This is a genomic window from Aquabacterium sp. (genome assembly GCF_044226965.1).
In the GTDB taxonomy this organism is placed as follows: Bacteria; Pseudomonadota; Gammaproteobacteria; order Burkholderiales; family Burkholderiaceae_C; genus Pseudaquabacterium.
This window is the reverse complement of the sequence record NZ_JBGAGA010000008.1, coordinates 1-55,652: the sequence shown is the minus strand read 5'-3', so window position 1 is coordinate 55,652 and position 55,652 is coordinate 1. Positions and strand designations below refer to the sequence as shown.

Annotated in this window: 54 protein-coding genes and 2 tRNA genes (1 of these 56 running past the window's edge); 11 read left to right on the top strand and 45 right to left on the bottom strand. The window is 69.4% G+C overall.

The genetic code is table 11. The features are described 5' to 3' along the window. The 16 genes from paaE to ACILR4_RS05500 all read right to left on the bottom strand — a co-directional run. Nucleotides 1-12, bottom strand: the 5' portion of a protein-coding gene (paaE, locus tag ACILR4_RS05575; protein WP_395699846.1) for a 1,2-phenylacetyl-CoA epoxidase subunit PaaE. 1,068 nt of this gene lie to the left of the window's left edge; only the first 12 of its 1,080 coding nucleotides appear in the window; it begins with the start codon at nt 10-12; the stop codon falls past the left edge of the window. Nucleotides 13-22: 10 nt separating this feature from the next. Then, nucleotides 23-520, bottom strand: coding sequence for a 1,2-phenylacetyl-CoA epoxidase subunit PaaD (paaD, locus tag ACILR4_RS05570; RefSeq protein WP_395699918.1), 498 nt, complete (start codon nt 518-520; stop codon nt 23-25). Beyond that, on the bottom strand, nt 520-1,305 hold the full coding sequence (gene paaC / locus ACILR4_RS05565) for a 1,2-phenylacetyl-CoA epoxidase subunit PaaC (protein ID WP_395699845.1): 786 nt from the start codon (nt 1,303-1,305) through the stop codon (nt 520-522). Before paaC ends, paaD begins: the two co-directional genes overlap by 1 nt. Nucleotides 1,306-1,315: 10 nt before the next feature. Beyond that, entirely contained in the window at nt 1,316-1,609 is a 294-nt protein-coding gene (paaB, locus tag ACILR4_RS05560; RefSeq protein WP_395699844.1) for a 1,2-phenylacetyl-CoA epoxidase subunit PaaB, read from the bottom strand. A gap of 13 nt (nt 1,610-1,622) precedes the next feature. Next, nucleotides 1,623-2,630 (bottom strand): 1,2-phenylacetyl-CoA epoxidase subunit PaaA, encoded by a 1,008-nt coding sequence (gene paaA / locus ACILR4_RS05555; protein WP_395699843.1) that lies wholly within the window; start codon nt 2,628-2,630, stop codon nt 1,623-1,625. 22 nt (nt 2,631-2,652) lie between these two features. Next, a complete protein-coding gene (gene paaK / locus ACILR4_RS05550) occupies nt 2,653-3,960 on the bottom strand; it encodes a phenylacetate--CoA ligase PaaK (RefSeq protein WP_395699842.1) in 1,308 nt (435 codons plus the stop codon). 4 nt (nt 3,961-3,964) lie between these two features. After that, complete coding sequence (gene paaI / locus ACILR4_RS05545) at nt 3,965-4,429, bottom strand: hydroxyphenylacetyl-CoA thioesterase PaaI (RefSeq protein ID WP_395699841.1); 465 nt, start codon at nt 4,427-4,429, stop codon at nt 3,965-3,967. A gap of 373 nt (nt 4,430-4,802) precedes the next feature. After that, nucleotides 4,803-5,282 carry a MarR family winged helix-turn-helix transcriptional regulator gene (locus ACILR4_RS05540; protein ID WP_395699840.1) on the bottom strand — a complete coding sequence of 160 codons (480 nt, stop codon included), beginning with the start codon at nt 5,280-5,282 and terminating at the stop codon, nt 4,803-4,805. Then, nucleotides 5,275-6,009: an ABC transporter ATP-binding protein gene (locus tag ACILR4_RS05535; RefSeq protein ID WP_395699839.1), complete on the bottom strand. Its 735-nt coding sequence runs from the start codon at nt 6,007-6,009 to the stop codon at nt 5,275-5,277. Before ACILR4_RS05535 ends, ACILR4_RS05540 begins: the two co-directional genes overlap by 8 nt. A 1-nt stretch (nt 6,010) precedes the next feature. Further along, entirely contained in the window at nt 6,011-7,807 is a 1,797-nt protein-coding gene (locus ACILR4_RS05530; RefSeq protein ID WP_395699838.1) for an ABC transporter permease subunit, read from the bottom strand. Between the two features lie 37 nt (nt 7,808-7,844). Continuing rightward, a complete protein-coding gene (locus ACILR4_RS05525) occupies nt 7,845-8,882 on the bottom strand; it encodes a branched-chain amino acid ABC transporter permease (protein WP_395699837.1) in 1,038 nt (345 codons plus the stop codon). 106 nt (nt 8,883-8,988) lie between these two features. Next, nucleotides 8,989-10,125 (bottom strand): ABC transporter substrate-binding protein, encoded by a 1,137-nt coding sequence (locus tag ACILR4_RS05520; RefSeq protein WP_395699836.1) that lies wholly within the window; start codon nt 10,123-10,125, stop codon nt 8,989-8,991. Between the two features lie 32 nt (nt 10,126-10,157). Further along, the gene (locus ACILR4_RS05515; protein ID WP_395699835.1) at nt 10,158-10,577 is read right to left on the bottom strand and encodes an acyl-CoA thioesterase; all 420 of its coding nucleotides are present in this window, start codon (nt 10,575-10,577) and stop codon (nt 10,158-10,160) included. A gap of 21 nt (nt 10,578-10,598) precedes the next feature. After that, complete coding sequence (locus ACILR4_RS05510) at nt 10,599-11,363, bottom strand: SDR family NAD(P)-dependent oxidoreductase (RefSeq protein ID WP_395699834.1); 765 nt, start codon at nt 11,361-11,363, stop codon at nt 10,599-10,601. A gap of 12 nt (nt 11,364-11,375) precedes the next feature. Then, nucleotides 11,376-13,247, bottom strand: coding sequence for a feruloyl-CoA synthase (locus ACILR4_RS05505; RefSeq protein WP_395699833.1), 1,872 nt, complete (start codon nt 13,245-13,247; stop codon nt 11,376-11,378). Continuing rightward, nucleotides 13,244-14,053 carry a crotonase/enoyl-CoA hydratase family protein gene (locus tag ACILR4_RS05500; protein ID WP_395699832.1) on the bottom strand — a complete coding sequence of 270 codons (810 nt, stop codon included), beginning with the start codon at nt 14,051-14,053 and terminating at the stop codon, nt 13,244-13,246. The genes ACILR4_RS05505 and ACILR4_RS05500 overlap by 4 nt, the downstream gene beginning before the upstream one ends. Nucleotides 14,054-14,211: 158 nt before the next feature. Between ACILR4_RS05500 and ACILR4_RS05495 the strand changes: the two genes are divergently transcribed. After that, nucleotides 14,212-15,096, top strand: a complete 885-nt coding sequence (locus ACILR4_RS05495; protein ID WP_395699831.1) for an amidohydrolase family protein — start codon at nt 14,212-14,214, stop codon at nt 15,094-15,096. Nucleotides 15,097-15,102: 6 nt separating this feature from the next. On the opposite strand, the gene ACILR4_RS05490 is transcribed toward ACILR4_RS05495, so the two are convergent. Further along, the gene (locus tag ACILR4_RS05490; protein WP_395699830.1) at nt 15,103-16,023 is read right to left on the bottom strand and encodes a LysR family transcriptional regulator; all 921 of its coding nucleotides are present in this window, start codon (nt 16,021-16,023) and stop codon (nt 15,103-15,105) included. A 104-nt stretch (nt 16,024-16,127) separates the two neighbouring features. Here ACILR4_RS05490 and ACILR4_RS05485 point away from each other — a divergent pair, with 104 nt between their 5' ends. Next, complete coding sequence (locus ACILR4_RS05485) at nt 16,128-17,009, top strand: sterol desaturase family protein (RefSeq protein ID WP_395699829.1); 882 nt, start codon at nt 16,128-16,130, stop codon at nt 17,007-17,009. Nucleotides 17,010-17,073: 64 nt separating this feature from the next. On the opposite strand, the gene ACILR4_RS05480 is transcribed toward ACILR4_RS05485, so the two are convergent. The 22 genes from ACILR4_RS05480 to ACILR4_RS05375 form a co-directional block, all read right to left on the bottom strand. Further along, a tRNA-Glu gene (locus ACILR4_RS05480) sits at nt 17,074-17,149 on the bottom strand. A 41-nt stretch (nt 17,150-17,190) separates the two neighbouring features. Further along, nucleotides 17,191-17,266: transfer RNA gene (locus tag ACILR4_RS05475), tRNA-Ala, on the bottom strand. Between the two features lie 67 nt (nt 17,267-17,333). Beyond that, entirely contained in the window at nt 17,334-18,722 is a 1,389-nt protein-coding gene (gene gltX / locus ACILR4_RS05470; protein ID WP_395699828.1) for a glutamate--tRNA ligase, read from the bottom strand. A 35-nt stretch (nt 18,723-18,757) separates the two neighbouring features. Then, nucleotides 18,758-20,293, bottom strand: coding sequence for an amidophosphoribosyltransferase (purF, locus tag ACILR4_RS05465; protein WP_395699827.1), 1,536 nt, complete (start codon nt 20,291-20,293; stop codon nt 18,758-18,760). A gap of 37 nt (nt 20,294-20,330) precedes the next feature. Next, complete coding sequence (locus ACILR4_RS05460; protein WP_395699826.1) at nt 20,331-20,837, bottom strand: CvpA family protein; 507 nt, start codon at nt 20,835-20,837, stop codon at nt 20,331-20,333. Nucleotides 20,838-20,845: 8 nt separating this feature from the next. Continuing rightward, nucleotides 20,846-21,661, bottom strand: a complete 816-nt coding sequence (locus ACILR4_RS05455) for an SPOR domain-containing protein (protein ID WP_395699825.1) — start codon at nt 21,659-21,661, stop codon at nt 20,846-20,848. A gap of 44 nt (nt 21,662-21,705) precedes the next feature. After that, nucleotides 21,706-23,013: a bifunctional tetrahydrofolate synthase/dihydrofolate synthase gene (gene folC / locus ACILR4_RS05450; RefSeq protein WP_395699824.1), complete on the bottom strand. Its 1,308-nt coding sequence runs from the start codon at nt 23,011-23,013 to the stop codon at nt 21,706-21,708. A 58-nt stretch (nt 23,014-23,071) separates the two neighbouring features. Then, the gene (gene accD / locus ACILR4_RS05445; RefSeq protein WP_395699823.1) at nt 23,072-23,944 is read right to left on the bottom strand and encodes an acetyl-CoA carboxylase, carboxyltransferase subunit beta; all 873 of its coding nucleotides are present in this window, start codon (nt 23,942-23,944) and stop codon (nt 23,072-23,074) included. Continuing rightward, nucleotides 23,944-24,771 carry a tryptophan synthase subunit alpha gene (trpA, locus tag ACILR4_RS05440; protein ID WP_395699822.1) on the bottom strand — a complete coding sequence of 276 codons (828 nt, stop codon included), beginning with the start codon at nt 24,769-24,771 and terminating at the stop codon, nt 23,944-23,946. Before trpA ends, accD begins: the two co-directional genes overlap by 1 nt. Further along, entirely contained in the window at nt 24,768-26,033 is a 1,266-nt protein-coding gene (gene trpB / locus ACILR4_RS05435; RefSeq protein WP_395699821.1) for a tryptophan synthase subunit beta, read from the bottom strand. Before trpB ends, trpA begins: the two co-directional genes overlap by 4 nt. 45 nt (nt 26,034-26,078) lie before the next feature. Then, nucleotides 26,079-26,726: a phosphoribosylanthranilate isomerase gene (locus ACILR4_RS05430; protein ID WP_395699820.1), complete on the bottom strand. Its 648-nt coding sequence runs from the start codon at nt 26,724-26,726 to the stop codon at nt 26,079-26,081. A 7-nt stretch (nt 26,727-26,733) separates the two neighbouring features. Further along, nucleotides 26,734-27,525 (bottom strand): tRNA pseudouridine(38-40) synthase TruA, encoded by a 792-nt coding sequence (gene truA, locus ACILR4_RS05425; RefSeq protein ID WP_395699819.1) that lies wholly within the window; start codon nt 27,523-27,525, stop codon nt 26,734-26,736. Further along, entirely contained in the window at nt 27,522-30,098 is a 2,577-nt protein-coding gene (locus ACILR4_RS05420; protein ID WP_395699818.1) for a FimV/HubP family polar landmark protein, read from the bottom strand. The genes truA and ACILR4_RS05420 overlap by 4 nt, the downstream gene beginning before the upstream one ends. A 215-nt stretch (nt 30,099-30,313) precedes the next feature. Next, a complete protein-coding gene (gene asd / locus ACILR4_RS05415; RefSeq protein WP_395699817.1) occupies nt 30,314-31,441 on the bottom strand; it encodes an aspartate-semialdehyde dehydrogenase in 1,128 nt (375 codons plus the stop codon). A gap of 91 nt (nt 31,442-31,532) precedes the next feature. After that, entirely contained in the window at nt 31,533-32,627 is a 1,095-nt protein-coding gene (gene leuB, locus ACILR4_RS05410) for a 3-isopropylmalate dehydrogenase (RefSeq protein WP_395699816.1), read from the bottom strand. Nucleotides 32,628-32,647: 20 nt separating this feature from the next. Further along, nucleotides 32,648-32,941: a hypothetical protein gene (locus ACILR4_RS05405; RefSeq protein ID WP_395699815.1), complete on the bottom strand. Its 294-nt coding sequence runs from the start codon at nt 32,939-32,941 to the stop codon at nt 32,648-32,650. Nucleotides 32,942-32,960: 19 nt separating this feature from the next. Next, nucleotides 32,961-33,608: a 3-isopropylmalate dehydratase small subunit gene (leuD, locus tag ACILR4_RS05400; RefSeq protein ID WP_395699814.1), complete on the bottom strand. Its 648-nt coding sequence runs from the start codon at nt 33,606-33,608 to the stop codon at nt 32,961-32,963. A gap of 20 nt (nt 33,609-33,628) precedes the next feature. Next, nucleotides 33,629-35,053 (bottom strand): 3-isopropylmalate dehydratase large subunit, encoded by a 1,425-nt coding sequence (leuC, locus tag ACILR4_RS05395; RefSeq protein ID WP_395699813.1) that lies wholly within the window; start codon nt 35,051-35,053, stop codon nt 33,629-33,631. Then, nucleotides 35,050-36,021: a LysR family transcriptional regulator gene (locus ACILR4_RS05390; RefSeq protein ID WP_395699812.1), complete on the bottom strand. Its 972-nt coding sequence runs from the start codon at nt 36,019-36,021 to the stop codon at nt 35,050-35,052. The genes leuC and ACILR4_RS05390 overlap by 4 nt, the downstream gene beginning before the upstream one ends. A gap of 96 nt (nt 36,022-36,117) precedes the next feature. Further along, entirely contained in the window at nt 36,118-37,038 is a 921-nt protein-coding gene (locus ACILR4_RS05385) for a hypothetical protein (RefSeq protein ID WP_395699811.1), read from the bottom strand. Between the two features lie 222 nt (nt 37,039-37,260). Further along, nucleotides 37,261-38,016: a LytR/AlgR family response regulator transcription factor gene (locus ACILR4_RS05380; protein ID WP_395699810.1), complete on the bottom strand. Its 756-nt coding sequence runs from the start codon at nt 38,014-38,016 to the stop codon at nt 37,261-37,263. Between the two features lie 24 nt (nt 38,017-38,040). After that, the gene (locus tag ACILR4_RS05375; protein ID WP_395699809.1) at nt 38,041-39,201 is read right to left on the bottom strand and encodes a sensor histidine kinase; all 1,161 of its coding nucleotides are present in this window, start codon (nt 39,199-39,201) and stop codon (nt 38,041-38,043) included. A 59-nt stretch (nt 39,202-39,260) separates the two neighbouring features. On the opposite strand from ACILR4_RS05375, the gene argH reads away from it, so the two are divergent. Continuing rightward, on the top strand, nt 39,261-40,661 hold the full coding sequence (gene argH / locus ACILR4_RS05370) for an argininosuccinate lyase (RefSeq protein ID WP_395699808.1): 1,401 nt from the start codon (nt 39,261-39,263) through the stop codon (nt 40,659-40,661). A gap of 385 nt (nt 40,662-41,046) precedes the next feature. On the opposite strand, the gene ACILR4_RS05365 is transcribed toward argH, so the two are convergent. Together ACILR4_RS05365 and ACILR4_RS05360 are read right to left on the bottom strand one after the other, a co-directional pair. After that, nucleotides 41,047-41,502: a YybH family protein gene (locus tag ACILR4_RS05365; protein WP_395699807.1), complete on the bottom strand. Its 456-nt coding sequence runs from the start codon at nt 41,500-41,502 to the stop codon at nt 41,047-41,049. Nucleotide 41,503: 1 nt separating this feature from the next. Further along, nucleotides 41,504-41,833, bottom strand: a complete 330-nt coding sequence (locus tag ACILR4_RS05360; RefSeq protein WP_395699806.1) for a hypothetical protein — start codon at nt 41,831-41,833, stop codon at nt 41,504-41,506. Between the two features lie 85 nt (nt 41,834-41,918). Here ACILR4_RS05360 and dinB point away from each other — a divergent pair, with 85 nt between their 5' ends. The 6 genes from dinB (at nt 41,919) to ACILR4_RS05330 (ending at nt 47,443) form a co-directional block, all read left to right on the top strand. Continuing rightward, the gene (gene dinB, locus ACILR4_RS05355; RefSeq protein ID WP_395699805.1) at nt 41,919-43,082 is read left to right on the top strand and encodes a DNA polymerase IV; all 1,164 of its coding nucleotides are present in this window, start codon (nt 41,919-41,921) and stop codon (nt 43,080-43,082) included. 37 nt (nt 43,083-43,119) lie between these two features. After that, nucleotides 43,120-43,806: a plastocyanin gene (locus tag ACILR4_RS05350; RefSeq protein ID WP_395699804.1), complete on the top strand. Its 687-nt coding sequence runs from the start codon at nt 43,120-43,122 to the stop codon at nt 43,804-43,806. A gap of 89 nt (nt 43,807-43,895) precedes the next feature. Continuing rightward, nucleotides 43,896-44,384, top strand: coding sequence for a hemerythrin domain-containing protein (locus tag ACILR4_RS05345; RefSeq protein ID WP_395699803.1), 489 nt, complete (start codon nt 43,896-43,898; stop codon nt 44,382-44,384). 31 nt (nt 44,385-44,415) lie between these two features. Further along, nucleotides 44,416-45,330 (top strand): LysR substrate-binding domain-containing protein, encoded by a 915-nt coding sequence (locus ACILR4_RS05340; RefSeq protein WP_395699802.1) that lies wholly within the window; start codon nt 44,416-44,418, stop codon nt 45,328-45,330. Between the two features lie 65 nt (nt 45,331-45,395). After that, complete coding sequence (locus tag ACILR4_RS05335) at nt 45,396-46,553, top strand: L-lactate dehydrogenase (protein WP_395699801.1); 1,158 nt, start codon at nt 45,396-45,398, stop codon at nt 46,551-46,553. 98 nt (nt 46,554-46,651) lie between these two features. Beyond that, nucleotides 46,652-47,443 carry a fumarylacetoacetate hydrolase family protein gene (locus ACILR4_RS05330; protein ID WP_395699800.1) on the top strand — a complete coding sequence of 264 codons (792 nt, stop codon included), beginning with the start codon at nt 46,652-46,654 and terminating at the stop codon, nt 47,441-47,443. Between the two features lie 19 nt (nt 47,444-47,462). Here ACILR4_RS05330 and ACILR4_RS05325 read toward each other — a convergent pair whose 3' ends face one another. From ACILR4_RS05325 to ACILR4_RS05315, 3 genes are all read right to left on the bottom strand, one after another. Then, nucleotides 47,463-48,098 (bottom strand): response regulator, encoded by a 636-nt coding sequence (locus ACILR4_RS05325; RefSeq protein ID WP_395699799.1) that lies wholly within the window; start codon nt 48,096-48,098, stop codon nt 47,463-47,465. A gap of 95 nt (nt 48,099-48,193) precedes the next feature. Further along, nucleotides 48,194-49,861: a response regulator gene (locus ACILR4_RS05320; protein ID WP_395699798.1), complete on the bottom strand. Its 1,668-nt coding sequence runs from the start codon at nt 49,859-49,861 to the stop codon at nt 48,194-48,196. Beyond that, nucleotides 49,858-50,316 (bottom strand): PAS domain-containing protein, encoded by a 459-nt coding sequence (locus ACILR4_RS05315; RefSeq protein WP_395699797.1) that lies wholly within the window; start codon nt 50,314-50,316, stop codon nt 49,858-49,860. Before ACILR4_RS05315 ends, ACILR4_RS05320 begins: the two co-directional genes overlap by 4 nt. 261 nt (nt 50,317-50,577) lie before the next feature. Between ACILR4_RS05315 and ACILR4_RS05310 the strand changes: the two genes are divergently transcribed. After that, entirely contained in the window at nt 50,578-53,499 is a 2,922-nt protein-coding gene (locus ACILR4_RS05310; RefSeq protein ID WP_395699796.1) for a response regulator, read from the top strand. A 322-nt stretch (nt 53,500-53,821) separates the two neighbouring features. On the opposite strand, the gene ACILR4_RS05305 is transcribed toward ACILR4_RS05310, so the two are convergent. Then, nucleotides 53,822-54,754, bottom strand: coding sequence for a LysR substrate-binding domain-containing protein (locus ACILR4_RS05305; protein ID WP_395699795.1), 933 nt, complete (start codon nt 54,752-54,754; stop codon nt 53,822-53,824). Between the two features lie 79 nt (nt 54,755-54,833). Between ACILR4_RS05305 and ACILR4_RS05300 the strand changes: the two genes are divergently transcribed. Beyond that, nucleotides 54,834-55,487: an NAD(P)-dependent oxidoreductase gene (locus ACILR4_RS05300; RefSeq protein WP_395699794.1), complete on the top strand. Its 654-nt coding sequence runs from the start codon at nt 54,834-54,836 to the stop codon at nt 55,485-55,487. Nucleotides 55,488-55,652: the final 165 nt, after the last annotated feature.

Sequence of the window (55,652 nt, the reverse complement as noted above, 5' to 3'; positions counted from 1 at the left end):
GTCGGTGCTCATCGTCCAGGGCTCACAGCGGCTTGAAGTATTCGAAGGGCTCGGCGCAGGCGCGGCAGCGGTACAGCGCCTTGCAGGCGGTGGCACCGAAGGCCGAGAGCCGCTCGGTCTGCTGCGAGCCGCAGCGCGGGCACGGCACCTGCGGCGTGGCGAAGCGGATCGTCTGCTCCACGCGCGGGCCCGGCGGCGCGATGCCGTACTCGCGCAGCTTGCGGCGGCCTTCGTCGCTGATCCAGTCGGTGGTCCAGGCGGGCGCCCGCTGCAGCCGGACACGCACCGGCCCGAGGCCTGCGGCCTCCAGCGCCTCGCGCGCCATCGACTCGATCAGCTCGGTGGCCGGACAGCCGGAGTAGGTGGGCGTGAGCACGACCTCCAGGCCGTCGTCGTCGCTGTGCAGCGCGCGCACCAGGCCCAGGTCCAGCAGCGAGATCACCGGCACCTCGGGGTCCATCACGGTGGCCAGCACCTCGCGCGCCAGCGTGGCCCGGTCGCGCAGCTCGGCGCCGCACATCACCAGGCACCCCCGGGGTAGGCGCGCTGCAGGTGCTGCATCTCGGCCAGCAGGTAACCCATGTGCTCGCTGTGGCGGCCATTGCGGCCGGTGGAGCGGAAAGCCGTGACGGCCGGCGGCACCAGGCCCGCCTCGTCCAGCACCGGCTGCAGCTCGGCGCGCCATTCGGCCTGCAATTCGGCCAGCGAAGGCCCGAGGCCCGTCTGCGCCGCGGCGGCATCCACCGCATCGGCTTCGAACAGCTCGGCCACGTAGGGCCAGGCCCGCTGCAGCGCGGCCTGCATGCGGGCGGCCGATTCGGCGGTGCCGTCGCCCAGCCTAACCACCCATTCGGCGGCATGGCCCTGGTGGTAGCGCGCCTCCTTCAGCGCCTTGCCCGCGATGGCCGCCAGCTCGGCATCGCGCGAGGCCTGCAGCCGCTGCCACAGCAGCTTGAACCAGCCCGCCAGCAGCAGGTTGCGCAGCACGGTGTCGGCAAAGTCGCCACCGCCGCGGCGCAGCGGCAGCTCGGCCAGCGTGAGGTTGCGGTAGCCGGACTCGTCGCGCAGGAAGGCGAGCTGGTCCTCGTCGAGGCCGCGGCCATCGAGCGCCGCAACATGCGACAGCAGTGCGCGCGCCTGACCCAGCAGGTCCAGCGCCATGTTCGACAGCGCGATGTCTTCCTCGATGATGGGCGCGTGGCCGCACCATTCGCACAGGCGCTGCGCGTGGATCAGCGCGGTGTCGGCGATGCGCAGGATGTAGTCGGTGTCCGCCCGCGGCGGCAGCGTGATCGATGCGGTCATGCCGGCCCCGCTACATGTGGTTCACTGCGTCGGGCAGCGTGTAGAAGGTCGGGTGGCGGTAGACCTTGTCGTCGGCCGGCTCGAACAGCTGGTCCTTCTGGTCCGGGTCGCTGGCGACGATCTGGTCCGAGCGCACCACCCAGATGCTCACGCCTTCCTGGCGCCGGGTGTAGACCTCGCGTGCCATGCGCACCGCCATCTTGGCGTCGGACGCATGCAGGCTGCCGCAGTGCTTGTGGTCCAGGCCGGCCTTCGGGCGCACGAACACTTCCCACAGCGGCCACTCGTTTTGAACGTTATCCATGTCATTGCCTCCTTCAGGCCGCCTGTTGCTGCGCGCGCGCCGCGCGCTTGCGCTCGTGCGCCAGCGCGGCCTCGCGCACCCAGGCGCCGTCGTCGCGGGCCTTGATGCGCGCGGCCAGCCGCTCGCGGTTGCAAGGGCCGTCGCCGCCCACCACGCGCCAGAACTCGTCCCAGTCGATCGGGCCGAAGTCATGGTGGCCGCGTGCCTCGTTCCATTTCAGCAGCGGGTCGGGCATCGTCACGCCCAGCACCTGGGCCTGCTGCACCGTGGCGTCGACGAACTTCTGGCGCAGGTCGTCGTTGCTGATGCGCTTGATGCCCCAGCGCATCGACTGCGCCGAGTGCGTGCTCTCGCTGTCCGGCGGGCCGAACATCATCAGGCTGGGCCACCACCAGCGGTTCACCGCGTCCTGCACCATCGCGCGCTGTGCGTCGGTGCCCTTCTGCATCATCGTCAGCAGCGCGTCGTAGCCCTGGCGCTGGTGGAACGATTCCTCGCGGCAGATGCGGATCATCGCCCGGGCATAAGGCCCATAGCTGCAGCGGCACAGCGGGATCTGGTTCATGATCGCCGCGCCGTCGACCAGCCAGCCGATCACGCCGACATCGGCCCAGGTCAGCGTCGGGTAGTTGAAGATCGAGCTGTACTTGGCGCGGCCCGCGTGCAGCGCCTCGATCATCTGGTCGCGGCTCTCGCCCAGCGTCTCGGCCGCGGCGTACAGGTACAGGCCGTGGCCACCCTCGTCCTGGATCTTGGCCAGCAGGATGGCCTTGCGCTTGAGCGTGGGCGCACGCGTGACCCAGTTGCCCTCGGGCAGCATGCCGACGATCTCGGAATGCGCATGCTGGCTGATCTGGCGCAGCAGGGTCTTGCGGTAGTGCGCTGGCATCCAGTCGCGCGGCTCGATGAAGCCGCCTTCGTCGATGCGCGCATCGAAGCGCTCTTCCAGCACCGCCTCGTCGGCCGTGCGCACCCTGGCGCGCGCTTCCGGGGGTGCCGTGTCCATGGCCTGGGTGTACATGGCCGCTCCTTTCGTGTGTTGTCTAGCGCGGCCGCCGGTCGATGACGCGGCGCGCCTTGCCGACCAGCGTGCGCTCGATCGAGTCTGGTGCACCCACCGTGACGCGCGCACTGACGCCGATCAAGGTCTTGATGCGGTGCTGCAGCTCGTGGCCGATGGCCTCGGCGGGCGCGCCGGCATGCTCGGGCAGCAGCTCGCAGCGCACCTCCAGCGCGTCGAGCAGCGATTCGCGCGTCACCACCAGCTGGTACTGGCCGGCCAGCTGCCCCTGCTTGAGCACCAGTTCCTCGATCTGCGTGGGAAACACGTTGACGCCGCGGATGATCAGCATGTCGTCCGAGCGCCCGACGATCTTGCCCATGCGCCGCATGCTGCGCGCGGTGGGCGGCAGCAGGCGCGTGAGGTCGCGCGTGCGGTAGCGGATGACCGGCAGCGCCTGCTTGGTCAGCGTGGTGAACACCAGCTCGCCTTCACTGCCCTCGGGCAGCACCTCGCCGGTGTCGGGGTCGATGATCTCGGGATAGAAGTGGTCCTCCCAGATCACCGGGCCGTCCTTGGACTCGATGCACTCGTTGGCCACGCCCGGGCCCATCACTTCCGAGAGGCCGTAGATGTCCACCGCATCGATCGCCGCGCTGGCCTCGATGTCGGCCCGCATCGCCTCGGTCCAGGGCTCGGCGCCGAAGATGCCCACGCTGATGGACATCGCGCGCGGGTCCGCGCCCTGGCGCCGGAACTCCTCGATGATCACCTGCATGTAGCTCGGCGTCACCATGATGATGTCGGGCCGGAAGTCCTGGATCAGCTGCACCTGCTTCTCGGTCTGGCCGCCGGACATCGGGATCACCGTGCAGCCCAGGCGTTCGGCGCCGTAGTGCGCGCCCAGGCCGCCGGTGAACAGGCCATAGCCGTAGGCCACGTGCACGATGTCGCCGGCGCGGCCGCCGGCAGCGCGGATCGAGCGCGCCATCAGCTGCGCCCAGGTGTCGATGTCGGCCTGCGTGTAGCCCACCACGGTGGGCTTGCCGGTGGTGCCCGATGACGCATGGATGCGCACCACCTGCTCGCGCGGCACCGCGAACATGCCGAAGGGATAGTTCGCGCGCAGGTCGGCCTTGGACGTGAACGGGAACTTCGCCAGGTCGGCCAGCGTGCGGCAGTCGGACGGGTGCACGCCGCGCTCGTCGAACGCCTTGCGGTAGTGCGGCACGCGCTCGTAGGCCTGCGCCAGCGTCTGCTGCAGGCGCTGCAGTTGCAGAGCCTGCAGCTCGTCGCGGCTGGCGCGCTCGATGGGCTCCAGGTCGCCGGCGCGGGGTTGCTTCACGGGCATGGCTTCAGGTTCCTCGCGTGACCGGGCTGCCGCCGATGACCGGCCGCCCCTTCATCGTGTACGAGCGGCCACGGAAGGCCGCAATGCGCTGGCCGCGCTGGTTGCGCACCTCGATGTCGTAGACACCGGTGCGACCGGACTTGTTGAGCTCGTTCGCTTGCGCGGTCAACACGTCGCCCTCGTGCGAAGGCGCGAACAGTTCCATCGCAAAGCCCGAGGCCACGGTCAGCTCGTCATAGGCATTGCAGGCATAGGCGAAGGCCGTGTCGGCCAGCGTGGCCACCAGGCCGCCATGACAGATCGCGAAGCCGTTGAGCATGTCCGCCCGCACCGTCATCGACGCGCGGGCGCTGCCGGGGCCGATGGCGTCCACCGTGATGCCCAGCGTGCGCAGCACGGTGTCGTGGGCCAGCATCTGCGCCCGCACCTGCTCGGCGATCTGCTGGGCTGCGGCGGCGCTGTCGCTCATGGCTCGATGGACTCCAGAAGGGTACCGACCGGTCGGTCGATTAATTTTGAGCGAATGCTAAGGCCGTCCTTGCCGTCAAGGCAAGCCGGTGCGGGGCGGGGTTTCCCCCAAGCGAGGTGCCTGGTCCGAGCCCCTGCCGCCGGCGCGACGGAAGTCACGCCCGGTTGCCGGCTGCGACCGGAGTGAAACTTTCCACTCCCGGCGATGCAACGGATCTGCAACGGCCGCCACTCAGCATGCATCCATCGGCTGCCCACCAGCCGGCAACGCATCGAAGGAGCCCGACATGACCCGTTCCCGCCTGCTCATCCAAGCCAGCCGCCAGCGACAGCAGCGCCGCGCGCCGCGCCTGGGATCGCGCCTGATGCGCGGCTCAGCGTCCGCCGGCCACCTTGCGCAGCAGCTCGAACAGCATCGCGCGCTCGGCCGCGCTGAGGCGGCCGTCTAGTTCGCGCTCCATCGGGCCGGCGGCCTGCGCCGCCTCGCGCGAGAGCACCAGCCCGGCATCGGTGAGCACGATGTTCTGCGAGCGTCGGTCGGCCAGATTGCGCTCGCGGCGCAGCAGCTCGCGTGCCTGCAGGCGGTCCAGCAGCAGCGTCAGGTTCGGCGCGCTCAGGGCCAGCACCTGGCCGAGCCTTTTGGGCGATAGCGGGCCATTGGCCAGCAGCAGCATCAGGATCGAGAACTCCACCTTGCGCAGGTTGAAGCGCTCGCCCACGTGGCGCTCGAACATGTCCACCGTGGTGACCGCGGCCTGGGCGATGTGGTAGCCCAGCACGTCGGAGAGCGTGCCGAGCGTGATCTCGCGCTCCGGTGCCATCCGTTCCTTCGCCACGCGCCTGGGTTCAGTCACGCTTGCGTGCGGCGCCCAGGTAGGTGTCGATCACCCGCGGGTCCACCGCCAGCTGCCGGGCCGGCCCTTCGAGCGCGATGCTGCCGGTCTCCAGCACGTAGCCATGGTCGGCCACCTCGAGCGCGGCGCGGGCGTTCTGCTCGATCAGCAGGATGCTGACGCCCTGCGCGCGCAGCTGCTCGATGATGCGGAAGATCTCGCGCACGATCAGCGGCGCCAGGCCCAGGCTGGGTTCGTCCAGCATCAGCAGCTTGGGGCCGGACATCAGCGCTCGGCCCACCGCCAGCATCTGCCGTTCGCCACCGGAGAGCGTTCCGGCCAGTTGCATGCGCCGCTCCTTCAGCCGCGGGAACAGCGTGTAGACGCGCTCGAGTTCGCCACGCCAGTTCGGCACCCGCAGCTTCATCGCGCGGAATCCGCCGAGCACCAGGTTGTCTTCCACCGGCATGGTGCCGAACAGCTCGCGCTTCTCGGGCACCAGCGCCAGGCCCAGCATCACGCGCTCTTCCAGCGTGACGTCGGCAAGGTCCACGCCGTCGAAGCGCACCTGCCCGCGTGAGGGCAGCACCGCCATCAGCGCGTTCAGCGTGGTGGACTTGCCCGCGCCGTTGGGTCCGATGATGGTGGCCACCTGGCCCTTGGCCACCGCGAAGTTCAGGCCGGTCAGCACCTCGGCGCGGCCGTAGCCGGCATGCAGGCCGGTGACCTGGAGCAATGCGTCGCTCATCTCAGTGTTCCGTTCCGAGGTAGGCCGCGCGCACGACCGGGCTGGCCTGCACCTCGGCCGGCGTGCCTTCGATCAGCCGGGTGCCGAACTCCATCACGACGATGCGGTCGGTCAGGCCCATCACGAAGTCCATGTCGTGCTCGACCAGCAGGATGCTCATGCCCTCGGCCTTCAGCTGGCGCAGCACGTCGGCCAGCGCCTGCTTTTCCTTGTGGCGCAGGCCGGCGGCGGGTTCGTCCAGCAGCAGCAGCGCGGGGTCGGTGCACAGCGCGCGGGCAATCTCCATCAGCCGCTGCGGGCCCAGCGCCAGGTTGCCGGCCAGCTCGTGCATCTTGTCGGCCATGCCGATGCGCGCCAGCTGCGCCTCGGCCTCGGCGAACAGGCGCTTCTCCTCGGCCCGGTCCAGCCGCAGCATCGCGCGCACCGCGCCGGACTGGGTGCGTAGGTAGCCGCCCAGCGCCACGTTTTCCAGCACCGTCATCTCGGGAATCATCTTCACGTGCTGGAAGGTGCGCGAGATGCCGCGCCGCGCAATCTCGCGCGAGGGCTTGCCGTCGATGCGCTCGCCGCGGAAGCGCACCTCGCCCGAGGTGAGCTCGAGCACGCCGGTGATCAGGTTGAAGGTGGTGGACTTGCCCGCGCCGTTCGGGCCGATCAGGCCGACGATGTCGCCGCTCTTGATCTGGAAGCTCACGTCGTTGACGGCCACCAGCCCGCCGAAGGTCTTGCGCACCGCGGCCACGTCGAGCATCAGCTCACCGCCAGCTGGTTTGGCACGCGGCGCCAGGCGCGGCGCATCGCCCCAGTCGCGCACGCGCTGGCGCTGCGGCAGCCAGCGGGTGACGAAGGTCCACAGCCCGTCCGGTGCGTACTTCAGCACCGCCACCAGCACCAGGCCGAACACGATGATCTCGAAGTTGCCGCTGGTGCCGATCAGCTGGGGCAACAGCACCTGCAGCTGGTCTTCGATGATCTTGACCACTGCCGCGCCGAGGAAGGCGCCCCACACGTGGCCGACGCCGCCCAGCACCGCGATGAACAGGTACTCGATGCCGCGCTGCAGGCCGAAGGGCGAGGGGTTCACCGTGCGCTGGAAATGGGCGAACAGCCAGCCCGAGATGGCCGCCAGCACTGCCGCCAGCACGAACACCAGCACCTTGTAGCGGAAGGTGGAGATGCCCATGGCCTCGGCCATCGTCGTGCCGGTCTTCAGCGCACGGATCGCGCGGCCGGGCCGCGAATCGAGCAGGTGCGTGACGGCCAGCGCGCCGACCAGCGCGAACAGCCAGATCAGCAGGTAGATGCCACGCCCGCTGCCGAGGTTGAAGCCCGCCAGCGTGATGGCCGGCACGCCGAGGATGCCGTCGTACTTGCCGAGGAACTCCATGTTCGACATGGTGTAGAAGATGGTCAGCCCCCACGCGATGGTGGCCAGCGGCAGGTAGTGGCCCGACATGCGCAGCGTGATCGCGCCCAGCGCCAGCGCGACGACGACGCTCAACACGATGCCCAGCACCAGCGTGATCCAGGGCGACTGCAGCAGGCCGCCGGCCAGGGCCGGTGCCAGGTCGGGCAGCTTCACCGACAGGAAGGCCGCGGTGTAGGCACCCACGCCGACGAAGGCCGCCTGGCCGAACGAGGTGAGCCCGGCCACGCCGGTCAGCAGCACCAGGCCCAGCGCCACCAGCGCATAGAGGCCGATGTAGTTGAGCTGGGTGATCCAGAAGTCCGGCAGCGGCAGCAGCGGCACCGCCACCAGCATCAGCACCGCGAACAGGGGAAAGGCGAGTCGCTGCATGGCAGGCTTGGGCTTGTTGTGGTCGTCGCGGGGTGGGTCAGTGCTCTTCGCCGTGCGGATCGCGCAGCGAGCGCCACAGCAGCACCGGGATGATCGAGCTGAACACGATCACCTCCTTGAAGGCGCTGGCCCAGAAGGAGCCGAAGCTTTCCAGCAGGCCGACGCACAGCGCCCCGATCAGGGCCTGCGGATAGCTCGAGAGCCCTGCGAACACCGCGGCGACGAAGCCTTTCAGGCCGATCAGGAAGCCGGAGTCGTAGAACACCGTGGTGGTCGGGCCGATCAGCAGGCCGGACAGCGCACCAATGAAGGCGGCCATCGTGAAGGTGAGGCGCCCGGCCGAATCGGACGATATGCCCATCAGTCGCGCGCCCAGCCGATTGACCGCTGTGGCCCGCAGCGCCTTGCCGTACAGCGAGCGCTCGAAGAACAGCCACAGCGCGACGATCAGCGCGATCGACGCGAGGAAGATGATCAGCGTCTGTCCGCTGAAGGTGAGCGCCCCGACGTTGAAGCGCGCATCCCAGAAGCTCGGGTTGCGGAAGCCCTCGGCGCCGAAGAAGAACAGACCCAGGCCGGTGAGCGCGAAGTGCACGCCGACCGAGACGATCAGCAGCACCAGCACGGTGGCATCGGCCAAGGATTCATAGGCCAGGCGGTAGATCAGCGATCCGAAGGGCGTGACCAGCGCCAGCGTCAGCAGGGCCTGCACCAGCAGCGGAAAGTTCTTCGGCGCGGCCCAGATGCAGACCAGCGAGATCGCCACCGGATAGGCCAGCGTGCGGAGCACGCGAGCGGCCACGCGCGGCGCCGACTGGTGCTGCTGCAGGCCCTGCACCACGTCGGCCACCGCTGCGCCAGCGGCCAGCACGAGCAGGAACCACACCGTGCCGGGCACCTTGCCGAGCTGGAACACGGCCAGCGTCAGCGCCCCGAAGGCGACGAACTCGCCCTGCGGGATGAAGATCACCCGGGTGACGGCAAACACCAGCACCGTGGCCAGCGCCAGCAGCGCGTAGACCGCACCGTTGGTGACGCCATCGAGTGCCAGGATGCTGGCGATTGACAGGTCCATCTTGGCCGCTTCTTTAGTGGGTTACCTTGGCTCAGAGCCTGGCCGCTGGTATCGCGGCCAGTCCTTCGTCAGGCGCGCAGCCCCTTCCGGGCCTGCGCGTCCGGACTCAGTCTTCGTAGGCCCAGTCGCCGTTGACGACCTTCAGCACCACACCGGTCTTGTTGGTGTAGCCCCAGTGGTCGTCCTTGGTCCAGTTCATGATGCCGTGCGAGAACACCGTGCGGCCCATGTTCTCGATGGCGTCGCGCAGCGCGGCGCGGAACTCCTTGGTGCCCGGCTTGCCGGCCTTCAGCGCCACCGGAACCGTCTTCTCCAGCACGATCAGCGCGTCATAGGCATGGCCGGCAAACTGGTTGCGCGAGCCCGGGCCATAGGCCTTCTCGTACTTGGTGACGAAGTCGATGGCCACCGGCTTGGACGGGTGGCTGTCGGGCAGCAGCTCGCCCACCACGGCCGGACCGGAGACGACGTAGGTGCCTTCGACGTCCTTGCCGCCAATGCGCATCAGGTCGCGCGTGGCCGCGGCATGGGTCTGGAAGACCTTGCCTTTGTAGCCGCGTTCGACGATGGCCTTCTGCGGCATCGCAGCGCCCGAGCCCGAGGCCACGATCAGCATCGCGTCCGGGTTGGCCGCCACCAGCTTCAGCGCCTGGGCGGTGACGCTGGTATCGCTGCGCGCGAAGCGCTCGGTGGCGACGATCTTGATGCCGCTCTTCTCGGCCAGCGGCGTGAACTCCTTCAACCACTGCTCGCCGTAGGCGTCGGTGTAGCCGAGGAAGCCCACCGTCTTGATGTTGAGCTTGCGCATGGTGTTCAACATCGCGAAGGCCATCACGGTGTTGGACTGCGGCAGGCGGAAGGTCCAGTGGTCCTTGCCCGGGGGAAGGCCGGCCGGCGAGGCGGCCAGCTGCACCGTGCCCGATTCGGCGGCCACGTCGGCCATCGGGATGGCCACCGGCGTGGCGGCCGAGCCGATGATGATGTCGGCCTTGTCTTCGGTGACGAAACGCCGCGCGTTCTGCACGCCCTTGGTCGGGTCGGTGGCATCGTCCAGCACGATCAGGTTCACCTTCTGGCCGGCAATGGTCTGCGGCCAGAGCTTGAACTGGTTCTGCATCGGGATGCCCAGGCCCGAGGCCGGGCCGGTGAGCGGCAGGCTCACGCCCACGGTGATGTCTGCCCAGGCGGGCAAGGTGGCCAGCAGCGCGGTGCCGGCCGCGATCAGTGTCTTGATCAGTTTCATCGCAAGTCTCCTAGCGCCTTCAGGTGGTGGCATCACAGGCACAGCGCCTTGATGTCCTCGGGAATCGGAATGGCCTTGATTCGATCGGGGTTCGCAGTGTCGCGCACGCAGAAGGCGCGCACCTCGGTACCTTCACAGAGGATGTCGTCGCCGCGCCGCACCACGTGGCGGTGGCGGAAGGTCTTCAGCGCCCACTCCTCCACACTGGTGTGCACCTCGATCGTCTCGCCATAGGTGGCCGGCTTCATGAAGCGGGTGTGGATCTCGAGCAGCGGCGTGCCGATGATGCCGCGCGTCTTGGCCAGCTCGCGCCACGGCGGCACGCCGCAGGCCATGAAGAAGGCCAGCGACGCGGTGTCCATCCACTTCGAGAAGTTCGGGAAGAAGACGATGCCCGCGGGATCGCAATCGCCGAAGCAGACCTCGACGCGGTGGATGTGGACCTTGCCCATGCTGCTGCCGCCCTGCGCGCCTCAGCGTGGCGCCATGCGCAGCGCGCCGTCGAGCCGGATCACTTCGCCATTCAAGTGCGTGTTCGTCACCACGTGCGCGGCCAGCGCCGCGAATTCCTCGGGCTTGCCCAGCCGCTTGGGGAACGGGATCGAGGCGGCCAGCGACTGCTGCACCTCTGGCGGCAGCTGGTGCATCAGCGGCGTCAGGAACAGCCCCGGCGCGATGGTGACCACGCGCACGCCCCACTGCGCCAGGTCGCGCGCCAGCGGCAGCGTCATGCCGACGATGCCGCCCTTGCTGGCCGAGTAGGCCTCCTGGCCGACCTGGCCGTCGAAGGCCGCGACCGAGGCGGTGCACAGCATCACGCCGCGCTCGTTGTCCTCCAGCGGCGGCAAGGTGGCGATGCGCGCGGCCGCGAGGCGGATGACGTTGTAGGTGCCGATCAGGTTGATGCGCACCACGCGCTCGAAGTCTTCCAGCGGCGCGGGCGATCCGTCCTTGCCGATCACGCGCTTGGCGGTGCCGATGCCGGCGATGTTCATCACGATGCGCGGCACGCCGTGCGCGGCCGTCGCAGCATCCAGCGCCGCGACGACCTGCTCGGTCTGCGTGATGTCGCAGCGGCAGGCGATGCCGCCGATCTCGGCCGCGACGCGCTGCGCACCTTCGGCATTCACGTCGAGCACCGCGACCTTCGCGCCCTGGCGCGCCAGCTCGCGCGCCACCGCTTCACCCAGGCCCGAGCCACCGCCGGTGACCAGCGCGCTTTGTCCACGAATGTCCATCAGTTCACCTCTTCAGGCCTTGTTCGGCAGGATCAGGAAGGGATCGGCCGCGCCACCGTCGTACAGCGCCTCGACCAGCGCGGCACGATGGGTCAGCACCGCGCGCTGGTTGATCGAGCCCTTGTCGGTGATCTCGCCCTTGTCGATCGACGGCGGCTCGGCCAGCACATGCAGGCGGGCGACGCGGTTTGCGCTGCCGGTGGCCTCGCGCCACAGCCGGTCGGCCAGCGCCTGGAAGAAGGCGCGCACCGCCGGGTGGTGCAACACCTCGGGCAGCGGCGCGCTGTCGGGCAGGCCGGCCAGCTTGCGGCATTCGTCCGGCCGCGGAACGATCAGCGCGCCGAGTTCGTCGCGGTTGATGCCGGTGAGCACCGCGTCCTGCACGCAGGGGTCGCCGGCCTGGACGATCTTCGCGCGCATCGGGCCGACGCTGACGAAGGTACCGGTCGAGAGCTTGAAGTCCTCGGCGGTGCGACCGTCGAACAGCAGGCCGCGCTGCGGGTTCGCGTCATCGATCCAGCGCACCGCGTCGCCGGTGCGGTAGAAGCCTTCCTCGTCGAAGGCCTCGCGCGTCTGCTCGGGCGCACGCCAGTAGCCCGGCATCACGTTCGGGCCGCGGAAGCGGATCTCGGTCTTGTCGCCGGTGGACGCGTCCTTCACGAGCTTGACCTCGACACCCGGCACCGGCAGGCCGATGTGGCCCGAGCGCACGTCGGTGCCCACCGCGAAGGTGCACGAGGGCGCGGTCTCGGTCATGCCCAGGCCGGTGAGGATGCGCACGCGTTCGCCGATGGCGGCCTCGCCGTGCGCATCGAGCTTGTCCCATACCGGCTGCGACAGGCCCGCGCCGGCGAACATGAAGGCCTTCACGCGCTTGAACAGGGTGTCGCGCAGCTGCCTGTCGCTGTCCATCGCGATGGCGATTTCCTCGAAGCCCTTGGGCACGTTGAAATACACGGTGGGCGAGATCTCGCGCAGGTTGCGCAAGGTCTGCGCAATGCCCTTGGGCGTGGGCTTGCCTTCGTCGATGTACAGCGAGCCGCCGTTGTAGAGCACCAGGCCGACGTTGTGGTTGCCGCCGAAGGTGTGGTTCCACGGCAGCCAGTCGACCAGCACCGGCGGCTCGTCGCCGACGAAGGCCATGGTCTGGCGCAGCATCTGCTGGTTGGCGCACAGCATGCGGTGCGTGTTGACCACGCCCTTGGGCGCCTTGGTCGAACCCGAGGTGAACAGGAACTTGGCGATGGTGTCGGGCCCCACCGCGGCATGCGCGCGCGCCACGGCTTCGCCCGGCGCGGTGGCCAACAGGGCTGACGTGTGAATGACGCGGCGCCCTTCGATCGCGCCTTCGCTCAGCAGCACCGGCACGTCGGGCGCGAACGCCGCCTGGATCGCCGCGCCGAAGGCCGGACCGCTGGCGAACACCGCGCCGGGCGTCAGCGTGCCGACGATGTGGCGCAGCTTGCCGTAGTCCTGCGACACCAGCGAATAGGCCGGCGAGATGGGTGCGTAGGGCACGCCGGCCCACATCGCGCCCAGCGCCAGCGTCAGGTGGTCGAGGTCGTTGTCAGACAGGATGGCCAGCGGCCGCTCGACCGACAGGCCCAGGCCCAGCAGCGCCTGGCCGACGGCCTGAGCGCGCTGCAGCATCTGCGCGTAGCTGATCGTGCGCCACGGGCCGCCGCCACGCTCGCGCTGGGCGACCAGCGTGCGTTCGGGCGCTTCGCGCGCCCACTGCTCCAGGGCATCGGTCAGGCGCTCGGGGTACCAGCGCAAGGCCTCGGTGGAGCGCAGCACGGTGCTGCCGTCGGCGCGCCGCTCGATCTGCGCCTCGAGGCAGCCCCCCACGTGGGCATCGCGGTAGCGCGGCATCGCGGCACTCATGACTTGAGCACCTTGCCGGCGCGCTTCTCGAGGAAGGCACGCAGCCGTTCCTGCGCCTGCGGCGTGCTCTCGGCCACCGCGGCCATCAGCGATTCGGTGAACAGGCCGTCGCTCTGCGACTGGTCGGCGATGCGCGGCAGCGCGTGCATCACCGCGAAGTTGGACATCGGCGCATTGCCGGCAATACGCTCGGCCAGCTCGAAGGCCTTGGCCAGGCCCTGGCCTTCGGGCACCACGTACTGCGACAGGCCAGCCTGCAGGCCCTGCTCGGCGTCGTAGACGCGGCCGGTGAGCATCATGTCGGCCATGCGCGCCACGCCCATCAGCCGCGGGATGCGGGCCGAACCGCCACCACCGACGAACAGGCCGCGCTGCCCTTCCGGCAGCCCGTAGTAGGCCGAGGCCTCGGCCACGCGCACGTGGCAGGCCGAGGCCAGTTCCAGGCCGCCACCCACCACCGCACCATGCAGCACCGCCAGCACCGGCACGCGGCCGAACTGCACCTGATCGAAGGCCGCATGCCACATGCGCGAATGCAGAACGCCGCCCGCCACGTCGGTGGCCACCAGTTCGGACAGGTCCAGGCCGGCACAGAAATGATCGCCCTCGCCGCTGACCACCGCGGCGGCCGCGTCTGCCGGCAGGTTGACGAACGCGGTGTGCAGCTGCTGAATCAGCGTGTCGCTGAGCGCATTGCGCTTGGCAGGCCGGTTCAGCCGGATGTGGATGACCTTGCCGCGCTGCGAGATCTGCAGCAGGTCCAGCGTGGCCAGCAGGCCGCTCGCAGCTTGGAAGTCGGTACTCATCGGGATGTCCTTCTCTGGGGGCGAAAGATATTTCAGAAGTTGAACTTAAAGATTAGGACAAACCCGGATACAACACAAACCTGACGAAGAAAATTGACTGGACGCCCGCCAGATCGGCGCATAGACTTAATTCATTGGTTGAATGATGTGAGCCCTCAATGCAAGCCGACGAGCTGATCGCGATCGATGTCCACACGCATGCCGAGGTGTCGTGCTGGAACCCCTTCGACAACTACGGCGAGGAATACGACCGCGCGGCCGACAAGTACTTCGGCTCGAACCGCCGGCCGACCATCGACGAGACGGTGGCCTACTACCGCGAGCGCAAGCTCGGGCTGGTCATGTTCACGGTGGACTCCGAGGCCCAGCTCGGCCGTCGCCGCATCCCGAACGAGGAGATCTGCGAGGCTGCGGCGAAGAACAGCGACATGATGATCGCGTTCGCGTCGATCGATCCGCACAAGGGCAAGATGGGCGCGCGCGAGGCGCGGCGCCTGATCGAGGAACATGGCGTCAAGGGCTTCAAGTTCCACCCCACCGTGCAGGGCTTCCTGCCCTACGACCGCATGGCCTGGCCGCTGTACGAAGTGATTGCCGAGCACCAGCTGCCGGCCATCTTCCACAGCGGGCATTCGGGCATCGGCTCCGGCATGCGCTGCGGCGGCGGTCTGCGCCTGCAGAACTCGAACCCGATGCTGCTGGAAGACGTGGCGATCGACTTCCCCGACATGCAGATCGTCGTCGCCCACCCCAGCTGGCCCTGGCAGGACGAGGCGCTGTCGCTGGCGCTGCACAAGCCCAATGTGTGGATCGATCTCTCGGGCTGGAGCCCGAAGTACTTTCCGCCCCAGCTGGTGCAGTACGCGAACACGCTGCTGAAGGACCGCATGCTCTTCGGCAGCGACTATCCGCTGATCACGCCCGAGCGCTGGATGAAGGACTTCGACGAGGCCGGCTTCAAGGACAAGGTCAAGCCGCTGATCCTGAAGGAGAACGCGATGCGGCTGCTGAAGCTGGGCGGCGCAGCGCCTGCCGCGACCTGAAGACGATCAATCGCCCGGCGGCGCATTGACCTGCTGCGCGAGCTCGCGCACGCAGGCGATGGCCCGCTGCGCCATCGGCGAAGGCGTGCGGTTCAGCAGCGTGACGATGCCCATCTCCGCGAACATCGGCGGCAGGTCGGCGACGTTCAGCTGCACCAGCAGGCCGCTGCGCAGCTCTTCCTGCACCGCGGCATCGGAGACGGCCAGCACCGAGTCGGTGTTCAGCGCCAGGGTGCGCAGCAGGCTCAGGTCGTCGCATTCCACCGCCAGCGCCGCCGGTGTGCCGGCCGGCAGGCCCGCCAGCTGTGCCATCGATGCCTTCACCACCGTGGGCAGCCGCGTGGCGGCAAGCCCGTGTTGCCAGGCCTGCGCAAAGCGGCAGTCGGTGCCGGCCAGCGGATGGCCGGCCCGCGCGAACAGGTTGCCGTTCTGACGCCCAATGGACGCGGTCGCGATGTCGGGGTCGGCCGGCAGGTCGCGCGTGTCGGCCACGAAGAACTCGATGTCCTCGGCCAGCAGCCGCTGATACAGCAGCTGCCAGTTGTTGACCTCCAGCCGCAGGCCGACACCCGGGTACTGGCGCCGGAGCGCCGGCAGCACCAGCGGCATGATGGTGGCCGCCGGCAAGGGGCCGGCGCCGAACGCGGTGTCACCCAGCTCGCTGCTGCGGTAGAGCTCGGCATCGCGCTGCAGGCAGCGCGCGTCGAACAGCAGGCGGCGCGCGCGGGCGATCAGGAAGGCACCGGCCGGCGTGGGCTGCACGGTGCCGGATTCGCGGTCGAACAAGCGCATCGCCAACTCGCGTTCGATCGCCTGGATGCTGCGACTGAAGGCCGGCTGGCTCAGGTGCACGCGCTCGGCCGCGCGCGCGAAGTGGCATTCGTCCGCCAGGGCCACCACATGCGCCAGCCGCTTCAGGTCCACCATGGGCGCAATGCTGGCCATGCATCAGGCCGTTGTCAACAATGCATTGGACACATGAGCACGGCTCGTCCGTAAATACGGCCTCCGCGACCGCCCCCCTACGGCCCATGAACCCGCTGCTGCAGAACACCCTGATCCTCACGCTGATCCTCGGCTTTGCCGCGAAGGAATGGCTGAGCCGGCGCTACCAGGCCACGGTGCACGCCAATGCCAACGACACCAAGCTCGAACTGGCGATGTTCATCAGCCTGCTGGCGCTGGCGCAGCCGATCGCGCTGCTCGGCGCGGACAAGGTGTGCACCTGGCTGATGCCCGGCCAGCGCGACGCCTGGGCCGGCCTGCCGTGGTGGGCGATGGTCGGCATCCTGCTGCTGGCCGACGACATGACGCAGTACTGGTGGCACCGCCTGTCGCACACGCCGCTGCTGTGGCCACTGCACCGCGCGCACCACTCGGCGCAGTACATGAGCATCCGCATCACCTACCGCAACAACTTCTTCTACTACCTGATGATGCCGGGCCTGTGGCTTGCCGGCGTGCTGCTGTTCCTGGGCCTGGGCAAGGTGTATGCGTTCTACATCGTCGTGAAGATGGCCGTGATCCTCGGCGCGCATTGCGCCTGGCGATGGGACGAGCCGCTGTATCGCATCCCGGCGCTGCGCCCGCTGATGTGGCTGGTCGAGCGCACGATCTCGACGCCGGCCACGCACTGGGCCCACCACGCGCTGAGCAATGCCGACGGCATTGGCCACTACAAGGGCAATTTCGGCAACCTGCTGTTCGTGTGGGACATGCTGTTCGGCTCGGCACACATCACCCGCCGGTACCCGCCCGCCGTCGGCCTGCAGGACGACAAGCTGTTCGGCGAGGAGCATTGGGCGGACCAGATGTTCTATCCGCTGTCGCAGTCGGCACGGGCGCACAGCGCGCTGCGGCCGGGCGGGCGGCCTTATGAAGAGGCCGCCGACGCAGCCACGGCCGGCAGCTAGCGCCAGCCATCGAGCTGGCCCCAAAGACAAAACCCCCGCGCCTTGCGACGCGGGGGTTTGCTATTGGCGTCCCCTAGGGGATTCGAACCCCTGTAGTCACCGTGAAAGGGTGGTGTCCTAGGCCTCTAGACGAAGGGGACTGAAATCCTTCACCATCTTGAACAGCGCCACCTTGGAATTTTGGTGGAGGTAAGCGGGATCGAACCGCTGACCTCTTGCATGCCATGCAAGCGCTCTCCCAGCTGAGCTATACCCCCGATGTGACTCGAAAGCCGCGCTGTTCAAGCGAGTCCATGACTATAGCACAGCTCTTGCACTGCGCAATCAGGTCGAGAGCCGCGCGAGCACGGTGTCGCGATCGAACAATGCCAGCACGGCATCGACCGAGGGCGTCTGGGCGCGGCCGCACACGAGCACGCGCACCGGAATCGCCAGCTGCGGCATCTTCAGCTTGTGTTCGCCGATGGTGTCCTTGATGGCCTGGCTGATCGCCGCCTTGTCCCACACCGCGGCCGACAGGCGCTCACGCAGCGCGGCCAGCGCGGGCTTCACCGCCGCGGTGACATGCGCCGCAAGGTCCTGCTCGGTGGGTGCCACCGGCGCGAAGTACATCGCCAGCCAATCGGCCAGCTCGACCGTGGTGCTGCAACGGTCCTTGAACAGCGCGCAGGCTGCGGCCAGCCGTTCGTCGGCTGCGGCGCTGATGCCGCGCCGCGCCATTTGCGCGGCCACCAGGCCGGCCAGGCGAGCGTCATCGGCCTGCTTCAGGTACTGGGCGTTGACCCAGGCCAGCTTGGCCGGGTCCCACTGCGCCGGGCTCTTGGCCAGGTGGCTGCCATCGAACCAGCCGACCATCTGCTCGCGGGTGAACAGCTCGTCGTCGCCGTGGCTCCAGCCCAGGCGCGCCAGGTAGTTCAGCATCGCCTCGGGCAGGTAGCCGCCCTCCTCGTAGGCCGTGACGCTGACGGCGCCGCGGCGCTTGGACAGCTTCAGCCCGTCGTCGCCCAGGATGATCGGACAATGGCCGAAGCGCGGCAGCGGCGCGTTCAGCGCGTGGAAGATGTTGATCTGCCAGGGCGTGTTGTTGATGTGCTCGTCGCCGCGGAAGACATGGGTGATCTGCATGTCCCAGTCGTCGACCACCACGGCGAAGTTGTAGGTCGGCACGCCGTCGGGCCGCAGGATGATGAGGTCGTCGATCTCCTCGTTGGCAATGCTGATCGGGCCCTTGACCAGGTCATCCCAGCTGACCACACCCTGTTCCGGATTGGCAAATCGCACCACCGGCGATACGCCGGCCGGCACCGGCGGCAACACCTTGCCGGGCGCAGGACGCCAGGTACCGTCGTAGCGGCGCTTTTCGCCGCGCGCTTCCTGGCCGGCCTTCATGGCCTCCAGTTCCTCGGGCGTGCAGTAGCAGCGATAGGCCGTGCCCGCGGCGATCATCTGCTCGATGACCTCGTGGTAGCGCGCCAGGCGCTGCATCTGGTAGATCGGGCCTTCGTCGTAGTCCAGGCCCAGCCAGCGCATCGATTCGAGGATCTGGTCGACCGAATCCTGCGTCGAGCGGGCGACGTCGGTGTCTTCGATGCGCAGCACGAACTGGCCACCGAAGTGCCGGGCATAGGCCCAGGAGAACAGCGCGGTGCGGGCAGTGCCCAGGTGCAGGAATCCGGTGGGCGACGGGGCGATACGGGTGCGGACAGTGGTCATCTGAAGGGGTGGGCTTCGGGTGGTGCAGCGGTGGTTCAGGGCTCGTCGCGGCTTTGCAGGGTCAGGCGGCTGCGCTGGCTGCCCTCCTCGTCGTCCTGGCGCGCCTCGGTGCGCTGCTGCTCGATAGCCTCGAAGTCGGCGGCGCTGACGTCGCCGGTGATGTAGACGCCGTCGAAGCACGAGGCCTCGAAGCCCTGGATCTTCGGGTTCAGCTGCTTGACGACGCGCTTCATCGCATCCACATCCTGGTAGATCAGCGCGTCGGCGCCGATGTACTCGCGGATCTGCTCGACGCTGCGACCGTGTGCAATCAGCTCCTCGCGCGTCGGCATGTCGATGCCATAGACATTGGGATAACGCACCGGTGGAGCGGCCGAAGCCATGTAGACCTTGCGCGCGCCGGCCTCGCGGGCCATCTGCACGATTTCCTTGCTGGTGGTGCCGCGCACGATCGAGTCGTCGACCAGCAGCACGTTGCGGCCCTTGAACTCCTGCACGATGGCGTTGAGCTTCTGCCGCACGCTCTTCTTGCGCACGCTCTGGCCCGGCATGATGAAGGTGCGGCCGACGTAGCGGTTCTTCACGAATCCCTCGCGGTAGGGCTTGCCGATCTTCTGCGCAACCTGCATCGCGGAGGGACGGCTGGATTCGGGGATCGGGATCACCACGTCGATCTCGCTCGGCGGCATGGTGTTGATCACGCGCTGCGCCAGCGTCTCGCCCAGGTTCAGCCGCGCCTGGTAGACCGAGATGCCGTCGATCACCGAATCGGGCCGCGCCAGGTACACGTACTCGAACATGCAGGGGTTCAGCGTCGGCGCCTGGGCGCACTGCTCGGCATGGATGGTGCCCTCGAGGTCGATGAAGATCGCCTCGCCGGGCGCCACGTCGCGCAGTACCTTGTGGCCGGTGCCTTCGAGCGCGACCGTCTCGCTGGCCACCATCACCTCGCGGCCGCCGCCTTCGCTGGCGGGCAGGTCGGCCTCGCCCACCACCAGCGGGCGGATGCCGTAGGGGTCGCGGAAGGCCAGGAGGCCATAACCCGCGATCAGAGCGACCACCGCATACGAGCCGCGGATGCGCCGGTGGACGGCCTTCACCGCACGGAACACCAGCTGCGGCGTCAATGGCACGTCGCGGCCGGCCAGTTCCATCTCGTGCGCGAGGATGTTGATCAGCACCTCGGTGTCGCTGCCGGTGTTGATGTGGCGCCGGTCGACGTCGAACAGCTCCTTCTTCAGCGCGTGCGCATTGGTGAGGTTGCCGTTGTGCACCAGCACGATGCCATACGGCGCGTTGACGTAGAACGGCTGCGCTTCTTCCTCGTTGAAGGCGTTGCCGGCGGTCGGGTAGCGCACCTGGCCCAGGCCCACGCTGCCGGGCAACGCGCGCATGTTGCGGGTGCGGAACACGTCCTTCACCATGCCGCGGGCCTTGTGCATGAAGCACTGGGTGCCGGCCATCGTGACGATGCCGGCGGCATCCTGCCCGCGGTGCTGCAGCAGCAGCAAGGCGTCGTAGATCAGCTGGTTGACGGGCGCTTTGGAGATGACGCCGACGATGCCGCACATGATGGTGTGAATCCGTGAGTAGACGAGGAATTCGGGATCAGGCCGCCGGCAGGTGACGCGCCATGTCGGCGGGCAGCACCGGCTTCAGCCCTTGCAGTGCGACGTTGAGCATTGCCGCACCATGCGAGGCCCGCCACAGCGGCGATTGCCGTGCCGGCGTGAAGGTCACCAGCGTGGCCAGGGCCAGCAGCAGCACCAGGCCGCGCAGCAGTCCGAAGCCGCCACCGAGCAGGCGATCGAGCACCGTCAGCGGCGTGGCCTGGATCAGCAGGCGCACCAACCGGGCCAGCAGCGACCAGACGATCAGCACGCCGATGAAGGTCAGCGCGAAGGTCGCGCCGTGATTCAGTGCGGAACCGGCTTCGCCAATCGGCACATGGACGCTCACTTCAGGCGTGAAGGCCTGCGCCATCACATAGGCCACCACCCAGCCGAACAGCGACATCAGCTCGAACACCAGGCCGCGCCACAGTCCGACGATCACCGAGATCGACAGCACCGCGATGAGGCCGATATCGACCCAGCCGAGTTCGATGGCCGGCATGCCTTCGCTCACAGCGTGAGGATCGCCACCGGCAGGCCGGCGGCCTTGATGCGGGCGGCAGCCTTGTCAGCCTCGTCGCGCGTCGCGAAGGGACCGACGCGCACGCGGGTGCGCTTGCCGCCATCGGCCTCGATCACCTGCGTGTAGGTCTTCATGCCCAGCTTCTCGACCTTCTGGCGCGCCTCGCGCAGCTTGTCGGCGTCGGTGTAGGCACCGACCTGCACGACGATGCGCGCGCCGTTGGCACTGGCCTCGGCAGCCGGCTTGGCTGCGGCCGCAGCGGGCTTGCCGTCAAGCAGCGCCTGTGCGCGCTGGCCATCGGCCGATGGCTTGGGCGGGGAGGCCTGCGGCGTGGACACCGGCTTCGGCGCGGACGCGGGCTTCGGCGCGGGACTCGACGCCACGGGCCGTGCCGGCGCAGCGGCCACTTCGCGGCCCTGGTCGGCCTCGCGCTCGGTGACCATGGGAACCGTGCCCGGCCTGGATGCGGCGGGCACAGGGCGAGTGGCCGGCACCGGTTCGGGCACGGCGGCTTCGGTCACGGCGGGCGGCACGGCTATCGTCGCAGCCGAGGCCGGCGCAGCCGGTGGCAGGCTCAGAGGCGGGACCGACTCGCGGCGTGGGATCTCGATCGGGATGTCCACCGGCACGGGTCGCGGCTGGGTCTCGAACAGCAGAGGGAAGCCAATCACGCCAACGCCGAGCAGCACGGTCGCGCCGATCAGCCGGCGCCTGGCCCGCGTGCGCGCGGTGGCCACGGCATCGGGCGCGTCAGCCGCAGCCGGAGATTCGTCTTTGCGCTTGAAGAACGACAGCAATGCCATGCGAACCAGATGGGGCCGCTGCGGAACAAGCGAAGGGGCCCCGGTCAGCCCAGGTGCCGGGCCGCCAATCGGGGCAGGCCGTCCTTCAGCACGCCGCCTACGGTGAAGAACGAGCCGAAGACAACGATTCTATCAGCGGGGTCTGCTGCGGCGGCCGCTGCGCGCAGGGCTTGCTCGGGGGACTCGAACTCGGCGACGGACACCGCGCGCGCGCTGCTCGCAGCCGTCCGAACGGCCGGCGCCAACTCGGAGGCACTGGCCGCGCGTGGCAGCGGCAGGTCGGTCAGGTACCAGTGGTCGACCAGCGGCGCCACATGCTTCAGCAGCGCGGCGATGTCCTTGTCGCGCATCGCACCGAACACCGCATGCGTGCGCGGGTAGAAGCCCATCTGGTCGAGGTTGAGCGCCAGCGCGGCGACCGCCTGCGGGTTGTGTGCGACATCCAGCACCAGGGTCGGCTGGCCCGGCACGATCTGGAAACGGCCAGGCAGCTCGACGAGTGCCAGGCCGTTGCGCACGGCCTGCGCCGTGATCGGCAGGCGCTCGCGGATGGCCTCGAAAGCCGCCAGCGCCGCCGAGGCATTGAGCAGCTGGTTCGCACCGCGCAGCGCCGGGTAGGCCAGGCCGTTGAATCGGCGCCCACGGCCGCTCCAGGCCCACTGCTGCTTGTCACCTTGGAAGTTGAAGTCGCGCCCGATCTGCCACAGGTCGGCGCCCACTTCGGTGGCGCGCGCCGCCAGGCTCGCAGGCGGTTCGGGGTCGCTGACGATCACCGGCCGGCCGGCGCGCATGATGCCGGCTTTCTCGCGGCCGATGGATTCGCGGTCGGGGCCGAGAAACTCGGTGTGGTCGAGCGCGATGCCGGTGATCACCGCGCAGTCGGCGTCGATGGTGTTGACCGCATCGAGCCGGCCACCCATGCCGACCTCCAGGATCACCAAGTCCAGCGGCGCCAGCGACAGGGCCCGCATGATCGCCAGCGTCGTGAACTCGAAATAGGTGAGCGTCAGCTTCAGCGCGAGGCGCGCGGCCTCGACGGCTTCGAAATGCGGCAGCAGTGCCTCGGCCTGCACCATCTCGCCGTTGATGCGGCAGCGCTCCTCGAAGTGCACCAGGTGCGGCTTGATGTACAGGCCCACCTTGTAGCCCGCCTGCAGCGCGATGCACTCGAGCATCGCGCAGGTCGAGCCCTTGCCATTGGTGCCGGCCACGCTGATCACCGGCACCTCGAAGCGCAGCCCGAGCCGGTTCCGCACCGCGTTGACCCGGTCGAGCGTCATGTCGATGGTCTTCGGGTGCAGGCGCTCGCAATGAGCGAGCCAGTCGGCGAGAGTCTGGGGATGGGAGGTCATCAATGCAAAACCGGGCCGCTGGGGCCCGGTCGATGGAGGCGCTGGAGGTTTGGAAGGATCAGCTCACCGCGTCTGCGCCTTGGCGCTGCAGCATGGCCAACATCTGGGCAACGCGCGAGCGTAACTGCCGCCGGTCGACGATCTGGTCGACCGCGCCCTTTTTCAGCAGGAACTCGGCCCGCTGGAATCCTTCGGGCAGCTTCTCGCGCACGGTGTTCTCGATGACCCGCGGGCCCGCAAAGCCGACCAGCGCCTTGGGCTCGGCCAGCACCACGTCGCCGACGAAGGCGAAGCTGGCCGAGACGCCGCCCATCGTCGGGTCGGTCAGCACGCTGATGTAGGGCAGCTTGGCCTTGGCCAGGCGCGTCAGGGCTGCATTGGTCTTGGCCATCTGCAGCAGGCTGAACAGGCCCTCCTGCATGCGCGCACCGCCGGTGGCGGTGAAGCAGACGAACGGCACCTTCTGCTCGACCGCGGTCTCGACGCCGCGCACGAAGCGCTCGCCGACCACGGAGCCCATCGAGCCGCCCATGAAATCGAACTCGAAGCAGGCGGCGACCAGCGGCACGCTCATCACTGCGCCGCCCAGCACCACCAGCGCATCGGTCTCGCCGGTGGCTTCCAGTGCGTCCTTCAGGCGCTCGGGGTACTTGCGGCTGTCCTTGAACTTCAGCGGGTCGACCGGCACCACCTCCTGGCCGATCTCGTAGCGCCCTTCGGCGTCCAGGAAGGCATCGAGCCGCGCGCGGGCACCGATGCGGTGGTGGTGGTCGCACTTCGGGCAGACGTTGAGGTTCTGCGCCAGGTCGGTGTTGTACAGCACCGTCTCGCAGGCCGGACACTTGACCCAGAGACCTTCGGGCACCGAGCGACGCTCGGTCGGATCGGTCTGCTGGATCTTCGGCGGCAGCAGTTTTTCTAGCCAGCTCATCAGGATGCTCCTGTTGCTATCGCATCGAGCGCTGTGCGGATTTCGGCCATGAAGGCCTGGCCGGCAGCCGCCACCGTGTCTCTCGGCTGCGCGTGCAGAAGCTGCACCAGCCGCGAACCGATCACCACCGCGTCGGCCACCCGGGCCACGGCCTGGGCCGTTTGCGCATCGCGAATACCGAAGCCTACACCCACCGGCACCTTGACATGCCGGCGGATGCGTGGCACCGCCTCGGCCACCGCCGACGTGTCGAGATGACCTGCCCCCGTGACACCCTTCAGCGACACGTAGTAGACATAGCCGCTGGCGATGCGGCCCACTTCCTCGATGCGATGCTCGGTCGAGGTCGGCGCGAGCAGGAAGATCAGGTCCATGTCGGCCTGCTTCAGCGCAGCGGCCAGCGACTCGCATTCCTCGGGCGGATAGTCCACCACCAGCAGGCCGTCGACACCCGCCTCGCGCGCCGCGGCAACGAAGCTGCCTGCACCATGGCGCTGGTCATAGCGCTCGATCGGGTTGGCATAGCCCATCAGCACGACCGGGGTGCGCTTGTCGCTGCGGCGGAAGGCCTGCACATAGCCCAGCACCTGCGCCAGGCCTATGCCCTGCGCCAGCGCGCGCTCGGAGGCCTGCTGGATCACCGGGCCATCGGCCATCGGGTCGGAGAACGGCACGCCGAGCTCGATGACATCGGCCCCGCCGGCCGCCAGTGCCAGCATCACCTCCACGGTGGCATCGGGATACGGGTCGCCGGCGCAGATGTAGGGAATCAGCGCCTTGTGGCCGGCGGCCTGCAGGGCTTGCAGCGTGGGGGCAATGCGGCTCATCGCTGCACCTCCACCGTCTGCACGCCGCCCTTGACGGTCTGGCCTCGACACGAAGGTCGGCAGAAGAATTCGGCGCCCGACAGGTCGGCCACCGTGCCGATGTCCTTGTCGCCACGCCCGGACAGGTTCACCAGCAGGTGCTGCTCCGGCGACATCGTGGCCGCCAGCTTCATGGCGTAGGCCACGGCGTGGCTGGATTCCAGCGCCGGGATGATGCCTTCGGTGCGGCACAGGCGGTGGAAGGCGGCCAGCGCTTCATCGTCGGTGATGCCGACGTACTCGGCCCGGCCGATGTCCTTCAAGTACGCATGCTCGGGGCCGACGCCGGGGTAGTCCAGGCCCGCCGACACCGAATGCGTCTCGGTGATCTGGCCGTTCTCGTCCTGCAGCAGGTAGGTGCGGTTGCCGTGCAGCACGCCGGGCGAGCCGGCCGAGAGGCTGGCCGCATGCTTGCCGCTGTCCAGCCCCTGCCCTGCGGCCTCCACGCCAATCAGCCGCACCTTGTCGTGGGGGATGTAGGGGTAGAAGATGCCCATGGCGTTGCTGCCCCCGCCCACGCAGGCGATCACCGCGTCGGGCTGCCGGCCGATCTGCGCCGGCATCTGCACCATGCACTCGTCGCCGATCACGCGCTGGAAGTCGCGCACCATCATCGGATACGGGTGCGGGCCGGCGACGGTGCCGATGATGTAGAAAGTGTTCTCGACGTTGGTGACCCAGTCGCGCAGGGCTTCGTTCAGCGCATCCTTCAGCGTGCGACTGCCGGATTCGACCGGCACCACCCGTGCGCCGAGCAGGTTCATGCGGTAGACGTTGGGCGACTGGCGCTTGACGTCTTCGCTGCCCATGTACACCACGCACTCCATGCCGTAGCGCGCGCAGATCGTCGCGGTGGCCACGCCATGCTGGCCGGCCCCGGTCTCGGCGATCACGCGCGGCTTGCCCATGCGCTTGGCCAGCAGCGCCTGGCCAATGGTGTTGTTGACCTTGTGCGCGCCGGTGTGGTTCAGGTCCTCGCGCTTCAGATGGATCTGTGCACCGCCGATTTCGCGCGACAGGCGCGCCGCGTGGTAGATCGGGCTCGGCCGCCCGACGAAGTGCTTCAGCTCGTTGCGAAACTCGGTCTGGAACGAAGGGTCGACGCGGTACTTCTCATAGGCGGCCTTCAACTCGTCGAGCGCATGCACCAGCGTCTCGGCGACGAAGGTGCCGCCATAGGGTCCGAAATGCCCGTGGGCATCGGGTTGGTGGTAATCGAACATCGTGGTCTTCCTGCAAGGCCTGGCGCTGGCAGCGCACAGGCGGATTCAATCGGCGGCGTCGGCGATGCGCGCATCGGCTTCGCGCACTGCCTCGCAGAACCGGCGCATCAGCACGGCATCCTTGATGCCCTTGGCCGACTCGACGCCGGAACTCACGTCAACGGCCCAGGGCCGGACGTGCAGGATCCCATCGATCACGTTTGCAGGATTCAACCCACCAGACAAAACGACCGGAAGGGGCACGTGATGAGGCACGAGTGACCAATCGAACGCCTTTCCACCACCGCCATAGCCTTCGACATGGGCGTCGAGCAACAGGCCGGCAGCACTCGTGTATGAGGAGGCGAAGTCTAGCAAAGCAAGGCCAGCCGCCATGCGGGCGGCCCGCAGGTAGGGGTGGCCATACCGCGCGCATTCGGCGGGCGCCTCGTCACCGTGGAACTGCAGCAGTGCGTTGGGGACCGCCTCCAGCAGGGCCTGCACCTGCTCCGGCGCCGCGTTGACGAACAAGGCCACCGGCGTCACGAAGGGCGGCAGGCGGCGCGCCAGTTCGGCTGCGCGGGCGATGCTGATCGCTCGCGGGCTGCGTTCGTACAGCACAAAGCCGATGGCGTCGGCCCCGCATTCGACGGCGGTGTCGAGATCGGCCTCGCGGGTGAGGCCGCAGATCTTGATGCGGGTGCGGGTGGTCATGACGGCCTCAGACGAACCAGTCCATCGCCGGCGTGTGCGCCGGAATGCGATGGTGGGCATCGTACTGCGGACCGACGAAGTACAGGCCATCGGCCATGAAGGTGGGGGCTGCGGCATCGCGACTGCGGGCGCGCAGCACCTCGCCCATCCAGCCGGCTGGCTGGCGACCGCTGCCGATGGCCACCAGGCAGCCCATGATGTTGCGGATCATGTGGTGCAGGAAGGCGTTGCCGTGGAAATCGAAGCACCAGTACGCGCCGCGGCGGGTGATCCCGATCGCATAGAGGGTCTTCACCGGGCTGGCGGCCTGGCATTCGGCGGCCCGGAACGAGCTGAAATCGTGCTCGCCGATCAGCGCTCGGGCTGCCTCCTGCATCGCTGACGCTTCGAGGGGCCGGAACACCCAGCCGACCTGGCCTGCTTCGAGCGCCGGACGCAAGGCCGATTCCAGCAGCAGGTAGCGGTAGCGCCGACTGCGGGCGCTGTTGCGGGCATGGAACCCGGGCACCACCGGCTGAGCCCACTGCACGGCAATGTCGGGCGGCAGGTAGCGGTTGGTGCCGCGCACCCAGCTGAAGGGCTCGCGCTCGACCGGGCTGTCCAGGTGCACCACCTGGTTCAGGCCGTGCACACCGGTGTCGGTGCGACCGGCGCACATCGTGCTGATCGGCCGTGCGGCAAAGGCGCTCAGCGCTTGCTCGAGCTGGTCTTGCACGGTACGACCGCCGGGCTGGCTTTGCCATCCCAGGTAGCCGCTGCCGCGGTAGGCAATGCCGAGGGCGATGCGCTGGCTGCTCACCCGAGCTGTTCGAGCATCCCCTGGGCCTTGGTCTTCAGTGCGCCGCTGCTCTTGTTGATGACTTCCTCGAGCAGGTCGCGGGCGCCTTCCATGTCGCCGATCTGGCGGAACTCCTCGGCCAGCTCGAGCTTGCGGGCGATCGGGTCGGCGTCGTCGTTCGGCAGCTCGCTCGGGTCATGCGTCGACGGCGGGCCCGCGTCGGACAAGGCCGCGGGCTGCGAAAGCGTGAAGTCACCGAAGTCCAGCGAAGGTTCGCTGCGCGCAGACTTCAGCGGCAAGGTCGCATCGCCGCCGGAGGCGACAGGCAGGGTGGCGTCGGCGTCGAGCGACAACTCGTCGAGGTTGAAGTCCATCGACGCGGCCGACGGTGCAGGGACGCTGCCAGCCTTCTTCGAAATCGTGGGCGGCTCGGGCGAGAAATCGAAATCGAGATCGCCCGCAACGGGTACCGCGCTGGTGGCCAGCGGGCGGGTCATTTCCATCGGGGTCGGCGCCGGCTCGAGGTCGAGATCCAGGTCGAGGTCGACCCCCGTCGGCTCGGCCGGCAGGGTCGGCGCGCCGCCATCGGTCGGGAACATCGACTGCGCCGGCATCACCGATTGCGGCAAGGTCGTCGCGCCAATGGGGTCGGCGATCACCTGGCCATCGCGCACCACCTCTTCGGGCTTGCCACCCGGCTTGTACAGAGGGTTCTCGGGGTCGATCTGGCGGCCCATTTCCTGGGCCTTTTCCCAGTCCGCGCCGGCGCCCTGGGTGATGGCGTACAGCTGCGTGGCCAGCAGTTCGAAGCCCTTGGTGTCGCGCCGCTTCGCGTAGACCTCGAGCAGCTTGGTGCGAATGGCCAGCCGGTCCGGCGTGGTGCGCATCGCCTCCTTCAGGATTTCTTCGGCCTGCAGGTCGCGGCCGTAGGCCAGGTAGACGTCGGCCTCCGCCACCGGATCGACATCACCGATGGCGTCGAGCTGGCTCAGCGAGAAGCCCATCGAGGACGTGCCGGCCGACTGATCGCTCGTGTCGACACGCTGGCCACCGCTGGCACCGAAGAACGAGTCGGGTTGCACCCGGCTTTCAAGGAAAGAGGTTTCTGCGCGGTCCTTCTTGGGCCCGCGGCTGCGGAACTTGTAGTAGCCCAGACCCGCCAGCACGATGGCCAGGATGCCGGCACCCGGCAGCGCCAACGGGCTTTCGAGGATCGAATCGAGGAAGCCGGGCTCGGCAGCGACAGGCGCCGCAGCGGCCGGACGTGAGGCTGCCAGACGTGGCGCCGAAGCGACGGCCGGCGGCGTGGCCGCGGGCGCCGCACTGGCCTGCGGCGCCGGGGCGGGCGCCGGCCTGGAGGCGTCGGCCGCCGGCGCGGGCGCCGGGGCCGGCGTGGCCACTGCCGGCGGTGCGGCCGCGGGCACCGCCACCACCGGCGCGGGCGCGGGTGCCGTGGCCGGCGCTTGCGCGGCGGCAGCCCCCGCCTGCAGCTTCTTCAGTTCTTCGACATTTCGGGTCAGTTCGGCCACGCGAGTGGCGTTGTCCTTGCGCTCGGCGGACTTCGCGATCTGCGCCTCGGGCGCCGAGGCGGTCGCGCCGGAGAGCTTGAGCTTGTCGGCCGAGCCAGCACCCGTCTGCTTCTTGTCCTCGACCGCCGCCTGGACCTTGCCCTTGTCCTGGCGCGCAGGTGCGGCGGCGCCGACTTGCGGTGCGCCCTCGGCCAGCTTGTGGCGGTAGGCCCCGAAGTCGGCGCTCTGAGCCGCGATCACTTCGCGCGCCTCGGCCGGGGCAATGGCCTTCACCGCCTCAGCGGACGGAACCGACAGCACGACGCCGGATTTCAGCCGGTTCATGTTGTTGCCGAGGAAGGCATCCGGGTTGGCGCGGAACAGGCCGACCAGCATCTGGTCGAGCGCGACACCCGGTCGCTGCGTGCGGCCGGCGATGCGCGACAGCGTGTCCCCATTGCGCACGCGGTACTGGTCGGCGCCGGCTGCATCGGCGGCCGGTTTCGGCGCAGGCGTCGGCTTCGGCCCGGCGGCCGCGGGTGCGGCGGGCACGGGCGCCGGACGCGGCGCCACGGCCACCGCCGGCGGCGCAGCAGGGGCGGCGGGCACCGGTGCCGGGGTGATGACCGAAGGCACCGGCGCTGCCGCCTGGGCGGGCGGGGCGACGCGGGTGGGCGGATCCAACAGCAGCGTGAACTCACGAACCAGCTTGCCCGAGGACCACGACAGCTCGAGGATCACGTCGACGAACGGCTCCTGGATCGCGCGGCTGCTGGTCAGTCGCAGGTAGGGCCGGCCATCGTCGCGGCGCATCAGCACCGCCTGGGCAGCCGACAGCGCGCTGTTGTAGTCGACGCCCGCCGCGCGGTACGACTCGGGCGAGGCGACACGCACCTGCAGGCTCGACGCCTCGTCGGGGGTGAGGCTGGTGATGTCGATCTCGGCCTTCAGGCTCTCGCCGAGTGCCGACTGCACGTTCAGCCGGCCCAGGCCCAGCGCCGAGGCATCGAGGGTGGTAGCGCCCAGCGCAGCGGCCGCAGCCAGCGCCAGGGTGGTTCGGGCAGAGAGGAACGTGCGGTTATTCAAGGCGTCTCCACAACGGCGTCGGCAGGCCTCATCGGGCCCGCCGCCTAGGGGCAAAACTCAGAATCTGGCATCCCACCCAGCTTGCAGCCTAAATGCCCGAATTCACAATAACATCAAGCATATAGGCTGACAAGCTCATGCAAAGCCTGACATTCGGCCCAGCACAGGCCCTGTTGTAGCGACTGGTTGCCAATTGTTGCCGCACGGCAACGAGATCACTGCTCCAGCAGGATGCGCAACATGCGGCGCAGCGGTTCCGCAGCCCCCCACAGCAGCTGGTCGCCGATGGTAAACGCCCCCAGGTAGTCCGGACCCATCGCCAGCTTGCGCAGACGACCCACGGGAATTGTCATCGTGCCGGTGACGGCCACCGGGGTCAGGTCGCGCAGCGTCGCTTCCCGGTTGTTCGGCACCACCTTCACCCAGGCGTTGTCGGCGGCGATCATGGCTTCGATGTCGGCCAGCGGCACATCCTTCTTCAGCTTGAAGGCCAGCGCCTGGCTGTGGCAGCGCATCGCGCCGACGCGCACGCAGAAGCCGTCGACGGGCACGGGCGCGGTGCCAAAGCCGTCACCCTGGCCGAGGATCTTGTTGGTCTCGGCCATGCCCTTCCATTCTTCCCGGGACTGGCCGTTGCCAAGGTCCTTGTCGATCCAGGGGATCAGCGAGCCGCCCAGCGGCACACCGAAGTGCTGGGTCTCCTCGGCCGACAGGCTGCGCTGCTTGGCGATGACCTGGCGGTCGATCTCGAGGATCGCGCTCTTCGGGTCGTCCAGCAGCGCCTTGACCTCGGCGTTCAGCGTGCCGTACTGCGTCAGCAGTTCGCGCATGTGCTGCGCGCCGCCGCCGGAGGCCGCCTGGTAGGTCTGCGTGCTCATCCACTCGACCAGCCCGGCCTTGAACAGCGCACCTACGCCCATCAGCATGCAGCTGACGGTGCAATTGCCGCCGATCCAGTTGCGCCCGCCCTTGGCAAGCGCGCTCTTGATCACCGGCAGGTTGACAGGGTCGAGGATGATGACCGCGTCGTCCTTCATGCGCAGCGTGGACGCCGCATCGATCCAGTGGCCGTTCCAGCCGGCCGCGCGCAGCTTCGGGAAGACCTCGGTGGTGTAGTCGCCACCCTGGGCGGTGATGACGATGTCACAGCGCTTGAGCGATTCGATGTCGAATGCGTCGTACAGCTTCGACTCGTTCTTCGCCATTGACGGCGCAGAGCCGCCGGCATTGCTGGTGGAAAAGAACATCGGCTCGATGAGCGCGAAGTCGTTCTCGGCCTGCATGCGCTCCATCAGCACGGAACCGACCATTCCGCGCCAGCCAACCAAACCTACGAGTGCCATTTCAATACGCCTTTCCAGTTGCTCTGGACCCCTGGGTTCCCCGGCTCGTTCGCCGGGGTCCAGTTGTGGGGGCGAGACGATCCGGAGCTTGCTAGCCCTTGGTAATCGTCTTGGTGGTGCTCAGAGCGGCGACAACGGCATCGCCCATCTCGATGGTGCCCACCTTCTTCGTGCCCTCGGACCAGATGTCGCCGGTGCGGTACCCGGCCGACAGCACCGCACGCACCGCGGATTCGATCCGGTCGGCGGCTTCGGGCTGGTTGAGGGAGAAGCGGAGCATCATGGCAGCAGACAGGATTGTAGCCAAAGGATTGGCGATGCCCTTGCCGGCGATGTCCGGCGCGCTGCCATGGCTGGGTTCGTACAGGCCCTTGTTGGCCTTGTCGAGTGACGCAGAAGGCAGCATGCCGATCGAGCCGGTGAGCATGGCCGCCTCGTCGGACAGGATGTCGCCGAACATGTTGCCGGTGACCACCACGTCGAACTTCTTCGGCGCCTTGACCAGCTGCATCGCCGCGTTGTCGACGTACATGTGCTCGAGCTCGACGTCGGGGTACTGGGCGTGCACCTCGGTGACGACGTCCTTCCAGAACTGGAAGGTCTCGAGCACGTTGGCCTTGTCGACCGAGGTCACCTTCTTGCCGCGCTTGCGAGCCGCCTGGAACGCGACGTGGGCGATGCGCTCGATCTCGGGCTTCGAGTAGCGCATCGTGTCGAAGGCTTCCTCGGCGCCCGGGAAGTGACCGTCCACCGCCGTGCGGCGGCCGCGCGGCTGCCCGAAGTAGATGTCGCCGGTGAGCTCGCGGATGATCAGGATGTCCAGGCCCGCCACCAGCTCGGGCTTCAGCGACGAGGCATGCGTCAGCTGCTCGTAGCAGATCGCCGGGCGGAAGTTCGCGAACAGGCCCAGGTGCTTGCGCAGGCCCAGGATGGCCTGCTCGGGCCGGAACTGGCGTTCGAGCTTGTCGTACTTCCAGTCGCCGACAGCGCCGAACAGCACCGCATCGGCGGCCTTGGCCAGGTTCAGCGTGCCCTCGGGCAGCGGATGGCCATGGGCTTCGTAGGCGGCGCCGCCGACCAGCGCCTCTTCCATCTCCAGTTTCAGGTCCAGGACCTTCAGCACCTTCACGGCCTCGGCCATGATCTCGGTGCCGATGCCGTCGCCCGGCAGGACTGCAATCTTCATGATGCGCAACTCTTCAAGTTTCAGTGGGAATCGGGTGTGTCGATCAGACCGTGCACCAGCCGGTACTCGCAGGCCTTGAACACGATGTAGGCGGCCATGCCGACGACGCCATTGACCAGCAGTTCGACCAGCTGCTGCGCGCCGCCGTCCATCACCGCCTGCCAGCCGTTCTCGAGCAGCAGGTTGCCATTGGCGCGCAGCAGGTAGAACAGGTTCAGCGTGCCGATGCCGAAGGCGAAGAAACTGGCCACCATCACGAGGAAGGTGAGCCAGCGCCGGCTCAGCACGACGCGGTGGAACCAGGCCTTCAGCACGGCAGTCTCGACCGGCCGCTCACAACAGGCGTTGGGACAGCCACGGCATTCTTGCCAGGCGCTCGGCCTCGAAGGCGCGGATCTTGTCGGCATGGCGCAGGGTCAGGCCGATGTCGTCGAAGCCATTGACCAGGCAATGCTTGCGGAAGGGCTCGATCTGGAACGGCAGCTCGCTGCCATCGGGCTTCACGACCACCTGGCGCGGCAGATCGATCGTCAGCCGGTAGCCCGGGAAGGCCGCTACCTCGTCGAACAGCTGCGCCACCTGCGACTCGGTGAGCACGATCGGCAGCAGGCCGTTCTTGAAGCAGTTGTTGAAGAAGATGTCGGCATAGCTCGGCGCAATGATCGCGCGGAAGCCGTACTGGTCCAGCGCCCAGGGCGCATGCTCGCGGCTCGATCCGCAGCCGAAGTTCCTGCGCGCCAGCAGCACCGAGGCGCCCTGGTAGCGGGGCTGGTTCAGCACGAAGTCCGGGTTCGGCTTGCGCACCGCCGGGTCCTGCCCGGGCTCGCCCTTGTCGAGGTAGCGCCATTCGTCGAACAGGTTCGGGCCGAAGCCCGAGCGCTTGATCGACTTCAGGAACTGCTTCGGGATGATCGCGTCGGTGTCGACGTTGTCGCGGTCCAGCGGCGCGACGAGGCCCTGGTGCACGGTGAAGGCTTGCATGTCGTGTTCTCCCTCGGGGCTCAGGCGATGCGGCGGACGTCGACGAAATGGCCGTTCAGCGCGGCTGCCGCGGCCATCGCCGGGCTGACCAGGTGCGTGCGGCCGCCGGCGCCCTGGCGCCCTTCGAAGTTGCGGTTGCTGGTGGAGGCGCAGCGCTCGCCGGGCTCGAGCTTGTCGGCATTCATCGCCAGGCACATGCTGCAGCCGGGTTCGCGCCATTCGAAGCCGGCGGCCTTGAACACCTCGTGCAGGCCCTCGGCCTCGGCCTGGGCTTTCACCAGGCCAGAGCCGGGCACCACCATCGCCAGCTTGACGTTGCTGGCCACGCGGCCGCCGATGCGGCGCACCACCGCAGCGGCCTCGCGCATGTCCTCGATGCGGCTGTTGGTGCAGGAGCCGATGAAGACCTTGTCGATGCGCACGTCGGCCAGGGCCTTGTTCGGCTCCAGGCCCATGTACTGCAGCGCGCGCTCGATCGCGCCGCGCTTGACGGCGTCCTTCTCCTTGTCGGGATCGGGTACGCGGTCTTCGATCGACAGCACCATCTCCGGCGAGGTGCCCCAGGTCACCTGCGGCTTCAGGCCGCTGACGTCGAGGTCGACCACCGCGTCGAAGTGCGCGCCGGGGTCGCTGTGCAGCGTGCGCCAGTAGGCGGCGGCCTGGTCGAACTCCACGCCCTTGGGCGCGAACGGGCGGCCCTTGACGTACTGGATCGTCGTCTCGTCCACCGCCACCAGGCCGGCGCGGGCGCCAGCCTCGATGGCCATGTTGCACACCGTCATGCGCCCTTCCATCGACAGCGCGCGGATCGCCGCGCCGCCGAACTCGATGGTGTAGCCGGTGCCGCCGGCAGTGCCGATCCTGCCGATGATCGCCAGCACGATGTCCTTGGCGCCGCAGCCCTTGGGCAGCGTGCCGTCCACCTTCACCAGCATGTTCTTGGCCTTGCGCGCCAGCAGCGTCTGCGTGGCCAGCACGTGCTCGACCTCGCTGGTGCCGATGCCGTGCGCCAGCGCCCCGAAGGCGCCGTGCGTGCTGGTATGGCTGTCGCCGCAGACCACCGTCATGCCGGGCAAGGTGGCACCCTGCTCCGGCCCGATGACGTGCACGATGCCCTGGCGCTTGTCGAGGAACGGAAAGTACGCGGCCGCCCCGCTGGCCTGGATGTTGGCGTCCAGCGTGGTGATCTGCTGCTTGCTGATGGGATCGGCAATGCCGTCGTAGCCACGCTCCCAGCCGGTGGTGGGCGTGTTGTGGTCGGCGGTGGCGACGATGGAGCTGATGCGCCACACCTTGCGCCCGGCCAGGCGCAGGCCCTCGAAGGCCTGCGGGCTGGTGACTTCGTGCACCAGGTGCCGGTCGATGTAGAGCACGGCGGTGCCGTCCTCTTCGGTGTGGACGACGTGGTCGTCCCAGAGCTTGTCGTAGAGGGTGCGGGCGGTCATGAGGACTTCCTCTTGCGGGTCGGGGATTGTCGCGCCGCGGGCGGCGCATCGGAAGCGGGCGCGTGGGCGGCGGCCGCGTGGTGATCGGGCGGGCACAGCGCATCGACAAAACGCTGCAAGACGGCGGGCAGCACTTCCTGCCGGCGCACGGCCAGCAGGTAGGGGCGGCGCGCCCAGGGCTCGTCCAGCCGCAGCGACTGGACCGCGAAGATGCGGGCAAAGCGCGCGGCCACCACCGCCGGCAGCACCGCGACGCCGAGGCCGGCTTCGACCAGCTGCGCGATGGCGTCGAAGCCATGCACCTGCACCCGCGTGTTCAGCGTGCGGCCAAGCGCCTGGGCGCGTTCGCGCATTTCCTCGTGCACGGCCGCGCCCAGGTGCAGGCCGACGATGTCGAAGTCCAGCAGCGCATCGAAGGGCACCGCCTTGCGCCGCGCCAGCGCGTGGCCGGTGGGCACCAGCACGGACAGTTCACCTTGTCGGTAGGGCCGGCAGTCGAGCGCGGCCTCGTGCTGCGGCGGCACGAAGATGCCCACGTCGGCCCGGCCGGTGGCCACCGCGGCCTGCACCTCGGCGCTGGTCAGGTCGTCCAGACTGATGCGGATGCCGGGGTGTGCGTGGGCGAAGGCCGCCAGGTCGGCCGGCAGGTGCTCGGCGATCGCGCTCGGGTTGGCCACGATGCGCAGGTGGCCCTTGATGCCGCGCGAGAACTCGACCACCTCGCTTTCCAGCGCATGCAGCGAGGCATGCAGCGTGCGGATGTGGCGCACCAGCGCACGGCCGGCCTCGGTGGGCTCGACGCCGCGCGCGCGGCGTTCGAACAGGCTCACGCCCAGGCGCGCCTCCAGGTCGGACAGGCGCTTGCTGGCCGCCGCCAGCGCCAGGTGCTCGCGGTCGGCCCCGCGCGTGATGCTGCGGGTTTCGGCGATCGCGAGCACGAGGTTGAGGCTGAGCAGGTCGAAGCGCATGGCGGCACCAGGATTGCGAATGATGCGCGAAGGCTCGGCCTGCTGTCCACGGGAATGAACAAGCGAGGCTTCGTGCACCACGAAGCCGTGAGAGGATCAGCGGCGTGGGGTGGGCGCCTGCGTGGCCATGGCCCACTCGCCCTGGCGCGCGAAGTCGTCGATGTAGCGGCCCATCACCTCGAGCTGGGCGCAGCTGAGCGGCGGCAGCTTCAGCGACTGGTCCAGCCGCTCGGCCAGTCGCGCCTTGGCCTGGCCGATCTGCCGGCGCCGTTCGGCCACGCGTTCTGCCGGCCAGGCGCCGCTGCGCTCGACCAGCGTCAGGCCCAGGCTGCGCGAGAGCACCGTGCCGGACTGCCCGGCCAGCAGCTCCGCGACGGCGCGGCACTGCTCGCGCCGGTTGGCGTCGGTGGCCAGGTTCGAGGGGCACAGCTGGAGCAAGGGCTTGTAGACCAGCGTGGCCTTCGCCAGTTCGGCGTTGAACGCCAGGATCCGCAGTTGCAGCCGCGCCGGCTGCGGCAGGTCCTGCGGGGCCGCCTGGTCGACCACCGCGGCGAGCGCGCCGACCCGTTCATCGAAGCGCCGCGCGCGCGTCAGCCCGTACAGCGCATCGGCCTGCGCCGCCGGCTCGGCCGACATCAGCTGCAGCCAGGCCGCGCCGTTGTCCGGTTCCACTTCGGTCCACAGGCGGGTCGGCAGCATCAGGCAGGCCGACTCGGCCTGCGCGGCACCCGCCGCCTGGCAGGCCTGCACGGCCCATTGCACGGTGCGTGCATCGCGGTCGCGCAAGGCCAGGCGCACCAGGTCCGCGCTGCGCCCCTGCAGCAGTGCCACGGCCGCTTCGGCCCCTGGCACCCCGGAGCGCGCCAGCCCCGGCAGCAGCGCCTCGACCTCCTGCTGCCAGCGCGTTTCCAGCTCCTTCGGCGGCAGGTACTCGGCCGGCCGGCCGGCTGCCGAGGGCTCCACCGGCTGGCCCTGCACGATGCCGTGGCCGCAGACATCGAACTCGCCAGGTCGCAACGCGCGGGAAGCCGCGGTCGCCGCCGCGGGGGACGGGGCCTGCGCAGCGACCCCCGTGTCGGACGGCCGCACGGCGCGCGCGGTCGACGCCAGGGCGGCGGCCTGCGCCGAGGATGCGGCGGCACTGACAGCGACCGACGCCACCGGCGCGACGGGCGGCGCGACGGCCGGAGCAACTCCAGCAGCAGCCACCCCCCTGCGCGGCGCGCCGACATCCAGGCTTCAGCGCGGCTGCTGCGCCGCCACCGCCTCGCGCACGGCCGCCAGCTGCCGGCGCGAAACGGCCAGCCAGTCGCCATTGCTCACCTGCACGGCCCAGCCCTCTTCGCCTTCTTCCTCGCCGTGGCGTGCGAGCGCGCGCACCGCACTCAGCGCCACCACCGCATTGCGGTGCACGCGCAGGAAGCCCGGGCCCAGGCGCTGCTCCAGATCGGCCAGCGCATCGTCCAGCACCCAGCGGCCCCGCGCGCTGCACAGGGTGACGTACTTCTGCTCGGCCTTCAGGTACAGCACCTCCGATGCCGGCACGCGAAGGATGCGGCCACGGTCGCTGACCACCACCATCGGCCCCTGCGGGGCGACCGGCGTGCTGATGCCGCGGCGCTCGTCGACGCGCAGCAGCGCGGCCTGCAGGCGCTCGCGCCGCACCGGCTTGGTCAGGTAGTCGACCGCGTCGACCTCGAAGGCCCGCAGGGCGTGGTCGGCGTGGGCGGTGACGAACACCACCTTCGGCGGCACCGGACGCCTGCGCAGCTCGTCGGCCAGCTTCAGCCCGTCGCGGCCGGGCATCGCGATGTCCAGCAGCAGCAGGTCGACCGGCTGCTGCGCCAGCAGCGCGATGGCCTCGTCGGCATCGCCCGCCTCGCCGACCACCTGCGCCGGCGGCTCGCTGCAGGTCTCGACCAGCGAGCGCAGGCGCATGCGGGCCAGTGGCTCGTCATCGACGATCAGCACCGACAGCGGCGGACGTTCGCTCATCGTGAGGGCCTCATCGCGGCAACGTCACAGCGGCAGGCTGATGCGCACTTCGTAGCGCCCGTCGACCACGCCGGTCTCCAGCGTGGCGGCCAGGTCGTGCAGCAGGCGCAGGCGCTCGCGCACGTTGGCCAGCGCGATGCCGGCACCCGGCGGGCCGGGCTCTTCCGGCAAGGTGTTGCTGACCCACAGCTCGACCATGCCCAGGCGCGCCCGCGTGCGCACCAGCACATGGCCGCCGCCCAGCGCGGGCTCGATGCCGTGGCGCACCGCGTTCTCCACTAGCGGCTGCAGCACCAGCGGCGGCACGCGCGCCACGGCCGCGGCCGGGTCCAGGTCCCACACCAGCTGCAGCCGCTTGCCAAAGCGCAGCTGCTCGATCGCCAGGTAGCGCTGCGCAAGGTCGATCTCCTCGTCCAGCGACACCGCGCTGCCGGTCTCGGCCAGCGCCACGCGGAACAGCTGCGACAGGTCTTCCAGCACCGTCTCGGCACGGCCCGGGTCGACGCGCACCAGCGCCAGAGCGGTGTTCAGCGCGTTGAACAGGAAGTGCGGCCGGATGCGCGACTGCAACTCGGCCAGCCGCGCGCTGGCCTCGACCGGTTGCGCGGCGATCGAGCGCAAGGTCAGCCAATGCCACACCAGCGCAGCGAGGACTGCGCCGCCCAGCGCCGCCGACACCGCCGCGAACACCGTGCCCGGCGCCAGGCCCAGCAGCGCGATGGTTCCCCAGCCCACCACACCGGCCAGGCCGCCCAGGCCCATCACGATCAGCCGCACCCAGTGGAAAGAGCGCCGCACCAGCACGCCCCGCAGCGCACACACCGCCGGCACCCACACCAGCCCGGCGCCGAGGCCGGCAAAGGCGAGGCTGATGGCGCGGAACAGCCAGTCCATCAGGCCATCGGAAGCCGGCAGCGCAGCGACCGCGACGACCACCTGGATGAACACCAGCACGCGCAGGCCCACCGCCGGCCGGCACAGGTCGAACGGCGTGCTCAGGCGCTCGCGTGCGCGCTGCTGCTGCTCGTGCAGCGGGTCGAAGCGGCTGGGGTCGAAGTGCGTGCTGCCGCCATCGCGAGGTTGGCGCGTGGTGGCCGGCCACAGGCTGGCCGGGCGCGTGTCGGCTTCGGCCGGGCTCGGCGCCGGCCCTGGCGCGGGCGCTTCGGGGGGTGATGGGATGGCCATGGGTGCGGCTCGGGATAATACGGGCTTCGCCTCCCCTCCCCCTTCCTCCTCCGCGCAGCATGTCCGGCAATCAACTCGACAAGAAATCCGAAGCCTGGTCGGCCCTGTTCTCCGAGCCGATGAGCGATCTCGTCAAGCGCTACACCGCCAGCGTCGATTTCGACAAGCGCCTGTGGCGGGCCGACATCCAGGGCAGCCTGGCGCATGCGCAGATGCTGGCCGCGCAGGGCGTGATCGGCGCGCAGGACCTGGCCGACATCCAGCGCGGCATGGCGCAGATCACCGAGGAGATCGAGTCCGGCCGCTTCGAGTGGAAGCTGGAGCTCGAGGACGTGCACCTGAACATCGAGGCGCGGCTGACGCAGCTGGTCGGCGACGCCGGCAAGCGCCTGCACACCGGCCGCTCGCGCAACGACCAGGTGGCCACCGACGTGCGCCTGTGGCTGCGCGGCGAGGTCGATGGCCTGGACTCCCTGCTGGCCGACATGCAGCGTGCGCTGCTGGGCGTGGCCGAAGCGCACGCCGACACCGTGATGCCCGGCTTCACCCACCTGCAGGTGGCGCAGCCAGTGAGCTTTGCGCACCACCTGCTGGCCTACGTGGAGATGTTCGCGCGCGACGGCGAGCGCCTGGCCGACCTGCGCAAGCGCCTGAATCGCCTGCCGTTGGGTGCGGCCGCGCTGGCCGGCACCAGCTACCCGCTGGACCGCGAGGCGGTGGCGCGCACGCTGGGCTTCGACGGCGTCTGCGAGAACTCGCTCGACGCGGTGAGCGACCGCGACTTCGCGCTGGAGTTCGCCTCGTTCGCCTCGATCGCGATGGTGCATGTCTCGCGCCTGGCCGAGGAACTGGTGCTGTGGAAGAGCCAGAACTTCGACTTCATCGACCTGGCCGACCGCTACTGCACCGGCTCTTCGATCATGCCGCAGAAGCGCAACCCCGACGTGGCCGAACTGGCGCGCGGCAAGAGCGGCCGCGTGGTCGGCCACCTGATGGGCCTGATCACGCTGATGAAGGGCCAGCCACTGGCCTACAACAAGGACAACCAGGAAGACAAGGAGCCGATGTTCGACACCGTCGACACGCTGGCCGACACCTTGCGCATCATGGCCGAGATGGTCAGCGGCATCGTCGTGAAGAAGGTGAACATGGAGGCCGCTGCACTCAAGGGTTATGCCACCGCCACCGACCTGGCCGACTACCTGGCGAAGAAGGGCCTTCCGTTCCGCGACGCGCACGAGGTGGTGTCGCATGTGGTCAAGCTCGGGCTGCAGCGCGGCGTCGAACTGGCGGCCCTGCCGCTGCCGGAACTGAAGGCCTTCCACCCCTCCATCGAGGACGACGTGCTGCAGGTGCTGAGCCTGCGCGGATCCCTCGAAGCGCGCAATGTGCGCGGCGGCACCGCGCCGCAGCAGGCGCGGCTGCAGATCGAGCGGCACCGCGCCCGGCTCGCGGGCTGAGGCGCCCGCGCGCGGTCCGGTGCCGCGCATCCGCTCATCACCTGGGCCGCCCAGCAGCCGCAGCTCGATGCGCAGCGCCTCGGTGTCTGGGGTTCCAGCTATTCCTGCTGCCCGGCCTGCGCGCGATGTGCGACGCGGACCGCGCGGCGCGCTTCGCCGGTGCCGAGCCGGTGCGCATGCCGGTGGTGTCGGACGATCCGGCCGTGCCCTGCGCCTTCCCGACCTCCGGCAGCTGGCTGCGGCGCATCAGCCCGACGCCGCTGCTGATGATCGTCGCGCGTGACGACCGGCTCGCGGTCAGCGACCTGGCGCTGGCCGCCTACCAGCAGGCGCTGGAACCCAAGCGACTGGTTCGTGCAGCACCTGGGCGGCTGAGGCCGCGGCGTCAGGGCAGCTGCTTCTCGGCCTCGGACAGCGGCTGGCCCTTGTCGAACACGATGCGCCAGACGCCCGGGCTCTCCTGGCGCCACACCGAGTTGAAGCGCGACACGCGCTTGCCGTTCTCGTCGCGCACCGGGCCGCTGGAGTGCGCCAGCGTGCCGTCTGGCAGCACGTCCACCTGGTCGGGCTCCCAGGAGAACGGCGCCTTGTCGCCTTCGTAGAAGGGCTTCCAGGCCGCCATCACCGCCGCCTTGCCGCGCAACACGCTGCGGCCGTAGAACACCGTGCCTTCGGACAGGTGCCGCGCGAAGGCCGCGAAGTCGCGCTCGGCCATCGAGCGGGCGAAGGCCTTTTCCGTCTCGGTGACCTGCTTGCGCAGCAGCTCCAGATCGGGCGCACCCTGCGCCGCGGCAGCGCCCAGCGTCATCGCCAGCCCCAGGCCGGCGGCCAGACGGCGCATCTCAATGACTGGCCGCAGGCAAGCCCTGCGGCTCTTCGTGCGCCAGCCAGCCCAGCAGGATCAGTGCCGCCGCGCCACCCACCGGAAACAGCAGGATCGCCGCCGCCACGCTGCCCAGCACCGAGCGGCCCATGCGCCGCGCCGCCATGCCCAGCAGCACCCAGTGCAGTGGCAGCGCCAATGCGATGGCCAGCGCGACCGCCACGGTGCGCGGGACCGAAGCGGTGGTGCTGTGCACCATCGGTGGCAGGAACATCGCGATCGCCGCGCAACCGGCGATCAGGGCCAGCGCCGAATCGGCCAGCGCTCTTTTGGCGGACTTGGTGTTCATCACCGGGCTCCTGCAATGGACTGCTGCGATCGTAGTACGAAGTGGCCGGGGCGTTGTCAGCAGCCCGGCATCACAATGCGGCGCCATGAGCAGCCACCCGCCGCGCCGCTGGATTGCGCACCTCGACATGGATGCGTTCTATGCCTCCGTCGAGCTGCTGCGCTACCCCGAGCTGAAGGGGCTGCCGGTGGTCATCGGCGGCGGCCGGCGCCACCAGCCCGAGCGCCTGGCCGATGGCTCGCGCCGCTTCGCGACGCTGCAGCACTACACCGGCCGTGGCGTGATCACCACCGCCACCTACCCGGCGCGCGACCTCGGCGTGCACTCGGGCATGGGGCTGATGAAGGCCGCGCTGCGCGCGCCGCAGGCCATCCTGCTGCCCACCGACTTCGAGCAGTACCGCGCGTACTCGCGCCGCTTCAAGGCCGCGGTGGCCGAGGTGGCACCGGTGATCGAGGACCGCGGCATCGACGAGATCTACATCGACCTGACCGAGCAACCCGGCGCGCAGGACAGCGTGGCGCACGATCCCCACGGCGGCGTGCGCGCGATCGCGCTGGACATCAAGAACAACGTGCGGGGCGCCACAGGGCTGAGCTGCTCGATCGGCGTGACGCCGAACAAGCTGCTGTCGAAGATCGCCTCCGACCTGGACAAGCCCGACGGCCTGACCCTGCTGACGCACGAGGACCTGCCCGAGCGCATCTGGCCGCTGCCGGTGCGGCGCATCAACGGCATCGGGCCGAAGGCGGGCGACAAGCTGGCCGGCCTGGGCATCCACACCATCGCCGAGCTGGCCGCCTGCGAGCGGGGCTGGCTGGTGCAGCACTTTGGCCGCAGCTACGGCCAGTGGCTGCACGACGCCGCCCACGGCCGCGACGACCGGCCGGTGTCCACCCGCAGCGAGCCGGTGTCGATGAGCCGCGAGACCACCTTCGAGCGCGACCTGCATGCGCGGCGCGACCGCAGCGAGCTCTCCGGTGTGTTCACCGAGCTGGTCGAGCAGGTGGCGGTCGACCTGCAGCGAAAGGGCTACGTCGGCCGCACCATCGGCATCAAGCTGCGCTTCGACGACTTCAAGACCGTCACGCGCGACATGACCATCGAGCAACCCACCGCCGAGGCCAGCACCATCCGCCTGGCCGCGGGGCTGTGCCTGAAGCGGGTGGACCTGAGCCGGCGCATCCGCCTGCTCGGGGTTCGCGTAAGTGCGCTGCGGCGCGCGGCGCCGGCCACCGTGTCGCACTGAGCGCCGTCCCCAACCACTCCCCAGGAAGATCCGCACCATGCCCAAGACCTCGCTTGCCTGCGTCGCCGTCGCGGCCCTCACCGGCCTGCTGAGCTGTGGCCTGGCCTCGGCCGCCCAGCTGCAGGTCACCGTCACCACGCCCGACGGCAAGCCCGCCGCCGATGTCGCGGTGCTGGTGCAGCCCACCGCGGCCTGGCCGCAGCAGCCGCTGCCCGAGCCGGCCGTGATCGCGCAGCAGAACATCCGCTTCGTGCCCTTCGTCACCGTGGTGCCGGTGGGCGGCACGGTGCGCTTCGTCAACCGCGATCGCTACGACCACCATGTGCGTTCGCAGCCCGGCGGCCCGCTGGGCAACGTGGCGCCGGCCAAGGAATTCGAGTTCCGCATGGCCGCCATGAAGAACGGCAAGGAAGGGCCGCCGGCCGACCTGAAGCTGGAGGTACCCGGCAGCATCGTGCTCGGCTGCCACCTGCACGGGTCAATGCGCGGCCACGTGCTGGTGAGCCCCACGCCCTGGTATGCGGTGACCGACGACAAGGGCGTGGCCCGCATCACCAACGTGCCCGACGGCCAGGTGGAGCTGAAGCTCTGGCACCCCGACCAGCTGACCGACCAGGCCACCCAGCGGGTGCAGGCCGCTGGCGCGATGAGCATCGAAGCGCCCCTGAACTTCGCGCCGCGGCGCCGATCCGCCGCCCCGGCCTCCGGCTACGACAAGTACTGAACGCCGCTTCCACGGCCTGCTTGACGCCACGCAAGCCCTGCTGGGCCGGCAGCGGCTAGGCTGCACGATCCGCATTTCTCGCCCGACCGATGAGCACCCTTGCCTGGACCGACGACCTCGCGCTGCAACACCCGCAAATGGACCTGACCCACCAGGAGTTCATCGAACTGCTGGCCGCGGCCGATGCGGTGCTGGCACCGGGCCAGGAAGCCGCGCTGCTGGCCCGCTTCGACACCCTGGTCGCCCACACCATCGAGCACTTCGGCCAGGAGGACCGCTGGATGCAGGCCAGCGGCTTCGCGCCCGAGAACTGCCACAGCTTCCAGCACCAGGCCGTGCTGCAGGTGATGCAGGAATGCGCCCGCCGCGCCCGGCTGACCGATGCGCCGGACTTCGAGCCGCTGCGCATTGCCGTGCGCGAACTGGCGGTGTGGTTTCCGCAGCACGCGAAGATGATGGATGCCGCGCTGGCGCAGCACCTGGAATCCGTCGGGCTGGACATCGCCAGCGGCCAATGCGCACAGGCGCCGGCCGCCGGCGCCATCACCGGCTGCGGCGGCAGCAGCTGCGGCGGCTGAAGCCGCGGGGCTGCCGCTACAGTCGGCGGCCATGTCCGCCAAAGCCGTCCGCGCCACCCGGTTTCCGTCGATCGACGGCCTGCGGGCCTTCGAGGCGGCAGCCCGGCTGGGCACCTTCGAGCGCGCCGCGGACGAACTGGCCATCACCGCCAGTGCGGTGAGCAAGCGCGTCGGCACGCTGGAAGACCTGGTCGGCACGCCGCTGCTGCTGCGCACCGGCAAGACGCTGGCGCTCAGCGCCGCGGGCAAGGAATACCTGGGCCAGGTGAGCACCGCGCTGGGCATGCTGCAGGCCATGCCGCTGCACCAGCGCGCGGTGCAGCGCATCACGCGGCTGCGCGTGACCACGCCGCCCACCTTCGCGCGCCAGATCCTGGTGCCGCAGCTCGAGAGCTTCACGCAGGCGCATCCGCGCATCGAGCTCGAACTGCTGCTGTCGATTCCCTACCTCGACAGCTCGCCGCACGATGCCGACATCGAGGTGCGCACCGGCGCCGACAAGGGCGAGCTGCTGCTGGACGACCGCGTGCTGCCGGTGGCCGCGCCCGCGCTGCTGGCACGCCTGCCGCCGCTGCGCACGCCGGCCGACCTGGCGCAGGCACCGCTGCTGCGCTCGCCACTCGAGCCGTGGCTGCCATGGTTCCAGGCCGCCGGGCTGGACTGGCCCGAACCCGCCAGCGGCCCGCGGCTGGTGGACCTGGGCATGACGATGGAAGCCGCGGTCTCGGGCCAGGGCATCACGCTGGCCCGGCCGACGCTGGCGCGGCACTGGCTGACCACCGGCACGCTGGTGCCGCTGTTCCGCGTCACCTCGGCGGCGGCGAACCCCTACTACCTGGCCACCCACCGGCCCTCGGCCGCGACCGACGCCTTCGCGCAGTGGCTGCACGAGATCTGCGACACCGCACGCGCCCAGTCGGCCGCCTGGCTTTCCGCCCTGCCCTGACGAAGTTTCCGGCTTCGCCGCGGGCCGCGCCGCTAGCATCCGGGCTCACGAGGAGACGACAGCCCATGAGCACCGTGATCACCACCATCGAAGACCTGCGCGTGCTGGCCGAGCAGCGCGTGCCGCGCATGTTCTACGACTACGCCGATTCCGGCAGCTGGACCGAAGGCACCTACCGCGCCAACAGCGCCGACTTCCAGGGCATCAAGCTGCGCCAGCGCGTCGCGGTGAACATGGAGAACCGCAGCACCGCGGTGACGATGGTCGGCCAGGCCGCGAAGATGCCGGTGGCCATCGCGCCGGTGGGCCTGACGGGCATGCAGCATGCCGATGGCGAGATCCACGCCGCGCGTGCGGCCGAGAAGTTCGGCATCCCGTTCACGCTGTCGACGATGAGCATCTGCTCGATCGAGGACATCGCCGAGCACACCAGCGCGCCGTTCTGGTTCCAGCTCTACATGATGCGCGACCGCGACGCGATGGCCCGCATGATCGACCGCTGCAAGGCCGCCAAGTGCAGCGCGCTGGTGCTGACGCTGGACCTGCAGGTGATCGGCCAGCGCCACAAGGACCTGAAGAACGGCCTCACCGCGCCGCCGCGGCCCACGCTGCGCAACATCGTCAACCTGATGACCAAGCCGCGCTGGTGCTTGGGGATGCTGGGCACCCGGCGCCACACCTTCCGCAACCTCGTCGGCCATGTGAAGGGCGTCAGCGACATGAGCTCGCTGGCGGCCTGGACCAACGAGCAGTTCGACCCGCGCCTGTCCTGGCCCGACGTGGCCTGGGTCAAGGAGCGCTGGGGCGGCAAGCTGATCCTCAAGGGCATCATGGACGTCGAGGACGCGAAGCTCGCCGCGCAGAGCGGCGCCGACGCCATCGTCGTCAGCAACCACGGCGGCCGGCAGCTCGACGGCGCACCGTCGAGCATCTCGGCGCTGCCGGCCATCGTCGAGGCGGTGGGCGACAAGCTCGAAGTGTGGATGGACGGCGGCATCCGCTCGGGCCAGGACGTGCTGAAGGCCTGGGCGCTGGGCGCGCGCGGCACGATGATCGGCCGCGCGATGGTCTATGGCCTGGGCGCGATGGGCGAGGCCGGCGTCACCAAGGCGCTGCAGATCATCCACAAGGAGCTCGACGTGACGATGGCCTTCTGCGGCCACACGCAGCTCGTGAACGTCGGGCGCGACATCCTGCTGCCCGGCACCTACCCGCTGCCCTGAGCAAAGGTCCGCATTGGTCGCGGGGTAACACCGCGTTGTCGCGCGGCGGCGGTGGCGCGAGCATCGGCGATCGACCGATCCCCGATGGAGACACGACCATGACGCTGAACCGCCGCGCGCTGCTGAACACCACCGCCACCGCCACGCTGGGAGCGGTGGCCGGGTGCGCCCTGCCCGGCAACGCCGCCAACACGCCGAAGACGCCGTTCACGGTGGCCGACACCTACATCCCGATCGTCGGCAGCGACTTGGTGTTCCCGGTGCGGCGCATCTACTGCATCGGCCGCAACTACGCCGCGCATGCGCGCGAGATGGGCTCGGACCCCAACCGCGAGCCGCCGTTCTTCTTCCAGAAGCCCACCGACGCGATCCAGAACGTCGCGCCCGGCACGGTGGCCGACCACCCCTACCCGACGCTGACCAAGAACTACCACTACGAGGTGGAACTGGTGGCCGCGCTGCACCAGGGCGGCCGCAACATCGACCCTGCGCAGGCGCTGTCACACGTCTACGGCTACACCATCGGCCTGGACATGACACGCCGCGACCTGCAGCGCGCGATGGGCGACGAGAAGAAGCCCTGGGAGATCGGCAAGAGCTTCGACCGCTCGGCGCCGCTGGGCCCGCTGCACCTGGCCAGCCAGATCGGCCACTTCACGCAGGGCGCGATCTGGCTCAAGGTGAATGGCCAGCTCAAGCAGAACGCCAACCTGAAGCAGATGATCTGGAGCGTGGCCGAGCAGATCAGCAAGCTCAGCCAGGCCTTCGAGCTGCAGCCCGGCGACATCATCTATTCCGGCACGCCGGAGAACGTGGGCCCGGTGGTCAGGGGCGACGTGATCGACTGCCACATCGACGGCCTGCCGAACCTGGGCATCCGCATCACCTGAAGGCAGCGACGGGCGCGCGCTACTCGGCGTCCAGCGCCATCAGCCCTTCGCGGATGGCCCACCGGACGATCGCCGCCGTATCGGCCAGCGACAGCTTCTGCATTGCGCGGTGGCGGTAGCTGTCGACTGTCTTGGGCGAAAGATGCAGCGCCGACCCTATCGCCGCACTGGTGCGGCCATGTGCGGCCAGCGCCAGCACCTGGCGTTCACGCGGGGTCAGCGGCGCGGGCCCCGCGGAGGCCGCGGCCATGCCCTGCAGGGCCAGGTCGGCCTCGGTCAGCCCCAGGAATCGCTCGCCGCGTTGCGCGGCCTCAATCGCGGCCATCAGCACCGGTGCGCGCGAACCCTTCAGCACATAGCCACAGGCGCCATGCCGCAGCGCCGCGGCCACGTCCGCGGCGCGCTCGGACATGGTGATCACGACAGCCCGGGCAGTGACGCGGCGCCGCTGCAGCTCCACCAGCAGTTCCAGCCCCGAACGCTCGCCGAGGTTGAGGTCGACGAGCACCACATCGGGACTGCTGGCAACGACCCCGGTCAGGGCCTGCTCCAGCGTGCCGGACTCGCCGACGACGATGTGGCCGGCCCGTTCGACCATCGCCCGCAGTCCGTCCCGGACCAGGGCGTGGTCGTCGACGAGAAATAGACGGATCATGGTGCCGGCCCTCCCGCAAGCAGGCGGATGGACCCCATTCTTCCGCGACCGGCAGGCGCCGTCGAGACGCCCCGCGTGCCCCCCCCCGCCTCGGCTCAGGCGGCTCGGGTCCAGTCGGTTTGCCTGGCCGACCACCTCAACTGCACCTGCGTGCCGTAGCTGCGATAGCACCGATCCAGCCGCTTCGCCCGCTCGACCAGCTCGTCGGCGCCGCCGATGGCGGCATGGTGCCGCAGCAAGGTCTGCAGCGCCAGCTCGATCAGCTTGGCGTTGAGCGAATGCTCGGCGTGCGCCAGCAGCTCACTCACCGCCTGCCTGGGTCGCCCCGCCACGGCATGGGCCACGGCCGCCTCGGCCTGGTCGCACACCCGGCCATGGCTCTGCCGTACCAGCTGCGCCAGCGCCGGCACCGCCTGGCAGGCACGGCACAGCAACTCGCAGCTGGTGCGCGACACCGCGAAGCGATCCGCCAGTGTGCGCACCCAATCCTCCAGCCCGTCGGGCCGTAGCTCGCGCGACACCAGGCGCGACAACAGTGACAGCAGGTTGCACGCCGCCTCGAACTCGAAGTTGGACTCCTTGAGTTCGCACACCGCGCACTGGGTGGTCGCCATCGCATCCGCAACGCGCCTCAACTGCAGCTGCTGCAAGGCCTGCAGCACTTGCTCGAAGCGGCGCAGGCGCGCGCTCTGCGGCTGACTCTCGCGCATCGCGCTGATGCTGCGCAGCGATTGTCCGAGCCCGCGGGCGTCGTTCTGGTCGAACTGCAGGGCGCCCACCAGCACCAACGTCTGCATGTCGAACACCTTGGAGTGCATTCCCAGCGCCGCGGCACGCTGCAGCGCACGGGCCGCCTCCGCCGGATCCCCGTGGTAGAAGGCCAGCAGACCCAGCTTCTGAAGTCGCGCCACGCTGCCCGGCGTGAGGCCGCAGGCGCGGCGCAGAGCGTGCAGCGCCGCTTCCGGTTCGCCTTGGTCCAGCAGCACCCGGCCCATCACGTCGTAGGCGTCGGCGTAGCCCGGCTGGTCGTTGAGCAGGCTCTCCAGCGTGCGTCGGGCCTGCTGCACGCCACCAGCCTGGTACTCGGTCCGGGCATAGCCCAGGCGGGCCCAGGGCAGGGCGTGCGTCGAGAGGATGGCCTCGAACAAGGCCATCGCGCGGTCCATGCGGCCCAGCCGCAGGCACAACTCGGCCCCGATGCGCGCGGCATTGAGCCAGTTCGCCGCGCGGGCAGTCGAGCGGGCTTCGCAGGCCGATAGCGCCTGATCGAAGCGGCCATCCTCGATGTGGTCGATCACGTCCCTGAGCTCGAGCTTGCGACGCATCGCCTGGAGAATGCGATCGCGCAGCGCCGTCACCGTGTGCGGCTTCAGCAGGTAGGCATCGAGTGCAGCCTCGGCTGCCTCGGCCACGTGGGCGTAGGCAGCCTCGCTGGAGATCATCACGACCACGGTCGACAAGGGCAGCAACTGCGCGAGCCGCAGATCGTCCATCAGGTCCTGGCCGGTCATCGGCTGCCCGTCGAAGTGGTACTCGCAGATGATGATGTGGAAGTGGCGATGCTCGATCAAGCGGCGGGCGTCCTGGGCGCGGCTGGACTGCGTGACGCTGCCGACTCCGAAGTCGCGCAGCATCGCGGCAAGCACCGATCGAGAGGCAGGATTGCCATCGATCACCAGGGCATGGCAGCGCTCCAGCGCAAAGCCCCCGCGTGGCGCCAGGGGCCAGAGCGCCACAGGCGCCGCCGGGGCGGTCGCGCTCATCGCTCGCCCCCGGCGAAGGCCGATTCGCGCTCGGCCCGATGGCGCCGCATCGCGCCGTACACCCGCTCGGCCGCCTGCACCTGTGAGACCGACACCGCCAGGCCCACCACCATGCTGCAACCATCGCTGGCGCCACGCTGCATCGGCGCGAAGACCGTGCGCATCCACAGGCCCGCGCCATCGGCGCGCAGCCACTTCAGTGGCGCGGACCAGACAAGCCCATCATCCAGCATGACCCAGACATCGCGCAGCACCTGCGGCGGCATGTCGGGATGGCAGCAACTGCGCAGCGGCCGATCGGCGCAGGCCTTCGCCCCGAAGCCCAGCGCCCGACGCATGTCGGCGTTCGCATGCGTGATCCGGCGGGCGGCATCGAGGGTCATCACGCAGACGAGTCCCGGTGACACGGTGACGAACGGATTCGCTGCGAGGGGGCGGTCGGCAAGCGTCGGCATGGGACTCCGGGCGGGTTCGACGAAACAGGCGCACGCCGGTCGTGCGCATGCCACCTATGTCGGCCATCCGCCGCCGCGCGAGTTGTGGGGACGTCTTGATCCGACAGGCCAGGATTCCGCTCGATCGCACCTGGTACGCACGACCCGGACGCGCCACCCGTCGGACCACCGGCATGGCGTCACTGCATATCGTGCGCTAGGATCAGCCGTAGCACGGGCCTGGCTGGATCCCCGAGGGTCCCACCACCAAGGGAGGCACTGATGCAAGTTGAAGACCGTGACCCGGACGCGCTGGTGCTGGTGCATGACGTGGCATCGGGTGCGATGCGCCGGCGCGCGGTCGTGGCGATGGGGGCGTCTTTGGCGGCCCTTGCGGCCCTCGCCCCGATTGCGACCCGACCCCTGGCGCCGGTGCCGGGCTTCGTGCCGGTCTACGAGTCGATGCTGATCTTCGGCGACGTGGTCACCGCGCTGTTGCTGTATGGACAGCACCGCATTCACCGGCACATCGGCGTCGGCCTGCTGGCCTGCGGCTACCTGTTCACGGCACTGCTGGCATCCGTGCATCTGTCCAGCTTCCCTGGCCTGTTCAGCCCGGATGGCCTGTTGGGCGCTGGCATGCAGAGCACGGCCTGGCTGTTCATGTTCTGGCACGGCGGATTCCCGCTGTTCGTGATCGGCTTCGCCCTGGCAGGTGAACGCACCGCCCGGCGCCCCTGGTCGGGGCACGTGGTGACAGGGGTGGCATGCGCTTCAGTGGCGGGGCTCGCTGCACTGGCAACCCGGGGCCAGGACTTGCTACCGCCGATCATGAGCGGCAGCCGCTACACCCAGGTGATGCCTGTGGTGGTGGGCACCGTGTGGATCACCTGCCTGCTCGCGCTGGCGATGTTGTGGCGCATTCGCCGCCGCCAGGTGCTGCACCTGTGGCTGCGCGTGGTGATGGTGGCCTGGATCTGCGACATCGGGCTGTCGGCGCTGTTCAACGGCGGGCGCTTCGACCTCGGCTTCTACGCCGGCCGGATCTTCGGCCTGCTCGCGGCCAGCTACGTGCTGATGGAGTTGCTGGTGGAGCACGCGCGCCTGCACCAGCACGTGGTCGAGCTGCACCGCGCCGAACGCGAGCGGGTCGCCGAGCTGGCCCAGGCCCGCGACGCGGCGCTGGCCGCCGACGAGGCCAAGGGGCGCTTCCTGGCCAATACGAGCCACGAGATCCGAACGCCGATGAACGCGATCCTCGGCCTGACCCACCTGGCGCTGGACACCGCGCTCGACGCCCGGCAGCGCGACTACCTCACCAAGGTGCAATCGGCCTCGAAGGTGCTGATGCGGCTGCTGGACGACATCCTCGACTACTCGAAGCTCGAAGCGGACAAGCTGCGCCTGGAACACGAGATGTTCGAGCTCGAGGCCTTGTTGGACGACGTCGCCAGCCTGCACTCCGCACGCGCCGAACAAGCCGGACTGGCGCTGCTGGTCGACCTGCCGCCCGGCCTGCCCCGGCGCCTGGTGGGTGACACGCTGCGCCTGTCGCAGGTGTTGAACAATCTGGTTGGCAATGCGATCAAGTTCACCGAGCGCGGCGAAGTGCTGCTCGGCGTCGAATCGCTGGGCCAGGACGGGCCCGGCGCGCGACTGCGCTTCTTCGTGCGCGACACCGGCATTGGCATGTCACCGGCGCAGCTGGCGCGCCTGTTCGCACCCTTCACGCAGGCGGACGAGTCGACCACGCGGCGATTCGGCGGCACCGGTCTGGGCCTGGCCATCAGTCAGCGACTGGCCCGCATGATGGACGGCGAAGTGAGCGTCGTGAGCGCGCCGGGCCAGGGTTCCGAGTTCAGCATGACGGCCCGCCTGGCGTTGCCCGCCCAAGGCCTGGACGAACCGCTGCGCGGGCCGGAGCGCGGCCTGCGAACCCTGCTGATCGATCCGCACGACACCTCGTCACGCATCCTGAGGCAGATGCTCGAATCCTGGGGCTTCCCGGTCGCGCCGGCAGACTCGGCCGCCGCGGCGCTGGCGCTGCTGCATCAGGCCGAAGCCGACGGGGCGCCGTTCCAGCTGGTGCTGCTCGATGAACGCACGACGGCCATTGCCGAGGAAGGCGGATTGGCGCACAAGCTGCGGCGGGCCACCCATCCGGCCCGCCTGGAACGGCCGTCGATCATGATCCTGGTGTCGGCCTCCAGCATGGAGCGCACGCTCGCTCTGGCCGGGGCCATCCCCACCGACGGGGTGCTCACCAAGCCGATCACGCCCTCGCGCCTGATGGACGCCATCGTGCTGCTCGAGCGCGGCGTGCCCGGCACCAGCCGGCCCCCGACTTTGCGGGCCGACGCGGCGCACGAGGGGCTTCACGGCCTGCGCGGTGCGCGTGTGCTGGTCGCCGAGGACAACCCGGTCAACCAGGAGGTGGTTCGTGAACTGCTGCGCCGCGCCGGCTTGAACGTGGTGGTGGCCGGCAACGGCGTCCAGGCGCTCGAGTACCTCGAAGCCGAACGGTTCGATCTCGTGCTGATGGACGTGCAGATGCCGCTGATGGACGGCCTGCAGGCCACCCGCCTGCTGCGCCGCCTGCCCCATTGCGCCGGGGTACCGGTGCTGGCGCTGACCGCCTCGGCCTTTGCGCAGGACCGTCGCGAATGCCGCGAAGCCGGGATGAACGGCCACCTCGCCAAGCCGATCGACCCGGCCGAACTGAACGCTGCGCTGCTGGCTTGGATCGCCCCGCGAATACCGGACCCCGAGCCGGGGGCGCCGGAGCCAGCGAACGATGGCATTGCGCGCGGCATGCTCGATGCCGATGCGCTCGCCGGGCTGCTGCCGGCGGTGCAGGTCCGCGCTGCGCTCGACCGCCTGGGCGGCGACATCACGATGTACCGTCTGCTGCTGGCCACCTATGCCAGCCAGCATGCCGCCGACCCGGCCATGATCGGCCAGAGCCTGGCAATGCGCGACAACGCCGCGCTGGCGCGCCGCGCGCATGCACTGGCGGGCGCGGCATCGATCCTCGGCTTCGGCGAAGTGGCCCGGCTCGCCAATGTCCTGGCGCAACCCACTGACGGCCGACCTTCGCAAGATCGGGCCTCGCAGGTTCATGCGCTGACCGAAGCGCAAGCCCACGTCATTGATCAGCTGGCGCGTCTGCCGCCGCCGCGACACGAGGCCGAAAGCGATGCCTGAATGGGCCGAACATCGGCGGCGCGGGGCACCCCCACGCGTCGGACTCGGCGCCCGGCGGTCGACGCAGGAAATAGTCCAGGTCCTGGGATGGTCGGGACTGGGCGCCGGCGCCGGCCTGATGCCCTCGTCCCGCGGCACGTTCGCGATCCACGGCGATGTCACTCCCGATGTTGCAGAGCCCTGTTGGCCTTGGTGCTTGCATCGACAACTGCGCCGCCTACCAAAGCACACGAGCGTCGGGAATTCTTGTCGGCGCGTGCGAGGATTCGGCTGGATCGCAGGCGGGTGCTGATGAGGCACCGCGGGCAACCCGACCCCGGCATCACGGCACGGCCCCGGGCAGCGCCCGCAGCGCGGTCTGCAGCGCGGCAATCGCGTGGCGCACCTTGGCCGGTTGGGTGTCGCGCTGCGGCACCACGGCCCACACCGGGGTCGAAGCGAGCTGCCAGTCGGCGAGCAGCGGCACGATGCGGCCGGCGCGCAGGTCGTCGTCGGCATCGGGCCGCACCAGCAGCGCCAGGCCCAGGCCGGCGGCGCACATCTGCCCGATCGTCAGCTGGTTGTTGCTGACGATGCGCGGCTCGACGCGGATGCGCTCGGCCTCCTGCGGCCGGCCCGCGCGCTGCAGCTCGATCGGGAATCCGCCGGCGCCGGTCTCGTGGCCGATCCATTCATGCATTAGCAGGTCGGCCGGCGCCTGGGGTGTGCCGCGTTGCGCCAGGTAGGCCGGCGCCGCGCACAGGACCCACTGGAAGCTGCACAGCCGCCGCGCCACCCAGCTCGAATCGGCCAGCCGGCCGGCGCGCAGCGCCAGGTCGATGCGCGCGTCGATCAGGTCGATCATGCGGTCGTCGACCACCAGCCGCAGCGTCAGCGCCGGGTGCCGGGCCAGCAGCGGCGCCAACGCCGGCGCCACGTGGCGCGCGAAACCCACCGGGGCCGAGATGCGCAGCTCGCCCTCGAGCGTGTCGCGCGAGCGCTGCATCTGTTCGCGCGCGGCCTCGGCCGCCTGCACCACCGCCAGGCAATGCGCATGCACGCGCGCGCCGACCTCGGTGAGTTCGAGCTTGCGGGTCGAGCGGTGCAGCAGCGTCACGCCATGCGCGGCCTCCAGCGCGCGCACGCGCTGGCTCACCGCCGAGGGCGTCATCGCCAGCTGGCGCGCGGCCGCGCTCATCGACCCCTGGCGCACCACTTCGGCAAACACGGCCATGGCCTGCAGGTCGTCCATCTTGAAGATTGGCTTCAAAGACATTGCGATTCCAGCCGTCTAGTCGGCCGATTGTGAAGCCAGGATCATCTCGCCATCGCATCAACCCGCGTTGGAGAACGAGATGAAAGTCGCCCTGATCGGCGCCACCGGCTTCGTCGGATCGGCCCTGCTGAACGAACTGCTGCAGCGCGGACACACCGTCACCGCGCTGGTGCGCGACCCCGCCAAGCTGCCAGCCCGCGAAGGCCTCGGCATCGTGCAGGCGGATGTGTATGACGCAGCCCAGGTGGCCCAGGCCGTCGAAGGCCATGACGTGGTGCTGAGCGCCTTCAACCCCGGCTGGAACGACCCGGCGCTGTACGAGCGCTTCACCGCAGGCCACCGCGCCATCGTCGCCGGCAGCAAGCGGGCGAAGGCGCCGCGCCTGCTGGTGATCGGCGGTGCCGGCAGCCTGTTCGTGGCACCGGGCGTGCAGCTGGTCGACACGCCGGCCTTCCTGGACCACGTGCCGCCGAACATCGTGCCCGGCGCGCAGGCCGCGCGCGATGCGCTGACCGAGCTGCGCAGCGAGACCGCGCTGAACTGGACCCTGGTGTCGCCGGCCGCGATGCTGCAGCCCGGCCAGCGCACCGGCCACTACCGCCTGGGCGGCGAGCAGCTGCTGATGGACGGCGACAAGCCGGCCAGCATCTCGGTGCAGGACCTCGCGGTCGCGGTGGTCGACGAGCTCGAGACACCGCGCCACCCGCAGCAGCGCTTCACCGCCGCGAACTGATCGCCCTCATCCGCCGAAGCCATCGCCCGGCGAGGGCAGCGGGGCCTGCCCCACGAGCTCGACCAGGAAGTCCGCCAGCGGCTTGTCGACGTTGTCGGGCAGCGCGGCCAGCGCGCTGGCGGCCTCGTAGGTCCTGGAGCCGATCTCCCAGCGCTCGATGCTGAC

Bases quoted from the DNA above. Each gene is read 5' to 3' on its own strand.
- paaD (WP_395699918.1), bottom strand. From the start codon at position 520: ATGTGCGGCGCCGAGCTGCGCGACCGGGCCACGCTGGCGCGCGAGGTG.
- paaC (WP_395699845.1), bottom strand. From the start codon at position 1,305: ATGACCGCATCGATCACGCTGCCGCCGCGGGCGGACACCGACTACATC.
- paaB (WP_395699844.1), bottom strand. From the start codon at position 1,609: ATGGATAACGTTCAAAACGAGTGGCCGCTGTGGGAAGTGTTCGTGCGC.
- paaA (WP_395699843.1), bottom strand. From the start codon at position 2,630: ATGTACACCCAGGCCATGGACACGGCACCCCCGGAAGCGCGCGCCAGG.
- paaK (WP_395699842.1), bottom strand. From the start codon at position 3,960: ATGCCCGTGAAGCAACCCCGCGCCGGCGACCTGGAGCCCATCGAGCGC.
- paaI (WP_395699841.1), bottom strand. From the start codon at position 4,429: ATGAGCGACAGCGCCGCCGCAGCCCAGCAGATCGCCGAGCAGGTGCGG.
- ACILR4_RS05535 (WP_395699839.1), bottom strand. From the start codon at position 6,009: ATGAGCGACGCATTGCTCCAGGTCACCGGCCTGCATGCCGGCTACGGC.
- ACILR4_RS05530 (WP_395699838.1), bottom strand. From the start codon at position 7,807: ATGCAGCGACTCGCCTTTCCCCTGTTCGCGGTGCTGATGCTGGTGGCG.
- ACILR4_RS05525 (WP_395699837.1), bottom strand. From the start codon at position 8,882: ATGGACCTGTCAATCGCCAGCATCCTGGCACTCGATGGCGTCACCAAC.
- ACILR4_RS05520 (WP_395699836.1), bottom strand. From the start codon at position 10,125: ATGAAACTGATCAAGACACTGATCGCGGCCGGCACCGCGCTGCTGGCC.
- ACILR4_RS05515 (WP_395699835.1), bottom strand. From the start codon at position 10,577: ATGGGCAAGGTCCACATCCACCGCGTCGAGGTCTGCTTCGGCGATTGC.
- ACILR4_RS05510 (WP_395699834.1), bottom strand. From the start codon at position 11,363: ATGGACATTCGTGGACAAAGCGCGCTGGTCACCGGCGGTGGCTCGGGC.
- ACILR4_RS05505 (WP_395699833.1), bottom strand. From the start codon at position 13,247: ATGAGTGCCGCGATGCCGCGCTACCGCGATGCCCACGTGGGGGGCTGC.
- ACILR4_RS05500 (WP_395699832.1), bottom strand. From the start codon at position 14,053: ATGAGTACCGACTTCCAAGCTGCGAGCGGCCTGCTGGCCACGCTGGAC.
- ACILR4_RS05495 (WP_395699831.1), top strand. From the start codon at position 14,212: ATGCAAGCCGACGAGCTGATCGCGATCGATGTCCACACGCATGCCGAG.
- ACILR4_RS05490 (WP_395699830.1), bottom strand. From the start codon at position 16,023: ATGGTGGACCTGAAGCGGCTGGCGCATGTGGTGGCCCTGGCGGACGAA.
- ACILR4_RS05485 (WP_395699829.1), top strand. From the start codon at position 16,128: ATGAACCCGCTGCTGCAGAACACCCTGATCCTCACGCTGATCCTCGGC.
- gltX (WP_395699828.1), bottom strand. From the start codon at position 18,722: ATGACCACTGTCCGCACCCGTATCGCCCCGTCGCCCACCGGATTCCTG.
- purF (WP_395699827.1), bottom strand. From the start codon at position 20,293: ATGTGCGGCATCGTCGGCGTCATCTCCAAAGCGCCCGTCAACCAGCTG.
- ACILR4_RS05460 (WP_395699826.1), bottom strand. From the start codon at position 20,837: ATGCCGGCCATCGAACTCGGCTGGGTCGATATCGGCCTCATCGCGGTG.
- ACILR4_RS05455 (WP_395699825.1), bottom strand. From the start codon at position 21,661: ATGGCATTGCTGTCGTTCTTCAAGCGCAAAGACGAATCTCCGGCTGCG.
- folC (WP_395699824.1), bottom strand. From the start codon at position 23,013: ATGACCTCCCATCCCCAGACTCTCGCCGACTGGCTCGCTCATTGCGAG.
- accD (WP_395699823.1), bottom strand. From the start codon at position 23,944: ATGAGCTGGCTAGAAAAACTGCTGCCGCCGAAGATCCAGCAGACCGAT.
- trpA (WP_395699822.1), bottom strand. From the start codon at position 24,771: ATGAGCCGCATTGCCCCCACGCTGCAAGCCCTGCAGGCCGCCGGCCAC.
- trpB (WP_395699821.1), bottom strand. From the start codon at position 26,033: ATGTTCGATTACCACCAACCCGATGCCCACGGGCATTTCGGACCCTAT.
- ACILR4_RS05430 (WP_395699820.1), bottom strand. From the start codon at position 26,726: ATGACCACCCGCACCCGCATCAAGATCTGCGGCCTCACCCGCGAGGCC.
- asd (WP_395699817.1), bottom strand. From the start codon at position 31,441: ATGGCACTCGTAGGTTTGGTTGGCTGGCGCGGAATGGTCGGTTCCGTG.
- leuB (WP_395699816.1), bottom strand. From the start codon at position 32,627: ATGAAGATTGCAGTCCTGCCGGGCGACGGCATCGGCACCGAGATCATG.
- leuD (WP_395699814.1), bottom strand. From the start codon at position 33,608: ATGCAAGCCTTCACCGTGCACCAGGGCCTCGTCGCGCCGCTGGACCGC.
- leuC (WP_395699813.1), bottom strand. From the start codon at position 35,053: ATGACCGCCCGCACCCTCTACGACAAGCTCTGGGACGACCACGTCGTC.
- ACILR4_RS05390 (WP_395699812.1), bottom strand. From the start codon at position 36,021: ATGCGCTTCGACCTGCTCAGCCTCAACCTCGTGCTCGCGATCGCCGAA.
- ACILR4_RS05380 (WP_395699810.1), bottom strand. From the start codon at position 38,016: ATGAGCGAACGTCCGCCGCTGTCGGTGCTGATCGTCGATGACGAGCCA.
- ACILR4_RS05375 (WP_395699809.1), bottom strand. From the start codon at position 39,201: ATGGCCATCCCATCACCCCCCGAAGCGCCCGCGCCAGGGCCGGCGCCG.
- argH (WP_395699808.1), top strand. From the start codon at position 39,261: ATGTCCGGCAATCAACTCGACAAGAAATCCGAAGCCTGGTCGGCCCTG.
- ACILR4_RS05365 (WP_395699807.1), bottom strand. From the start codon at position 41,502: ATGCGCCGTCTGGCCGCCGGCCTGGGGCTGGCGATGACGCTGGGCGCT.
- ACILR4_RS05360 (WP_395699806.1), bottom strand. From the start codon at position 41,833: ATGAACACCAAGTCCGCCAAAAGAGCGCTGGCCGATTCGGCGCTGGCC.
- dinB (WP_395699805.1), top strand. From the start codon at position 41,919: ATGAGCAGCCACCCGCCGCGCCGCTGGATTGCGCACCTCGACATGGAT.
- ACILR4_RS05350 (WP_395699804.1), top strand. From the start codon at position 43,120: ATGCCCAAGACCTCGCTTGCCTGCGTCGCCGTCGCGGCCCTCACCGGC.
- ACILR4_RS05345 (WP_395699803.1), top strand. From the start codon at position 43,896: ATGAGCACCCTTGCCTGGACCGACGACCTCGCGCTGCAACACCCGCAA.
- ACILR4_RS05340 (WP_395699802.1), top strand. From the start codon at position 44,416: ATGTCCGCCAAAGCCGTCCGCGCCACCCGGTTTCCGTCGATCGACGGC.
- ACILR4_RS05335 (WP_395699801.1), top strand. From the start codon at position 45,396: ATGAGCACCGTGATCACCACCATCGAAGACCTGCGCGTGCTGGCCGAG.
- ACILR4_RS05330 (WP_395699800.1), top strand. From the start codon at position 46,652: ATGACGCTGAACCGCCGCGCGCTGCTGAACACCACCGCCACCGCCACG.
- ACILR4_RS05325 (WP_395699799.1), bottom strand. From the start codon at position 48,098: ATGATCCGTCTATTTCTCGTCGACGACCACGCCCTGGTCCGGGACGGA.
- ACILR4_RS05320 (WP_395699798.1), bottom strand. From the start codon at position 49,861: ATGAGCGCGACCGCCCCGGCGGCGCCTGTGGCGCTCTGGCCCCTGGCG.
- ACILR4_RS05315 (WP_395699797.1), bottom strand. From the start codon at position 50,316: ATGCCGACGCTTGCCGACCGCCCCCTCGCAGCGAATCCGTTCGTCACC.
- ACILR4_RS05310 (WP_395699796.1), top strand. From the start codon at position 50,578: ATGCAAGTTGAAGACCGTGACCCGGACGCGCTGGTGCTGGTGCATGAC.
- ACILR4_RS05305 (WP_395699795.1), bottom strand. From the start codon at position 54,754: ATGTCTTTGAAGCCAATCTTCAAGATGGACGACCTGCAGGCCATGGCC.
- ACILR4_RS05300 (WP_395699794.1), top strand. From the start codon at position 54,834: ATGAAAGTCGCCCTGATCGGCGCCACCGGCTTCGTCGGATCGGCCCTG.